The sequence below is a fragment of the Aurantibacter crassamenti genome (genome assembly GCF_016811105.1).
Classification (GTDB): Bacteria; Bacteroidota; Bacteroidia; order Flavobacteriales; family Flavobacteriaceae; genus Aurantibacter_A; species Aurantibacter_A crassamenti.
This window is the reverse complement of record NZ_JAFBGM010000001.1, coordinates 1,780,482-1,838,152: the sequence shown is the minus strand read 5'-3', so window position 1 is coordinate 1,838,152 and position 57,671 is coordinate 1,780,482. Positions and strand designations below refer to the sequence as shown.

At 34.9% G+C, this 57,671-nt stretch carries 50 protein-coding genes and 2 tRNA genes (2 of these 52 cut by a window edge); 25 read left to right on the top strand and 27 right to left on the bottom strand.

Going from position 1 to position 57,671, the window contains the following annotated elements; genetic code table 11:
* The 3 genes in view from infB to rimP are tightly spaced (at most 40 nt apart) and all read right to left on the bottom strand, a layout consistent with a single transcriptional unit that may run on beyond the window.
* Positions 1-1,302, bottom strand: partial view of a translation initiation factor IF-2 gene (infB, locus tag JQC67_RS07425; RefSeq protein ID WP_203252192.1) — the 5' portion only. 1,515 nt of this gene lie to the left of the window's left edge; 1,302 of the gene's 2,817 nt are visible here — the first part of the coding sequence; the start codon lies at positions 1,300-1,302; the stop codon falls past the left edge of the window.
* A 40-nt stretch (positions 1,303-1,342) separates the two neighbouring features.
* Entirely contained in the window at positions 1,343-2,575 is a 1,233-nt protein-coding gene (gene nusA / locus JQC67_RS07420) for a transcription termination factor NusA (RefSeq protein ID WP_203252191.1), read from the bottom strand.
* A gap of 12 nt (positions 2,576-2,587) precedes the next feature.
* Positions 2,588-3,049: a ribosome assembly cofactor RimP gene (gene rimP, locus JQC67_RS07415; RefSeq protein WP_203252190.1), complete on the bottom strand. Its 462-nt coding sequence runs from the start codon at positions 3,047-3,049 to the stop codon at positions 2,588-2,590.
* 256 nt (positions 3,050-3,305) lie between these two features.
* Here rimP and JQC67_RS07410 point away from each other — a divergent pair, with 256 nt between their 5' ends.
* Positions 3,306-4,670, top strand: a complete 1,365-nt coding sequence (locus JQC67_RS07410) for a cation:proton antiporter domain-containing protein (RefSeq protein WP_203252189.1) — start codon at positions 3,306-3,308, stop codon at positions 4,668-4,670.
* A 13-nt stretch (positions 4,671-4,683) separates the two neighbouring features.
* Here JQC67_RS07410 and JQC67_RS07405 read toward each other — a convergent pair whose 3' ends face one another.
* Together JQC67_RS07405 and JQC67_RS07400 are read right to left on the bottom strand one after the other, a co-directional pair.
* Positions 4,684-5,007 carry a hypothetical protein gene (locus tag JQC67_RS07405; protein ID WP_203252188.1) on the bottom strand — a complete coding sequence of 108 codons (324 nt, stop codon included), beginning with the start codon at positions 5,005-5,007 and terminating at the stop codon, positions 4,684-4,686.
* A 218-nt stretch (positions 5,008-5,225) separates the two neighbouring features.
* A tRNA-Gln gene (locus JQC67_RS07400) sits at positions 5,226-5,297 on the bottom strand.
* A 192-nt stretch (positions 5,298-5,489) separates the two neighbouring features.
* Between JQC67_RS07400 and JQC67_RS07395 the strand changes: the two genes are divergently transcribed.
* Positions 5,490-8,849: a glycosyltransferase family 117 protein gene (locus JQC67_RS07395; protein WP_203252187.1), complete on the top strand. Its 3,360-nt coding sequence runs from the start codon at positions 5,490-5,492 to the stop codon at positions 8,847-8,849.
* A 46-nt stretch (positions 8,850-8,895) separates the two neighbouring features.
* On the opposite strand, the gene JQC67_RS07390 is transcribed toward JQC67_RS07395, so the two are convergent.
* From JQC67_RS07390 to JQC67_RS07380, 3 genes are all read right to left on the bottom strand, one after another.
* A complete protein-coding gene (locus JQC67_RS07390) occupies positions 8,896-9,192 on the bottom strand; it encodes a thioredoxin family protein (RefSeq protein ID WP_203252186.1) in 297 nt (98 codons plus the stop codon).
* A gap of 93 nt (positions 9,193-9,285) precedes the next feature.
* Entirely contained in the window at positions 9,286-10,515 is a 1,230-nt protein-coding gene (locus JQC67_RS07385; RefSeq protein ID WP_203252185.1) for a metallophosphoesterase, read from the bottom strand.
* 56 nt (positions 10,516-10,571) lie between these two features.
* Positions 10,572-11,294 carry a copper homeostasis protein CutC gene (locus JQC67_RS07380; RefSeq protein ID WP_203252184.1) on the bottom strand — a complete coding sequence of 241 codons (723 nt, stop codon included), beginning with the start codon at positions 11,292-11,294 and terminating at the stop codon, positions 10,572-10,574.
* 43 nt (positions 11,295-11,337) lie between these two features.
* Between JQC67_RS07380 and JQC67_RS07375 the strand changes: the two genes are divergently transcribed.
* The 3 genes from JQC67_RS07375 to JQC67_RS07365 all read left to right on the top strand — a co-directional run bounded on the left by JQC67_RS07375 (position 11,338) and on the right by JQC67_RS07365 (position 15,658).
* Positions 11,338-12,333, top strand: coding sequence for a N(4)-(beta-N-acetylglucosaminyl)-L-asparaginase (locus tag JQC67_RS07375; RefSeq protein ID WP_203252183.1), 996 nt, complete (start codon positions 11,338-11,340; stop codon positions 12,331-12,333).
* An 18-nt stretch (positions 12,334-12,351) separates the two neighbouring features.
* Positions 12,352-15,192 (top strand): DNA polymerase I, encoded by a 2,841-nt coding sequence (polA, locus tag JQC67_RS07370; RefSeq protein WP_203252182.1) that lies wholly within the window; start codon positions 12,352-12,354, stop codon positions 15,190-15,192.
* Between the two features lie 136 nt (positions 15,193-15,328).
* A complete protein-coding gene (locus tag JQC67_RS07365; RefSeq protein WP_203252181.1) occupies positions 15,329-15,658 on the top strand; it encodes a T9SS type A sorting domain-containing protein in 330 nt (109 codons plus the stop codon).
* 52 nt (positions 15,659-15,710) lie between these two features.
* On the opposite strand, the gene JQC67_RS07360 is transcribed toward JQC67_RS07365, so the two are convergent.
* Positions 15,711-16,217: a lipocalin family protein gene (locus tag JQC67_RS07360; RefSeq protein WP_203252180.1), complete on the bottom strand. Its 507-nt coding sequence runs from the start codon at positions 16,215-16,217 to the stop codon at positions 15,711-15,713.
* A gap of 474 nt (positions 16,218-16,691) precedes the next feature.
* On the opposite strand from JQC67_RS07360, the gene rplM reads away from it, so the two are divergent.
* From rplM to tsf, 4 genes are all read left to right on the top strand, one after another.
* Positions 16,692-17,147 carry a 50S ribosomal protein L13 gene (gene rplM / locus JQC67_RS07355; RefSeq protein WP_203252179.1) on the top strand — a complete coding sequence of 152 codons (456 nt, stop codon included), beginning with the start codon at positions 16,692-16,694 and terminating at the stop codon, positions 17,145-17,147.
* The gene (gene rpsI / locus JQC67_RS07350) at positions 17,148-17,534 is read left to right on the top strand and encodes a 30S ribosomal protein S9 (RefSeq protein WP_203252178.1); all 387 of its coding nucleotides are present in this window, start codon (positions 17,148-17,150) and stop codon (positions 17,532-17,534) included. It abuts the gene before it with no gap.
* Between the two features lie 277 nt (positions 17,535-17,811).
* Positions 17,812-18,921 carry a 30S ribosomal protein S2 gene (gene rpsB / locus JQC67_RS07345; protein WP_203252177.1) on the top strand — a complete coding sequence of 370 codons (1,110 nt, stop codon included), beginning with the start codon at positions 17,812-17,814 and terminating at the stop codon, positions 18,919-18,921.
* Between the two features lie 58 nt (positions 18,922-18,979).
* Entirely contained in the window at positions 18,980-19,945 is a 966-nt protein-coding gene (tsf, locus tag JQC67_RS07340) for a translation elongation factor Ts (RefSeq protein WP_203252176.1), read from the top strand.
* Between the two features lie 155 nt (positions 19,946-20,100).
* On the opposite strand, the gene JQC67_RS07335 is transcribed toward tsf, so the two are convergent.
* Positions 20,101-21,972 carry a M61 family metallopeptidase gene (locus tag JQC67_RS07335; RefSeq protein WP_203252175.1) on the bottom strand — a complete coding sequence of 624 codons (1,872 nt, stop codon included), beginning with the start codon at positions 21,970-21,972 and terminating at the stop codon, positions 20,101-20,103.
* A gap of 298 nt (positions 21,973-22,270) precedes the next feature.
* On the opposite strand from JQC67_RS07335, the gene pyrH reads away from it, so the two are divergent.
* The 6 genes from pyrH (at position 22,271) to JQC67_RS07305 (ending at position 29,705) form a co-directional block, all read left to right on the top strand.
* Complete coding sequence (gene pyrH, locus JQC67_RS07330) at positions 22,271-22,978, top strand: UMP kinase (RefSeq protein ID WP_203252174.1); 708 nt, start codon at positions 22,271-22,273, stop codon at positions 22,976-22,978.
* Between the two features lie 55 nt (positions 22,979-23,033).
* Positions 23,034-23,588: a ribosome recycling factor gene (gene frr, locus JQC67_RS07325; RefSeq protein WP_203252173.1), complete on the top strand. Its 555-nt coding sequence runs from the start codon at positions 23,034-23,036 to the stop codon at positions 23,586-23,588.
* Positions 23,589-23,686: 98 nt separating this feature from the next.
* Entirely contained in the window at positions 23,687-26,080 is a 2,394-nt protein-coding gene (locus tag JQC67_RS07320) for an efflux RND transporter permease subunit (protein WP_203252172.1), read from the top strand.
* 80 nt (positions 26,081-26,160) lie between these two features.
* Positions 26,161-27,594 carry an asparagine--tRNA ligase gene (gene asnS, locus JQC67_RS07315; protein ID WP_203252171.1) on the top strand — a complete coding sequence of 478 codons (1,434 nt, stop codon included), beginning with the start codon at positions 26,161-26,163 and terminating at the stop codon, positions 27,592-27,594.
* Between the two features lie 41 nt (positions 27,595-27,635).
* A complete protein-coding gene (rpoN, locus tag JQC67_RS07310) occupies positions 27,636-29,093 on the top strand; it encodes an RNA polymerase factor sigma-54 (RefSeq protein WP_203252170.1) in 1,458 nt (485 codons plus the stop codon).
* A 6-nt stretch (positions 29,094-29,099) separates the two neighbouring features.
* Positions 29,100-29,705 carry a hypothetical protein gene (locus JQC67_RS07305; RefSeq protein WP_203252169.1) on the top strand — a complete coding sequence of 202 codons (606 nt, stop codon included), beginning with the start codon at positions 29,100-29,102 and terminating at the stop codon, positions 29,703-29,705.
* A gap of 1 nt (position 29,706) precedes the next feature.
* Here JQC67_RS07305 and JQC67_RS07300 read toward each other — a convergent pair whose 3' ends face one another.
* The 10 genes from JQC67_RS07300 to JQC67_RS07255 all read right to left on the bottom strand — a co-directional run bounded on the left by JQC67_RS07300 (position 29,707) and on the right by JQC67_RS07255 (position 36,372).
* Positions 29,707-30,189: an ExbD/TolR family protein gene (locus JQC67_RS07300; protein ID WP_203252168.1), complete on the bottom strand. Its 483-nt coding sequence runs from the start codon at positions 30,187-30,189 to the stop codon at positions 29,707-29,709.
* Between the two features lie 5 nt (positions 30,190-30,194).
* Positions 30,195-30,803 (bottom strand): ExbD/TolR family protein, encoded by a 609-nt coding sequence (locus tag JQC67_RS07295; RefSeq protein WP_203252167.1) that lies wholly within the window; start codon positions 30,801-30,803, stop codon positions 30,195-30,197.
* A gap of 168 nt (positions 30,804-30,971) precedes the next feature.
* Entirely contained in the window at positions 30,972-31,658 is a 687-nt protein-coding gene (locus JQC67_RS07290) for a porin family protein (RefSeq protein ID WP_203252166.1), read from the bottom strand.
* 89 nt (positions 31,659-31,747) lie between these two features.
* On the bottom strand, positions 31,748-32,230 hold the full coding sequence (locus JQC67_RS07285; protein ID WP_203252165.1) for an ExbD/TolR family protein: 483 nt from the start codon (positions 32,228-32,230) through the stop codon (positions 31,748-31,750).
* A gap of 19 nt (positions 32,231-32,249) precedes the next feature.
* Entirely contained in the window at positions 32,250-32,855 is a 606-nt protein-coding gene (locus tag JQC67_RS07280; RefSeq protein ID WP_203252164.1) for an ExbD/TolR family protein, read from the bottom strand.
* A 14-nt stretch (positions 32,856-32,869) separates the two neighbouring features.
* Entirely contained in the window at positions 32,870-33,313 is a 444-nt protein-coding gene (locus JQC67_RS07275; protein ID WP_203252163.1) for a hypothetical protein, read from the bottom strand.
* 24 nt (positions 33,314-33,337) lie between these two features.
* Positions 33,338-34,129, bottom strand: a complete 792-nt coding sequence (locus JQC67_RS07270; protein ID WP_203252162.1) for a MotA/TolQ/ExbB proton channel family protein — start codon at positions 34,127-34,129, stop codon at positions 33,338-33,340.
* Positions 34,130-34,408: 279 nt separating this feature from the next.
* A tRNA-Ser gene (locus JQC67_RS07265) sits at positions 34,409-34,496 on the bottom strand.
* A 67-nt stretch (positions 34,497-34,563) separates the two neighbouring features.
* On the bottom strand, positions 34,564-35,592 hold the full coding sequence (locus tag JQC67_RS07260) for an asparaginase (protein ID WP_203252161.1): 1,029 nt from the start codon (positions 35,590-35,592) through the stop codon (positions 34,564-34,566).
* Between the two features lie 12 nt (positions 35,593-35,604).
* Positions 35,605-36,372: a TatD family hydrolase gene (locus JQC67_RS07255; protein ID WP_203252160.1), complete on the bottom strand. Its 768-nt coding sequence runs from the start codon at positions 36,370-36,372 to the stop codon at positions 35,605-35,607.
* A 36-nt stretch (positions 36,373-36,408) separates the two neighbouring features.
* Between JQC67_RS07255 and JQC67_RS07250 the strand changes: the two genes are divergently transcribed.
* Positions 36,409-36,855: a retropepsin-like aspartic protease gene (locus JQC67_RS07250; protein ID WP_203252159.1), complete on the top strand. Its 447-nt coding sequence runs from the start codon at positions 36,409-36,411 to the stop codon at positions 36,853-36,855.
* Between the two features lie 85 nt (positions 36,856-36,940).
* On the opposite strand, the gene odhB is transcribed toward JQC67_RS07250, so the two are convergent.
* Both odhB and JQC67_RS07240 read right to left on the bottom strand, forming a co-directional pair.
* A complete protein-coding gene (odhB, locus tag JQC67_RS07245) occupies positions 36,941-38,158 on the bottom strand; it encodes a 2-oxoglutarate dehydrogenase complex dihydrolipoyllysine-residue succinyltransferase (RefSeq protein ID WP_203252158.1) in 1,218 nt (405 codons plus the stop codon).
* 49 nt (positions 38,159-38,207) lie between these two features.
* Positions 38,208-41,012, bottom strand: a complete 2,805-nt coding sequence (locus JQC67_RS07240) for a 2-oxoglutarate dehydrogenase E1 component (protein WP_203252157.1) — start codon at positions 41,010-41,012, stop codon at positions 38,208-38,210.
* A gap of 101 nt (positions 41,013-41,113) precedes the next feature.
* On the opposite strand from JQC67_RS07240, the gene JQC67_RS07235 reads away from it, so the two are divergent.
* Entirely contained in the window at positions 41,114-41,659 is a 546-nt protein-coding gene (locus JQC67_RS07235) for an alpha-ketoglutarate decarboxylase (protein WP_203252156.1), read from the top strand.
* 128 nt (positions 41,660-41,787) lie between these two features.
* Here the strand turns inward: JQC67_RS07235 and galE are convergent, their stop codons facing one another.
* Positions 41,788-42,804 (bottom strand): UDP-glucose 4-epimerase GalE, encoded by a 1,017-nt coding sequence (gene galE, locus JQC67_RS07230; protein ID WP_203252155.1) that lies wholly within the window; start codon positions 42,802-42,804, stop codon positions 41,788-41,790.
* A gap of 84 nt (positions 42,805-42,888) precedes the next feature.
* Positions 42,889-44,046, bottom strand: coding sequence for a DegT/DnrJ/EryC1/StrS family aminotransferase (locus JQC67_RS07225; protein WP_317198362.1), 1,158 nt, complete (start codon positions 44,044-44,046; stop codon positions 42,889-42,891).
* A 100-nt stretch (positions 44,047-44,146) separates the two neighbouring features.
* On the opposite strand from JQC67_RS07225, the gene JQC67_RS07220 reads away from it, so the two are divergent.
* The 4 genes from JQC67_RS07220 (at position 44,147) to JQC67_RS19140 (ending at position 47,314) form a co-directional block, all read left to right on the top strand.
* Positions 44,147-45,388, top strand: coding sequence for a 3-deoxy-D-manno-octulosonic acid transferase (locus JQC67_RS07220; protein ID WP_203252153.1), 1,242 nt, complete (start codon positions 44,147-44,149; stop codon positions 45,386-45,388).
* 17 nt (positions 45,389-45,405) lie between these two features.
* Positions 45,406-45,627, top strand: coding sequence for a hypothetical protein (locus JQC67_RS19045; RefSeq protein WP_238934521.1), 222 nt, complete (start codon positions 45,406-45,408; stop codon positions 45,625-45,627).
* A gap of 62 nt (positions 45,628-45,689) precedes the next feature.
* Complete coding sequence (locus JQC67_RS07215; protein WP_203252152.1) at positions 45,690-47,045, top strand: sugar porter family MFS transporter; 1,356 nt, start codon at positions 45,690-45,692, stop codon at positions 47,043-47,045.
* A 140-nt stretch (positions 47,046-47,185) separates the two neighbouring features.
* The gene (locus JQC67_RS19140; protein WP_262896949.1) at positions 47,186-47,314 is read left to right on the top strand and encodes a hypothetical protein; all 129 of its coding nucleotides are present in this window, start codon (positions 47,186-47,188) and stop codon (positions 47,312-47,314) included.
* Between the two features lie 242 nt (positions 47,315-47,556).
* Here the strand turns inward: JQC67_RS19140 and JQC67_RS07210 are convergent, their stop codons facing one another.
* Positions 47,557-49,965 carry a glycoside hydrolase family 31 protein gene (locus JQC67_RS07210; RefSeq protein ID WP_203252151.1) on the bottom strand — a complete coding sequence of 803 codons (2,409 nt, stop codon included), beginning with the start codon at positions 49,963-49,965 and terminating at the stop codon, positions 47,557-47,559.
* Positions 49,966-50,116: 151 nt separating this feature from the next.
* Positions 50,117-52,024 (bottom strand): 1,4-alpha-glucan branching protein GlgB, encoded by a 1,908-nt coding sequence (glgB, locus tag JQC67_RS07205; RefSeq protein ID WP_203252150.1) that lies wholly within the window; start codon positions 52,022-52,024, stop codon positions 50,117-50,119.
* 581 nt (positions 52,025-52,605) lie between these two features.
* Between glgB and JQC67_RS07200 the strand changes: the two genes are divergently transcribed.
* The 4 genes from JQC67_RS07200 (at position 52,606) to JQC67_RS07185 (ending at position 56,830) form a co-directional block, all read left to right on the top strand.
* On the top strand, positions 52,606-52,782 hold the full coding sequence (locus JQC67_RS07200) for a hypothetical protein (protein WP_203252149.1): 177 nt from the start codon (positions 52,606-52,608) through the stop codon (positions 52,780-52,782).
* Positions 52,783-52,832: 50 nt separating this feature from the next.
* A complete protein-coding gene (locus JQC67_RS07195) occupies positions 52,833-53,009 on the top strand; it encodes a hypothetical protein (RefSeq protein WP_203252148.1) in 177 nt (58 codons plus the stop codon).
* Positions 53,010-53,211: 202 nt separating this feature from the next.
* Positions 53,212-56,184, top strand: a complete 2,973-nt coding sequence (locus tag JQC67_RS07190; RefSeq protein ID WP_203252147.1) for a PKD domain-containing protein — start codon at positions 53,212-53,214, stop codon at positions 56,182-56,184.
* 202 nt (positions 56,185-56,386) lie between these two features.
* Complete coding sequence (locus tag JQC67_RS07185; RefSeq protein ID WP_203252146.1) at positions 56,387-56,830, top strand: hypothetical protein; 444 nt, start codon at positions 56,387-56,389, stop codon at positions 56,828-56,830.
* 70 nt (positions 56,831-56,900) lie between these two features.
* Here JQC67_RS07185 and hemL read toward each other — a convergent pair whose 3' ends face one another.
* Positions 56,901-57,671: the 3' portion of a glutamate-1-semialdehyde 2,1-aminomutase gene (gene hemL / locus JQC67_RS07180; RefSeq protein WP_203252145.1), read on the bottom strand. Its footprint extends 510 nt past the window's final position; only the last 771 of its 1,281 coding nucleotides appear in the window; its start codon lies off the right edge, out of view; it ends in the stop codon at positions 56,901-56,903.

Genomic DNA, 57,671 nt, shown 5'->3' with positions numbered 1-57,671 from the left:
TAAATCTTCAGGCGCATCATGATCTTCAACAATAGCCTCTTCAATATCTGCAGTAACAAATTCAACTTCATAGCCAAATTCATCAGCAACTATAGATAGGGTTTCCGCATCTAACCTTTGGTTCATAGTAACCATGATACCTAAAGACATACAAGCTGATATAATCTGCGTTGTAGATACATCCATCATAGTAGCAACTTCACTTGCAGTTACAAACTCAGTTACTTTTAATATTTTGCTTTCTAATTCTTGTTGTTCAAGATCTTTCTCCGTTTGTTCACGATGCTGATCTCTTTTACTTCTTCTATATTTTGCACCCTTGCCTTTTTTAGACTTACCTTGAAGTTTCTCAAGTGTTTCTCGCACTTGTTTTTGCACATCTTCTTCAGTAGGCTCAACTTTAGGAGCATTGAATCGTTTATTACCGCCAGCCGCAGCTTTTCTTGCAGCGAAAGAAGTACTATCTTTTCGAGCACCACCGCCACCGCCACTACCAGAATTGCTTACAATTCTTCTTCTGCGTTTCTTTCGATCATTGTTATCTGATGCTTTTGCGGCAGGCTTTTTCTTCTCTGGTTTTTTGAATTGATCAAGATTAATCTTATCACCAGTAATTTTAGGCCCTGTAAGTTTCTTATACTGAGTTTCTAATTTTTCAGCAGTTCTAGGATCTACTTCAGCTGGCGTTTCAACCTTTGCCTCTTCTTTCTTTTCCTCTTTTACAGGTTTCTTAGCTTCAACAACTTCCTTTTTAGGTTCAGGCGTCTCTGCTTTCTGTGCTATTATTTTGGGACCTCTTAATTTAGGAGCCGCCACCTTTATCTCTTCAACCTTAGGCGTTTCAACTTTAGGCTTTTCCTCCTTAGGCGCTTCAACTTTAGCCTCTTCTACCTTAGGTTCTTCCACCTTTGGTTCTTCTTTCTTTTTGACCTTTTTAGCATTAAGATCAATTTTACCTACCGTCTTAGGGCCAGTTAATTCACCCTTTGCTTTGATAACTTCATTTGCAGAGGATCTTCGATCACGTGCTACTCTACGCTCTTCTTGCTCTTGCTCAGCCTGAACACGAATTGCTTCTTTCTCCTTACGCTTTTCTTCACCAACCTCTTTTGACGCAACTTTCTTGCTCATGTCGGTCTGGAACTCATCCTGGAGCACTTGGTATACCTCATTGGAAATTTTTGTGGTAGGCCTTGCCTCCACATCATGACCCTTTGTCGCTAGATAATCTACCGCACGGTCCAATGAAATATTAAGCTCCCTAAGGACCTTATTAAGTCTTATCGTTGCACTTTCCGCCATAAATGATATTACTTTTCTGCAATTTTTCGCTAATATATAGCTATTCTTCCAATTCTTCTTTTAGTATTCTAACAACTTCTGTAATTGTTTCTTCTTCTAAATCAGTACGCTTCACTAAATCTGCCACATCTTGCTCTAAAACGCTTCTAGCAGTATCCATACCAATTTTCTTGAATTCTTCTATAATCCAAGCATCTATTTCATCAGAGAATTCAGTTAATTCTACATCTTCTTCTACACCTTCTCTAAATACATCTATCTCATAACCAGTTAGTTTACCAGCCAAACGAATATTATGACCACCTCTACCAATTGCCTTAGAAACCTCTTCAGGTTTTAAATATACCTGAGCTGTCATTTTCTCATCATTCAACTTAACCGATGACACTCTTGCCGGACTCAATGCTCTTGTTACTAACAACTGTGGATTACTCGTCCAGTTAATAACATCAATATTTTCATTTCCTAATTCACGAACTATTCCGTGAATACGAGAACCTTTCATACCTACACATGCACCTACTGGATCAATACGATCATCATAAGAATCTACAGCAACTTTAGCTTTTTCACCAGGAATACGAACGACTTTTTTAACTGTAATTAAACCATCAAAAACTTCTGGTATTTCTTGAAAAAACAACTGCTCTAAAAATTTAGGCGATGCTCTTGACATGATTATTGAAGGCTTACTTCCTTTCAATTCAACACTCTCAATTATACCACGCACATTATCACCTTTTCTAAAAAAGTCAGATGGTATTTGTCGATCCTTAGGCAGTATTATTTCATTGCCTTCATCATCTAACAAAATAATTGCTTTATGACGAATATGATGAACCTCAGCTGTATAAATTTCTCCTTCTAAATCTTTAAACTGCTTATATATTGTAGTATTGTCGTGTTCGTGAATTTTAGAAATCAAATTTTGACGCAAAGCTAAAATTGCTCTTCTACCCAAGTCAATCAACTTAACCTCTTCAGATACATCTTCACCAACTTCAAAATCAGGTTCAATTTTACGTGCCTCAGTTATAGAAATTTCCTCATTGGGATCCATAACATCAATATCTTCTACAACAATACGGTTACGCCAAATTTCTAAATCTCCTTTATCAGGGTTTATAATAATATCAAAATTATCATCAGAACCAAATTTACGTTTGAGGGCACCTCTAAAGACTTCCTCTAAAATAGCCATTAACGTTACCCTATCAATGAATTTATCATCTTTGAATTCGGAGAATGATTCAATTAACGCAATATTTTCCATCTGTAATTACTATTAAAATTTTAATACAACTTTTGCTTCCTTAATTTCAGAAAATGTAATTTCTTGTTTTTTCTGAACTGTCACTTTGCCTTTTCCAACGGGCTTTGGCTCTCGAGCTTTCCACTCTAATACAATTCCGTTTTCATCAGCTTCCGTAAGATTTCCTTCATAGGAATCTTCACTAGTTCTAATCTTTACCTTTCTACCAATATTTTTCTTGTACTGCCTTGGTAGCGTCAATGGTGATGCGGCTCCTGCCGATGTCACCTCTAAAGAAAAATCGACCTCTTCACGATCAAGATTATGTTCTATTGCTCTGCTAACACGCATACAATCTTTCAAAGCAACACCTGCGTCTCCATCAAGAACTATCTTAATCGAATTGTCCGCAGAAATAGAAAAATCAATTAAAAATAATGATTCATCTTCTTTTAATGCCCCATCTAAAAGTTCTTTTACCTCGTCTTTCAGCATAAATTTTAGCAATAAAAAAGAGGACTTATTGTCCCCTCATGAATACTTCGATATCCTTTCAGTGGCACAAATATACATAAAATTTTTATTTGACTTACAACCATAGTTTGAAGATTTAATATGAACTTAAAAATTTGACACTTATTTAAAGTCGGTTTATCAATTTTCATTCAATTACATTGAAATAACCTAATCTAACTTTCGTTAATACAAACAGATTATGTAGTATTTTTAATACTCCCTTAAAAACCAACCCATGGAAATTTTTTCTTCTTACAATATGATTATTGGTGCTGCCGCAATCGTGATAATCTCTTTCTGGTTCAATGGCATCTCAAAGAAAACAAATATTCCTTCAGTATTAATGCTGATTGTTCTGGGTATTATTCTACAGTTTGGTTTGAAATATTTTATGGTAGCCGAATTTGATTTTGAGCAAAACCTCAGAGGTACACTTGAAATAATTGGCACGGTAGGCCTAATCATGATTGTTCTTGAAGCTGCTCTTGAACTTGAATTGAAACGCGAAAAATTAGTGCCCATTTTAAAATCTATGGCTATTGCTCTAATTGGACTTATTGGATCTGCCTGGGTTGCCGCTTTAATTTTGTATCAATTTATTGATGGTATGACCATGCAGGCTGCTTGGCTATATGCAACACCACTCTCAATTCTTTCTTCTGCAATAATTATACCCAGTGTAAGTAGCTTAGCTGACCACAAAAAAGAGTTTCACATCTACGAAAGCACCTTTTCAGACATCATGGGTATTATGATGTTCTATTTTCTAACTGGCAGTCTTGACCCTGAAACAAATACAGGTGCTGTTGGTTTTGCCGGAAATATTGCACTTACCATTGTCATTGCCATTGTAGCAAGTTATGCTTTGGTTTTAATTTTTCAACGGATAAAAAGTCAGGCCAAACAATTTCTTTTAATAGCTGTGCTATTATTGTTATATGCTATAGGAAAGAAAATGCATCTTTCTTCACTTATAATTATCTTGATTTTCGGATTGGTTATTGCAAATGTAAAATTATTTTTCCCTGGGAAGACTGCAATATTTTTAGAGAAGGAAAAAATGAAGCAGGTATATCATGAACTCCACATAATTACTTTAGAGACCGCTTTTGTTGTACGCACATTTTTCTTTGTAATCTTTGGTATTACAATAGTACTTTCTTCTTTATTAAGTCTGAATGTAGCATTAGTTAGTGTGCTAATTATCGCCTCCATCTATGCCATACGTTTTGCACTACTGCGTGTTTTTATCGGTTCTGATATTCTTCCGCAAGTTTTTATTGCCCCCAGAGGTTTAATTACCATTCTCTTGTTTTATGCTATACCTGTAGAAGCAGAAGTTGCTGGTTTTGAATCTGGAATCTTATTATTTGTAATCATAGCGAGTAGCTTAATTATGACTTGGGCCATGATTAAAGATAAAAAGAAAATAGGCACTATGCTTGATGAAATAGACGAAGAGCATGAAGAAAGAAATGAAGCTGAAGATGCTTTGCGCGAACATAACAAAGAAGAATCTCTAGAAGAAATTAGCAACAATGAAGACCCAACTCCAGAGAAATTAGACTCTGATATTGATGATAGTTATCAGAATCATTAATTAAAAAAGCTCTTTACTGAGCTATTTTTTTTGTATTTAAATTTTGAACTGTTTCTAGGTTTGCAATTGTAAGACTATCTACTTCTTTACGAAAACGCAATATCATAAGAGTATCTAATTCACCCTGAATACTATCCTTCATTTTTTGCCAATTCGCAGCACTCATAGACTTATTAAAAGATGTAATCTTATTAAATCGCTCTAAATTGTGCTTATTTGCCTTCCAAGCATGGGCGGTACTTTTTTGATGTTGTAAATCTTGAAGATATATTCCAACACAAAATCCGACAATTACTATGACTAAAATAATTTTTAGTTTTCTTACGGTTAAGTTCATAAACATTAGCATTTTTAGGATGGGGCCTAATAGTTAACGCTAGAAAAATTGTTTTAAAAATAAGCTTACAATTTTCTAAAACCTGTAATATACAAATTTTACCGACAAAAACTACTAAATATCAACAAAAAAGTAAGAAATTTCTTCCAAATTAATATGCGAGAGTTTTAAATTAAAAAATCCCAATGCGTTAACATCGGGATTTTCTTTAAACCTTGTTGGCCCACAAGGACTCGAACCTTGAATGACGGTACCAAAAACCGGAGTGTTGCCAATTACACCATGGGCCAATCTCTTATTACAAAAAACTATTTTTGCAATTGAGGATGCAAATTTAAACCAAAGTTTGGTTTGCGCAAACATTTTCTAAATAATACTCGAAAAAAAGAACGACCTCCTACTTGTTAAAGGTTTATCAAATATAGTAACGCATATTTATATTTATCACTAAATTCGTGCCGTTGATAAACCCTTTTTATAGTATGTTTTCAAAAGATTTTGAAAAGTGGGACCGCATCTTTGGGTGGGTCGTTTTTTTTATTGCACTAATTGTATACGCCATAACAGTAGAACCTACCAATAGTTTTTGGGATGCTGGTGAATATATTGCAACCTCTGCTAAGCTTCAAGTGGGGCACCCACCAGGGGCACCGCTACTACAAATGATAGGTGCATTTTTCTCAATGTTCGCTTTTGAACCGAGTCAGGTTGCAAGAATGGTAAATTATGTATCTGGGGTATCAAGTGCCTTTACTATACTGTTCATGTTCTGGACAATTACCAATCTCACTAAAAAATTAATTGCCAAGGGCGAAGCAATTACTGACTCAAAAGCAATCGCTATTTTAGGTAGTGGTGTTGTTGGCTCATTGGCTTTTACATTTTCAGATAGTTTTTGGTTTAATGCTGTAGAAACTGAAGTTTATGCTAGTGCAAGTCTTATTATGGCACTTCTTCTTTATTTAGGCCTTAAATGGGTAGACAATATTGATCAGCCAAGAGGCAACCGATGGTTAGTCCTTATCTCATTCGTTGTAGGCTTAACTTTTGGCGTCCAGTTTATGGGCTTTTTGGCAATACCCTCTATTGGATTGCTTTTTTACTTTAAAAAATACAAAACCACAACTGTCAAGAATTTCTTATTAGCCAACATCGCCGTTATAGCAATATTGATGTTGGTCTATAAATTCTCATTAACCTATGTTCTTCAATTTTTTAGTTGGGGTGAATTATTTTTCATCAATAGTATTGGATTGCCCTTTAATTCGGGTTCAATCATCATAGGTATATTATTTATAGCTGCTTTTTACTTCAGCTTGAGTTACACCCGCAAAAACAATTATAGAACTGCAAACACAATTGTTCTTTGTTTAATGTTCTTATTTCTTGGTTTCTCATCTTGGATTATGCTTCCTATTCGCGCAAATGCCAAGGTTGTAATCAATGAAAATAATCCAGAAGATGCAAGAGCTCTTCTTGCCTACTACAATAGAGAGCAATATCCGGGCGTTGACAGCCCTGTTTACGGAACATATTATTCAAATATGTTTGCCCCAGCTGGTAAGAACAGAGACATCAAACCCAAATATGAAAAAGATGAAGTGCAAGGCAAATACATCATTGTAAATGATTATGTAAATGCTGACCAAGGCCCAGACCCTAAACATGTAGGTATTTTACCTCGTTTATGGAGTAGCCAACACGCCAAAAATTACATGCAATATTTTGGACCACTTGATTTCAAAATGACCCAGTCTAATGAAGAATTGGCTCGTGCAGTACGTCAGGTTCGAGAAGGTTTTGCTAGTGGTGAAATTGACGCAGAACAATACATTGGATTTCTAAATAGGTTCAGTGATTATATTGAAGTGCAACCGCCATCATTATGGGACAACATTAAATACATGGTTGAGTTTCAATGGGGCTACATGTACTGGCGTTACTTTATGTGGAATTTTACCGGAAAGCAGAATGATGTTCAAGGTAGATACAATGGAAATGGCGAATGGCTTAGTGGCTTCAATTTTATTGATAGTCCACGTATTGGAAGTCAAGAAAATCTACCTACCGAGGTTAAAAACAACAAAGCTAGAAACACGTATTTCTTTCTACCACTCTTATTAGGTATCTACGGACTCATTTTCCAAATTTCAAAAAATCCGAAGCAATTTTGGGTGCTTTTAGTATTCTTCTTATTTACTGGTTTGGCGATACAATTTTACACAAACCCATATATCTTTCAACCCCGTGAGCGTGATTATTCTCTTGTGGGCTCATTCTACGTGTTTGCACTATGGATTGGTATTGGTGTTTATGGTCTTTTTCATGATTTCAAAAAATGGATTACTCCTAAAATATTAGCTCCAGCTGCAACTATCCTTTGCATATTAGCGGTACCCCTATTAATGGCATTTCAGAATTGGGATGATCATGATCGATCAAATCGTTTTACAGCGAACGCTTCTGCAAAAGCATATTTAGATTCTTGTCAAGAAGATGCTGGTGCAATTTTGTTTACCATTGGAGACAATGACACCTTCCCCACTTGGTATGTTCAAGAAGTTGAAGGCTACCGTACTGACGTGCGTATTGTTTGTACTAGTCTTTTTGAAACAGACTGGTATATTGATCAGATGAAGCATAAAGCGTATGAAAGTGACCCAATTCCGTCACAGATTACACATGAAAAATACAGGTTTGGTAACCGAGATGTACTTTACCATCAAAAAGCAACAGAGAATCGTTGGCCTTTACAAGACTTCATTAATTGGGTTGATAGTGATAAACCGCAAACAAAACTAAGACACGTTTTAAAGCAAAGAAATGCTGATATAACTGATTACCCTGAAAGCTTTTTAAATACAGTTTACTACCCTACCCACAAACTTAGAATACCAGTAAACAAAAAGAATGTTTTAGAAAGTGGTCTTGTAAAAGCAAAAGACTCAGCATTAATTGTTGAATATATTGATATTGACATTTCGCAAAGTGCTATCACTAAGAAAAGCATGATGATGTTAGATATTGTTGCGAATAATGATTGGAAAAGACCACTCTATTTTTCAGGTGGAAGTTTTGATGATGCTGAATATTTGTGGATGAAAGATTATCTACAATTAGATGGCTTAACTTATAAATTGGTGCCCATTAAAACAGAACGTAAAAATGCTTTTGATATGGGCCGTATCGATACTGATTTAATGTATGATATTGTCAAAAAATGGGATTGGGGCAATTCAGGAAGTGATAAAATCTATCATGACACCCAAACAAGAATTCAAGGTATTTCATACCGTAGCAACCTAGCTCGTTTAACTGAAGCGCTTCTAAAAGAGGAGAAAATTGATAAGGCAAAAGAAATAATTGACATGTCAATTGAAAATATGCCTGTTGAATATTTTGCATATTACACATTTGTAGAACCTTTTGTAGATGGTTATTTCAAAGTTGGTGAAACAACAAAAGCAAGAGCGCTTTTTGAGAAGCTTAAAAAGATTTACCAAGAACGTTTAGAATATTATGATGTGATGACAATTGATGAGCAATATGAAAATATTGATCAGATAATTGATGACATGTCTGCGTATCGAAGAATTATTGACATTTTAATCAATAATAATGACCGTGATATGGCGGCTAAAGAAACTTTAATTTTCAATGAGTATATTGATAAATTTGAGCACTTTTACCGAGACAACGTTCTAGAAGAAGACGAATTGCAGCCAACTGGAAGTACTAACCCTGACATGTCAGATTCGGTTCAAATCTCAGACACAATAGCTAATGACGGTATACAAACTGAAGCTACAAAGGATACAGTTTTGATACCCGACGGAAATTAAATTTGGTAGAAAATAAGATATATTTAGAAGTAGTTAGATGCCTACTTTAGATGTACTCGCCAAGAATACCAATTAAGGTATTGGCATCTTGCTCACCACTTTGGCGCCACACCATTTCACCTTTTTTGTAAATCATTAAAGTTGGCAATCCTTTGACACGTAGTGCCTGCGAAAGCTCCTTGTTTTTATCAACATCTATTTTGATGACCTTACCTTTGTCACCCAAAGCAGCGGCAACATCTTTTAATACAGGATGCATTGCGGTAGATTGTTCATTCCATTCTGCGTAAAAATCCAACAAAACAGGAACCTTCAAATCTATTAGTTCACCGAATTTTGACATAATTTAAAACATTGAGTTACTCATCAAAAGTAGTAAAAATTGTTAAAAGAGAATTCCTGTTAAGACTTTTGTAGTCCGTTTACCTAGTTAAAATCATGTTAACGATTTCTTTTTTAAGGTAATCACCGTTATTTCAGGCCATATACCTACTCTTCCTGGGTAACCTAAAAAACCAAAACCCCTATTCACATTAATAAATTGACCCATTTGCTCATAAATGCCCGCCCAATATTTATAGCGCCATTTCACCGGACTCCATTTTACCCAACCTGGAATTTCAATTCCAAATTGCATACCATGTGTGTGACCACTTAAGGTTAGATGATAATGCAAGTCATCGTCAACCACAACATCTTCCCAGTGTGAAGGATCATGACTTAATAAAATTTTAAAATCATTAGCCTCAATTGCACTAACTGCTTTTTTGAGGTCACCAGCCTTTTTAAATCCACCTCTACCCCAATTCTCTACTCCTATTAAAGCAATTTTATCTCCATTTCTTTCGAGATACCTACTATCATTTAATATCAAATCAAAACCAATTTCTTTTTGAATATTTTTTAAGTCAATAAGGTTTTGGTTCTTTTCTTCTGGTGTTGGCCAATCGACATAATCACCGTAATCGTGATTTCCTAAAATTGAAAATTTACCATCTTTAGCCTCTAACTTTGAAAAAAGTTCTGCCCATGGTTTCATTTCTGACGCCTTATTATTTACCATATCACCAGTAAAAAAAAGCACATCACTTTGCTGCTTGTTAATTAAATCTATGGCATAAGCAATTTTCTCGCGATTATCAAAACTACCACTGTGCACGTCTGATATTTGGGTAATTTGGTATCCATCAAAACCAGCTGGTAAATCATCAAATGCCAAATCATATTTCAGCACTTTAAAATTATATTTACCCTTGTACATCCCATAAAGCAAAGCGCCAAAAGGCAAAGCCGCAACTCCTAAAGCAATGATACTTAAAAATCTTCGTCGTGATGGTAAACTAAATTCTTTTGAAGAACCGGCAAATTTCTGATACGTAGCCGATAAAAATCGAAATATATCTTCTGAAAAAAGAAATAAAATACTAATAATTTTGAATGAAATTACAGCCATCAACAAGCCCGCTGCATAACTCATAGGCCTACTTAAAACTCTTCCCTCAGATGCACCAAAGGTCCATTGATAAATAAAATTAAAAAGCACTAAAACAGAAATAGCTGTAGCCACATAATACACCCATTGAAATTTGGTTGCAGTTTTTAATGCCTGAAAAACATAAAAGCTAAACAAACAATAAAGCGTAACAAAAAAGAACCATCTAAACATAGTTGTATTTTTTACAAAGGTATTTTAATAAATAGGGCACTTAGGGTCTTTGGGTATTATTTAACGGCATTTACAATTTCTTGAATAGTTTCAAAATGAGAAATAGGCAAAGCAATATCAGATAACATTTGTGCAGAATTCATACCAACCTTTGGATTTACAGTCAACTTTTGATTCATTTTCACTGCAGATAAATGAATAGCCTTAAAACCTCGTTCTTTAAAAACATGTGCATTCTTGGCGTTTATTCCTGAACCAGGCATTATCATAGTATTTGTTGCTTTTTCATTCAAATCAGCAAGTAAATCAATTCCATCTACTGCCTTTTTCTGTTGTCCAGAGCTTAGTATTGTATCAACAGTAAAAGCATCTAGCCAATGTAAGGCTTGAAAAGGATTTACCACCCAATCAAATGCACGGTGAAAAGTAGTTTTCAAAGTTTCACACATATTAGCTACATCTTCATGCTTTTTTTTATCAATAAAAAAATTTGTGTGTAGCATACCTAAAACTACACCATCAAATTGCAAATCACTACAGAGTTTTATATCCCTTTTCATGATTTCGAATTCTTCATCAGAATACGCAAAATCACCACTTCGTGGACGAATTAACACGCGAACCGGAATCGATATTTTCTCACGCACTGCTTTTAACAGGCCGTATGACGGCGTAATTCCACCTACAGCTAGCTCAGAACAAAGTTCAATTCGGTCAGCTCCAGCTTTTTCGGCATTTAAGGCAGATTCCAATGAATTGGCACAAACTTCTACAATCATATTCATTATATTTAGCGGTCCTAAATGTAACCAGTATATAGTCATGGAAAGAAGAAAATTTTTAAAAAAATCATCAATAGGGACTGCTGGAGTATTTTCAACTTCTTTGATATCTTCTTGCCAAGAAAAGACTAAAGATACTTCAGCATTAATTGATGAAGCCAAAATTATAAAACCGATTGTTGTTTGTACTTGGAATTTTCACAATGCAACTTCAAAAGCTTGGAAAGTACTCAATTCAGGTGGTAATGCTCTTGATGCCATAGAACAAGGTGTGATGGTTGAAGAAGCTGATGAAAACAATCAAACTGTTGGTGTTGGTGGCAGACCAGATCGCGATGGAAATGTTACATTAGATGCATGCATCATGGACAAAGAGAGTAACTGTGGAGCTGTACTTTGTATGCAAAATATAGCACATCCAATATCAGTAGCTCGAAAAGTAATGGAAGACACCCCGCATGTAATGCTTGCAGGTAAAGGCGCTGAACAATTTGCTTATGAAAAAGGATTTAAAAAGGCAAATCTATTAACCGAGAAATCGCGCCAGGAATGGCTTGAATGGAAAAAGACTTCAAAATACGAGACCATAATCAACATTGAGAATCACGATACCATAGGCATGCTCGCTATTGACAAAAATGGTGATATTGCAGGCGGTTGTACTACTAGTGGTATGGGCTATAAATATGCCGGGCGTGTAGGCGATTCACCAATTATTGGTGCCGGATTATTTGTTGACAATGAAATTGGCGGTGCTACAGCTACCGGCGTTGGTGAAGAAGTTGTGCGAACTGTTGGCAGTTTCTTGATTGTAGAATTAATGCGCCAAGGAAAATCACCACAAGAAGCCTGCGAAGAAGGTGTCAAGCGAATCATGGCAAAGAACGAAGGCCGAAAAGATTTTCAAATAGGCTTTTTAGCAATTAATAAAAAAGGTGAAACTGGTGGCTATTGCGTTCATCCAGGTTTTACCTACAGTCAATATACCGATGAAGGTCAAATCAATCATCCAACCGAATCATTTATCAAAGCCTAAAAATTTCAAAATACAATAATGTCAGAACAGAAAAGACTTTTTTTACTTGATGCTTACGCACTAATTTTTCGTGGTTATTACGCATTTATTAAGAACCCTAGAATCAATTCAAAAGGTATGGATACCTCGGCAATCTTGGGCTTTACTAATTCATTGCTTGATGTAATAAAAAGAGAGCGCCCAGATCACCTTGCAGTTTGTTTTGATAAAGGTGGTAGTGTGTCTAGAGTTGAAATGTTTGAAGCTTACAAAGCCAATCGTGATGAAACCCCAGAGGGAATAAAAATTGCGATACCCTACATCGAAAAAATATTAAAAGCCATGAACATTCCTGTGGTAGTATTGTCTGGTTTTGAAGCTGATGACATTATAGGTACGTTGGCTAAAAAGGCCGAAAAAGAGGGTTACAAAACTTTTATGGTTACGCCTGATAAAGATTTTGCGCAGCTAGTTAGTGAAAATATTTTCATGTACCGCCCAATGTTTGGTGGGGGTTATGAGACTTGGGGCATACCTGAAGTTCAGAAAAAATTTGAAGTAGAGCGCCCTGAACAAGTAATTGACTATTTAGGCATGATGGGTGATGCAGTTGACAATATTCCTGGGTTACCTGGTGTAGGTGATAAAACTGCAAAAAAATTCTTAGCGGCATATGGTAGCATGGAAGGCCTTTTAGCAAATACGCATGAGCTTAAAGGTAAAATGAAGGAAAAAGTAGAAGCCAATGCCGAACTTGGCATACTTTCTAAGGAGCTTGCAAAAATTCTACTCGATGTACCAGTTGAATTTGATGAAAAAGATTTTGAAATGTGCGACCCTGACGTTCCTGCAGTAACTGAAATTTTTCAAGAACTTGAATTCAGAAGGCTTCAAGATAACTTTATAAAAACATTTACATCAGGTGAGGCTGCAACCCAAACTGCACATCAAGACAAAGCAAAATCCACACCAACAACGAAAACTAGTGCTGCTGGCGCTGGTCAATTTTCGCTTTTTGGCGGTGACCCTGAAAGCGCTACCACCGCGCCAACTATTGAAAATAGTAGAAAAACCATTGCCGACACTTCGCACATCTATCAAACTGTTGGCCCCGGAATGGCCATGAAATTATTTGTGCAAAATCTAATGAAGCAAACTTCGGTTTGTTTTGACACGGAAACTACAGGTCTGAACCCAATTACTGCTGAATTAGTGGGAATTGCTTTTTCTTGGGAAGCTGGCAAAGGTTTTTACGTGCCTTTTCCGGAGGATAAGAATGCTGCGCAAGAACTTATTGAAGTACTGCGCCCGTTTTTTGAATCCGAAGAAATAGAAAAAATAGGTCAGAATTTGAAGTACGATATTAAAGTGCTTAAGAAATACAACCTAGAAGTAAAAGGAAATCTTTTTGACACCATGTTAGCGCACTACCTTATCAACGCAGATATGCGACATAATATGGATGTATTAGCTGAAACCTATCTCAACTACACACCAGTTTCAATTACTGAATTGATTGGTAAAAAAGGTAAAAACCAAATGTCAATGCGCGATGTTCCTTTAGAAAAAATAACGGAATATGCAGTTGAAGATGCGGACATTACCTTTCAATTAGCTCAACATTTCAAACCAGAATTGGCAGAAGCAAAAAATGAAGAATTATTCAATAACATTGAAATTCCGCTACTTCGTGTGCTTTCAGATATGGAATTGGAAGGAATTAATTTAGACGAAGCTTTTTTAAACTCACTTGCTGTAGACCTTGAAACAGACATCAAAAGTCTAGAAACGAAAATTTATGAAGCTGCTGATGAAGAATTTAATATCGCATCACCTAAGCAGTTAGGCGAAATTCTTTTTAACAAATTGAAATTGGTAGACAAACCTAAAAAGACCAAAACTGGCCAATTTTCTACAGCAGAAGATGTACTGTCTTATTTAGCTAAAGACCATGAAATCATTCAAAACGTTTTGGAATTTAGAGGACTTTCAAAATTAAAAAGCACTTATGTTGATGCTCTACCTTTACAGGTAGAACCAATTACGGGCCGCGTGCATACTAATTATATGCAAACAGTTGCTGCTACAGGTCGCTTAGCAAGTAATGACCCTAACCTTCAAAATATTCCTATTCGAACTGAAAGAGGCAGGCAGGTGCGAAAAGCGTTTATACCTAGAGATGAAAATCATGTGCTATTGGCTGCAGATTATTCACAGATAGAACTCCGAATTATTGCTGCTTTAAGTGAAGAAACCACAATGATTGATGCATTTAAAAATGGAGAAGATATTCATGCTTCTACAGCAGCAAAGGTTTTTAACGTGCCTATTTCAGAAGTTACTCGTGACCAACGTAGTAATGCTAAGACAGTTAATTTCGGAATCATTTATGGCGTATCGGCTTTTGGCTTAAGCAACCAAACTGATTTATCACGTTCTGAAGCCAAAGAATTGATTGACACCTACTACAAAACTTATCCGAAGCTTCGCAATTATATGAGTGAGCTAGTTGATTTTGCTCGTGAAAACGGATATGTACAAACAGTACTAGGCAGAAGACGTTATTTAAAGGATATTAATTCTAGAAATGCTGTTGTACGTGGTGCTGCAGAACGAAATGCTGTTAATGCACCTATTCAAGGTAGTGCCGCAGATATTATTAAAATAGCGATGATTAATATTCATAAAAAGTTAATTGACGGCAACTTTAAAACCAAAATGTTGCTTCAAGTGCATGATGAACTTGTTTTTGATGTGCCTAAAGATGAATTAACTGCTATGAAAGATTTAATCAAACAAGAAATGGAAAACGCTTTTACCATGGCCGTACCATTAGATGTGGAATTGGGCGAAGGTAAAGATTGGCTAGTGGCGCATTAATTACCCATTTTAAACATACTGATTTAGTTAAAACTAAGCTAAAGTTCTGGTTTACACCTTACAACATATACTTTTCCACTAGCAACTTGCGTTGAAGAAAGGCAACGACCCAAAATAAGGGTTTCAGTAGTTTAAAATGAAAAGAATAATTTTCTTCCTTGTATTTGTATTTACACTTTCGTTTGCCGCAACAGCGCAAAGCGAAGCAACCCCCACTGCGGTGGTGCAAAAAATAAAGGTATTTCCAAACCCTGCTTCTAATGTGGTAAATATTCTAGGCTTAAAAAATAGTAGTAGAGCACAAATTATTGTTTCTGACACCTACGGAAATGCTATTTTAGAACATCATTGGGCTATTAGAAACAACGCGTTGAATATTCCGATAACTACACTCAGGTCCGGAATTTACATTGTTACAATACAATCTCAAGAACAACAAGTACAGACTAAGTTCTATAAAAAATAAAGCTCTTCACTAGTGAAGGCTTTATTTTTACTATATAATTTTATTTTACTGTCTACCTTTTAGTAAACACTAATTCACCTTCAGCATCTAGATTAGTATACCCCAAATCAGCAGCAGTAATAGTCATTAAGTTACCTTCAATAATAGGACTTACACTAATTTTTTGATTTTCAGCATCAACATAAGATAACGTAGTGCCATCATATGTATAAACACTTGTTTCAGTATCAACTTCCGTAGGACAAGGTATATCAAGTCCTGAACCGGTTGAATTGACATTTACCTCTAAGTAATTTGTAGAATTATTAGCTACCAAAGTCATATCCGCATTAAATGTAAATGAGACAACAGTACAGTTCTTATTTGTCAAATGATCTAGAATAGCACTGCCAAACTTTGCGTCGTCACTAGAATTCTGACTATCAATTTTAAGTTCTGTTACATCCCAAGTACCTTCTATATTACTTTGTGCTGTTTCTTCGCTTGCATCTTCTTTATCATCCGAACAAGAAAAAAACAAAACAGAAATGGCCATTAATACTATAAACTTTTGTTGCATAATTAAGTGTATTGTTGTTTGTTAAAACAAAGAACGTTTATTTATTAGTTATATTTTAATTCTAAAAATTCGATTACAATAGATAATATCCTGAATAATAATACAATACATGAATTATTTTTAAAATTAAAAATTACCTATTTCAAAATTTAAGACCAAAAACGATTACAATAATACGTATTAACCCTATTGATTTACTTCATATCAAACTATAACAGGGTTCGAAAGCTCTTCGAACAACTATCATGAATTCTGGCTTTACTTATAAAAGGATAAATAATTTGAGAACCTTCTACTTTATTAACCTATATTTGGCCTCTTTTATTCAAAGAATAGGGAAATATAACGGTCAAATGGCTACTGAAAAGATTTCATTAAATTATTCAGAAACAACCATTTGTTATTCAACTTAATAGTTGTACATTTGCAGCCCGTTTAACGGGATTGAAGTGTTTAATACAAAAAATAGAAGTAGTGGATACATTGAGCTACAAGACGATTTCGGCCAATAGAAAGACAGTTGATAAGCAATGGTTGCTTGTTGATGCCGAAGGAGAAACTTTAGGACGTTTAGCGTCTAAAGTTGCTAAATTATTAAGAGGCAAGCATAAGCCAAGTTTTACACCACACGTTGATTGTGGAGATAACGTGGTTATTATCAATGCCGAAAAAATTACCTTATCAGGCAACAAATGGGATTCAAAAACCTATTTGAGATATACTGGATACCCAGGTGGACAACGTGCTACTTCTGTTAAAGAATTATTAGCAAAACACCCTGAGCGTATTGTTGAGAAAGCTGTAAAAGGAATGTTACCTAAAAATAAATTAGGAGCTGACCTTTTTAGAAACTTAAAAGTATATGTTGGTACTGTTCATGGTCAAGAAGCACAAAAACCAAAGGCAATCAACCTTAAAGATTTTAAATAAATGGAAACGATTCACAAAATAGGAAGAAGGAAAAAAGCAGTTGCCCGTGTCTACGTTTCGACAGGTAATGGCAAAATCACTGTTAACAACAGAAATTTAGACGATTATTTTAGTACTGCTACACTTCAATATAAAGTAAAACAACCTTTTACTTTAACTGAAAATGTAGACAACTACGATGTTAGTGTAAATGTATTTGGCGGTGGTATCACTGGTCAGGCAGAAGCTGTTAGATTAGCTATATCTAGAGCTTTATGTGCAGTAGACGAAGAATATCGTGGCGTTTTAAAGCCAGAAGGATTACTTACAAGAGACCCTAGAATGGTTGAACGTAAGAAATTTGGTCAGAAGAAAGCTAGAAAGAAATTCCAGTTCTCGAAACGTTAATATAATATTTATACTAAAGCCTTGATACGTCAAGGTTTTAGTACTTTTTATACATAAGTATCTATTGAAAGCCTCTCAACGTGGGTAGGTAATTTCAATATTAATCAAGTTCATTGAAAGTTTTTCGTCTCGGCGAAGACAATTAAAAATTCCTTAATAGCTTACCAAAAGCTTTAAGGTAAATTAGTTTAGCATCTAAATGTTGAAGGCTCTATCATTTTTTGGTAGTACCACTTTAATATTGCTAATTCAAAAGAACGTAAACTATATTTTAAAAATGGCTAAAAAAGTCGAAGTAAAAGATTTATTGGAAGCAGGTGTACATTTTGGACACCTAACACGAAAGTGGAACCCGAACATGGCGCCCTACATCTACATGGAGCGTAACGGAATTCACGTTATCAACCTTTACAAAACAACAGCAAAATTAGACGAAGCAAATGAGGCATTAGCCAAAATTGCAGCTTCTGGTCGTAAAATTCTTTTTGTTGCTACAAAAAAACAAGCGAAAGACATTGTTGCTGAAAAAGTTGCAAATGTAAACATGCCTTACATCACAGAAAGATGGCCAGGTGGTATGTTGACTAACTTCGTAACTATTCGTAAAGCCGTTAAAAAAATGGCGATGATTGACCGAATGAAAAAAGACGGTACTTTCAACACACTTTCTAAGAAAGAAAGATTACAAGTAAGTCGTTTACGTGCTAAATTAGAGAAAAACTTAGGTTCTATTTCTGATATGACTCGTTTACCAGGTGCTTTATTCATTGTTGATACAATGCGCGAACACATTGCAGTAAAAGAAGCTCAGAAATTGAACATTCCTATTTTTGCAATGGTTGATACGAACTGTGATCCAAAAGAAGTGGATTACGTGATTCCAGCAAATGATGATGCATCAAAGTCTATTGATATTATTATGTCTTCTGTAACTAATGCAGTTGCTGAAGGTTTAGCTGAACGCAAATCTGAAAAAACAACTGAAGCAGCTCCTGCTAAAGAAGAAAAAGCAACATCTAAGGAAGAAAAAGCACCTGCTAAAGAAGTTAAAAAAGAAAAAGCTCCTAAAGCTGAAACTGCAAAACCTGCAGTAGCGGAAAAAGAAGAGCCAAAGAAGAAAGCTACAAAGGCTAAAGCTGATGACTTGACAAAAGTTGAAGGTATTGGTCCTAAAGCTGCTGAAGCTCTAGTTAACGCTGGTATTGACACTTATGCTAAAATGGCAGATGCTGATGCAGATAAGATGAAAGAAATCTTAACTGAAGCAAGTTCAAGAATGGCACATTTAGACCCAACTACTTGGCCTAAGCAAGCTAAAATGGCTGCAGACGAAAAATGGGATGAGCTGAAAGTATGGCAAGACAACGCTAAAGGCGGAAAAGAGTAATTAATTAGAATATAATATCGATTTCCGCTTTGGCGGAAATGACAATAAATTTAAAATTATGGCAAAAATTACCGCCGCAGAAGTAAATAAATTAAGAAAGGCTACCGGAGCTGGAATGATGGATTGCAAAAATGCTTTGGTTGAAGCTGAAGGCGATTTTGACAAAGCAATTGAAGTTCTTCGTAAGAAGGGACAAAAAGTAGCTGCAAAAAGAGCTGACAGAGATTCATCTGAAGGTGCTGCTATCTCTAAAGTTAACGCCGACCAAACAGTTGGTGTTGCCATCGTTTTGGGCTGTGAAACTGATTTTGTTGGTAAGAATGAAAATTTTATTGCTCTTGCTAATCAATTGGCTGAAATAGCTCTAAACTGCAACTCTAAAGAAGAACTTTTAGCTGCTGATTTTGGAGGAATGACCGTTGCTGATAAATTAGTTGAGCAAACTGGCGTTATTGGTGAAAAATTAGAAATTACTGCTTTTGAAAAACTAGAAGCACCATTCGTAGGTACGTATGTACATATTAATAAAATTGCTGCTCTTGTTGGTCTTTCATCTAAAGTTGATACAGCAGACGTTTTAGCAAAAGATGTTTCTATGCAAGTAGCTTCAATGGGAGCGACTACATTATCTTATAAAGATTTTGATCCAGCATTTGTTGCTGCTGAAACTGAAGCTAGAATAGCAGTTATCGAAAAGGATAACGAAGAACTTGGTCGTTTAGGAAAAACGCTTAAAAATGTACCACAATACATTTCAATGGCACAACTAACTGATGAAGTTATTGCTAAAGCTGAAGAAGATGCAAAAGCACAATTAAAAGCTGAAGGTAAACCAGAGCAAATTTGGGATAAAATTCTTCCAGGTAAAATGGAAAGATTCATTTCAGATAACACTACTTTGGACCAAGAACAATGTTTATTGGATCAAAACTTCATTAAAGATGAGAAGATTAACGTAGAACAATACGTTAAATCTCACGGCGATGTGTCTGTTACAGATTTCAAACGTGCGACTGTAGGATAACTACAATTCAACCGAATTAAAAAACCGTTAGAGAATTTCTCTAGCGGTTTTTTGTTTATTACAACTTACACACCAATTAATAACTTCTATTGATTTTAAAGCATAAAAAATGCTGCCTAATGGCAGCATTTTTTATGCTTATAATAGTAATACAATTATTTCTTCAACCAAGCCTCTTTAATAGCAGACTCATTACCGGTTAAGCCTTCAATTGGTATTATAGTCTCTACCTGTAAAGTAGCCACACCCGCTTTACCTTCTAATGTAATTTCTTCACCATCACGCTCTATAATCATTTTCACATCAGTTTCAGGCGACCAAGTGAAGCTTTGACCAATTATAGCTCGAATTGCCTCAAGTGTAATTGGAGTATCATTAATACTTTTAATAACATCATCACCTTGTGCACCAATATTTTCAAAGAAACTATTTAGAGTAATTCCCTTTCTTATGAATATTTTATTTTGATCTGCAGGGTCAACATCTATAAATGGAATATCACCATCTAGAAAAAATCCGGTTTGCTTTTCCTTAATACCTGTAGTCAACCCAACTTTGGCTAAAAAGTCATTATAATTAATCGGAGTGGTTCCAATCACGTAGGTCTTAAAGAAATGCTGTATTTCAGGATATGTCATATCCACAATCTCATCAATCAACTTATCATCTTTAAAAGGAGTATTATTACCATACTTTTTTGACAATTCTTTCATTAACCAAAGCACTCCTTTTTCACCACCACTTAATTCACGCAATTGAATATCAAGTGCCATATTAATTAAAGCCCCTTTTTCATAGACGTTTGCATAATTATCTTCATAAGGCTCAGCTAAAATGTTCTTACTCATTTCAGTAAAAGACATTGTATCATCATACGCTTTTGCATTATTTACCTTTTCCATAATGCGTTGGTAAAATTCATCTTCGCCAATCAAACCTTGTTGTACCTGAAAAAGATTTGCAAAATATTCTGTGGTGCCTTCATACATCCATAAATGTTGTGACATTTTAGGGTCATTAAAATCAAAATATTGAACTTCTTCAGAATGCACATTCAACGGTGTTACTATATGAAAAAACTCATGAGAGACCACATCTTTCATAGCTTCATCTAAAGCTTCCTTTGGCATCTTTTCTGGCAACACCACAACAGTAGAAGTATGATGCTCAAGTGCACCAAAACCTTTTGCATCTGTATCTTCTAAGGTTGATAAATAAAGTAAAATATTGTATTCTTTCGTACCATCTATTTCACCTAAAAAGGTCTTTTGCGCCTGAACCATTTCTTCCATTTGAGGTCTTAAGCTGGTTGCAGAATAAACTCCAGTGGGAGAATACACACTTAACGTTACTGTGATATCGTTCACTGTAAAAGATTGCGTATCTGCATTCGCATATAGAATAGGATTATCAATTACTTCAAAATATCGAGCCGCCAAAAAAGTTTCTGATTGGTTTGTTCCGCCTTCAACATCCTTCTTTTTTAAGGATGTTGTTGATACCAAATCACTAGGTCTTTTAATAATTAGCTCATAAGGCACCTCTTGCAATCCTTTAAAATAACCTACAAAACCATGAAGGTTCAACATAAAATTTTTCCCTTTCAAGATATTAGTTCCAGCTGGCGAGAATACTGCCTCCCCAACTTCTGACTCAGTATCATAAGTGTCATTCACTAAATACGTGACTTTATCAAACGCCTTAGCGTTAGTGATATTCCATGTATTATCATCGGTTTTAGTAAATGGCAATTCATTACCCTTATTATCTAAGGCCTTAAACCCTTCAATATATTTACCATAATTATCAGTACTATAGGTGCCAGGTACAGTTTTAGGTATATAAAATGTTACAGTTTCTTTATTAAATACACCTGGGTCAACAGTTACCATTACTTTATCATCTACCACATTAATCAAATCAATTGTGGTTGTAATACTAGCTTTATCAGCTGTTATCAAACTTTTTGATGCTCCACAACCATATAGTAATAGAATAATAGAAACTAAAATTGGAACCTTTTTCATGTATGAATTATTTATTGAATTTATTTTATAATGATGGCTGTTTAGCTCATTTCCGGTCTATAATATTTCGCCAACAGTAGCTCATAAATTCCATAGACAGTTACTAAACTAAATAGTGCTGAGTTTAAAAATCTACTAATTATCAAAATCAGTAGATTGATTAACAGGGCACAAGATTATTAAAATTAATTCACCTAGTTCTACTTTTTAAGAAATAATTAGGGTCAACATTCGAATGAAAAAGTCAATTTATTCATAACTTTTTTTGATTATTTTTGTCTTTCAATAAAAAAGCAAAATGCCATACAAAAGAATACTTCTCAAACTCAGCGGTGAAGCCTTAATGGGCGAACGTCAATACGGTATCGACCCCATTAGAATAGCGGAATACGCTGAAGAAATAAAAGAAGCCGTTGGAATGGGCATCGAAATAGCCATTGTCATTGGTGGTGGAAATATTTTTAGAGGTTTATCTGGCGCAAGTCAAGGCATGGATCGCGTACAAGCTGACCACATGGGAATGCTTGCCACTGTTATTAACGGACTAGCTTTACAAAGTGCCCTTGAAGAAACAGGCGTACAAACCAGATTACAATCTGCTATTCAAATTAACGAAGTAGCTGAACCATTTATTCGTAGACGAGCTATGCGTCATTTAGAAAAAGGACGTGTTGTTATCTTTGGAGGAGGAACAGGAAACCCATATTTCACAACAGATTCTGCAGCTGTTTTAAGAGCAATTGAAATTGAAGCAGATGTAATATTGAAAGGCACTAGAGTCGATGGTATTTACTCATCTGACCCTGAAAAAGATAAAACTGCAACTAAATTTGACACCATTTCGTTTAAAGATGTTCTCACAAAAGGACTTAAAGTCATGGACACCACAGCCTTTACATTGAGCCAAGAAAACGAACTACCTATTGTGGTTTTTGATATGAATAAAAAAGGTAACTTGATAAAACTAGTATCAGGTGAAAACATAGGTACAACGGTGAACATATAAAACTCTTATCGGTTTGGCATAATTTATGTCACATTACTGTTATAACGCTTTAATTATGAATGAAGAAATAAAATTTTTACTTGACGCCACCAAAGAAAGTATGGATGGAGCCATTACCCATTTAGAAAAAGCATTTATGAAAATACGTGCAGGTAAAGCTAGTCCGGCAATGTTGTCTTCTGTTATGGTTGATTATTACGGCTCGCCTACTCCATTATCTCAAGTGGCTAATGTAAATACTCCTGATGGTAGAACAATTTCTGTTCAACCATGGGAAAAAAACATGCTTCAAGAAATAGAGAAAGCAATTATGAATGCCAATCTTGGCTTCAATCCTATGAACAATGGCGATTTTGTAATAATTAATGTACCGCCATTAACAGAAGAACGAAGACGTGAATTAGCGAAGCAAGCTAAAGCCGAAGCTGAAGATGCAAAAGTAAGTATCCGTACAGCGAGACAAGACGCAAATAAAGAAATACGTGACCTTGACGCTTCAGAAGATTTACAAAAAAATGCTGAAGTTGACATTCAAGAATTAACGGATAAGTACACCAAAAAAATTGATGCTTTTTTAGTAGTTAAAGAGGCTGAGATAATGAAGATATAACATTGTTTTTAAGAAAATGGAGCGACCTCAGGGTCGCTTTTTTTATTTAGGAACACTCCGCACCATTCTTTACCTTTGCTACGGACAACTACTTATTTATGGCAGCCAAAATAATGCAAGGTTTTTGGGCTAAAACAGCTCGTATTATTCTACGCAATAGAATTCTAATTCTTTTGCTTATCGGGGCGGTAACGCTCTTTTTAGGACTACAATGGGAGAATATGCGTTTTAGCAATTCTCAAGCAAATCTATTACCCGATGACCACCCCGTAAATCTCGAATACAAGAATTTTCTAAATCAATTTGGAGAAGAGGGTAATGCCATTGTTTTTGGAATAAATGATAGCTCACTTTTTAATCCTGATAATTTTAATCGTTGGAACAAATTAAGCAAACAGCTTCAGGCATTTCCTGAAATTGATTTTGTTATTTCAATTGACAACCTTCAAGAGCTTGTAAAGGAAGAAGATGCTTTTGTAATGAAACCCCTCATTACTTCAGAAATAAAATCACAGGCTCAACTTGATAGCATAACAAATCATTTATTCAATGATTTACCTTTTTATGAAGATTTACTTTACAATAAAGAAACCAGAACGATACGTACTGTTGCTAATTTAGACAAAGACATAATCAATACAACAGTTCGTAAAGATTTCATTTTAGAAGACTTAAACAATTTAATTGAAGACTTTGAAGATGAAACAGGGCTTGATGTGCACATATCAGGCATGCCGTATATACGCACCATGAACTCGCAAAACATCATTGATGAAATTGGCAAGTTTATTTTAGCCGCACTAATAGTAACATCATTAATTTTCTTTTTCTTCTTCAGAAGTATTCGTGCCACACTAATTTCAATGAGTGTGGTTATTGTAGGTGTTATGTGGGCCTTTGGCATTCTTGGGCTTTTACAATATGAGATTACCGTTTTAACAGCATTGATTCCACCATTGATTATTGTAATTGGTATACCTAATTGCGTTTTCCTAATCAACAAATACCAGCAAGAGGTTAAAAAACACGGCAATCAAGCACTTTCATTGCAGCGTGTTATTTCAAAAATTGGTAACGCCACTTTAATGACAAATGTCACTACCGCTTCTGGTTTTGCCACGTTTATCATTACGGATAGCAAGTTGCTTACTGAATTCGGAGTTGTAGCCTCTATAAATATACTTTGCATTTTTCTTCTATCGTTATTAATAATTCCGATAGTATACAGCTACATGTCACTTCCCAAAACAAAGCACCTCAAACATTTAAATAAAAAATGGATTGACACTTTTGTTAATTGGATGGAAAATATTGTACGTAATAAACGAATTGAAGTCTATATTACTTCAATTGTATTATTGGTTTTAAGCATTATAGGCATTTATCAAATTGATATTTCTGGAAGCATCATAGAAGACATGCCTAAAAACGCTGAGTTTTTTGAAGACATACGCTTTTTTGAGAAAGAATTTGATGGAATTATGCCTGTTGAAATAGTTATCGATTCAAAACGCCCGAACGGAATAATGAAGCCGGCAACTTTAAAAAGAATTGACCGCTTAGGAGAAGTGATAGAAGACATTCCAGAACTCTCAAAACCCGTTTCTGTTGTTAATTTAGTTAAGTATTCAAAACAGGCCTTTTATAATGGCATTCCTAAATACTATCAACTACCAACTACACAAGAGAACAATTTCATAATGAATGTGGCTCGAAAATCTGAAGGCAATGGTAACCTGCTGAAAAATTTTGTAGACAGTACTGGGCAAACTGCACGAATGACAACATTTATGCGCGATGTAAAAACAGAGCGCATGGAAGACATTGAAGCCAGACTTAATGAAAATATTGCTAAAATATTTCCAGCAGATCGTTATTCGGTTTATATGACTGGGGGCGCACTACTCTTTTTAAAAGGCACAAAATATCTAGTAAAAAACCTCGTACTTTCATTAGCATTAGCAATTGCACTTATAGCAATATTCATGGCCTATTTATTTCGGTCATTTAGAATGATAATTATATCATTAATTCCAAATCTATTACCATTAGTACTGACTGCAGGCATTATGGGTTTTGTTGGCGTACCTATAAAACCATCTACCATTCTGGTGTTTAGTATAGCTTTTGGTATTTCTGTTGATGACACTATTCACTTTCTCGCCAAATACAGGCAAGAATTAATTGCAAATCAATGGCGAATTAAAAAATCAGTTTATGCGGCTTTGCAAGAAACTGGGGTGAGTATGTTTTATACTTCAATTGTTTTATTCTTCGGATTTTCAGTTTTCGTAATTTCTAATTTTGGTGGTACAGTTGCTTTAGGTTCGTTAGTATCAGCAACATTATTATTTGCTATGTTGGCTAATTTAATCTTACTACCATCTTTACTATTATCACTAGAAAGAAGTATTGCAAACAAAGAAGTTTTCAAAAAACCTCAAATCAATATCTTACCAAAAGAAGAGACCGTACACGACGACGAAGAATAAGCCTGCATTAACACCCATACATTTGGTATGTTTTTGATCAAAAGGCTATCTTTGATAATTAATTCAAGACGCATTTTTTCATGAAATCGATTAGCATAAAAGAAATACTTTCTACAGAACCAAAACATCAAGAAGTCACTATAAATGGCTGGGTAAAGACTTTTAGAAGTAATCGTTTCATTGCACTAAATGATGGCTCTACAATTCACAATATTCAATGTGTTGTTGATTTTGAGCAATTTGATGAAGAACTTTTAAAGCAAATAGCTACTGGGGCAGCACTGAAAATTACAGGAACGCTAGTCGAAAGCCAAGGTAGAGGTCAAAGTGTTGAGATTCAAACAAACGATATATTCGTTCATGGTTCGGCTGACCCTGAAACATACCCTATACAACCTAAAAAACATTCAATGGAATTCTTGCGTGAAAAAGCGCATTTAAGAATTCGAACGAATACATTTTCTGCTGTTATGCGTGTACGTTCTGCACTCGCTTTTGCGGTCCATAAATATTTTACTGATAACGGATTCTATTATTTTCATGCACCAATAATAACGGGCTCAGATGCTGAAGGGGCAGGAGAAATGTTTCGCGTAACTACTTTAGACGAAAAGAATCCGCCTTTAGATGAAAATGGAGAAGTCAATCATAAAGAAGACTTTTTCGGAAAAGAAACTAATCTTACTGTCTCAGGTCAATTAGAGGCCGAAGCTTATGCAATGGCACTCGGCAAAGTTTATACCTTCGGACCTACATTTAGAGCAGAAAATTCTAATACTTCTAGGCATCTGGCTGAATTTTGGATGATTGAGCCCGAAATGGCTTTCCATGATTTAGATGCCAATATGGACCTTGCAGAAGATTTTATAAAAGGAGTTCTTTCATACGTTCTTGAAAATTGTGCTGATGATTTAGCCTTTTTAGAGAAACGTTTATTAGACGAAGAAAAAACCAAGCCGCAAGCGGAAAGAAGCGACATGGCTTTAATTGAAAAATTAAAATTCATTGTAGACAACAACTTCAAACGTGTTACCTACACTGAAGCCATTGAAATTCTTAGAAACAGCAAACCCAATAAAAAGAAGAAATTTAAATATCCAATTAATGAATGGGGTGCTGATTTACAAAGCGAACATGAACGGTTCTTAGTTGAAAAACATTTCAAATGCCCTGTAATACTCTTTGATTATCCTGCTAAAATAAAAGCCTTCTATATGCGCTTGAATGAAGACGGAGAAACAGTTAGGGCTATGGATATTCTATTCCCTGGAATTGGCGAAATAGTTGGTGGATCTCAACGTGAAGAACGATTAGATGTATTGAAAGAAAAAATGGCAGCTTTAAATATTCCTGAAGAAGAACTTTGGTGGTATCTAGATTTACGAAAATTTGGAACTGCAGTGCATAGCGGATTCGGACTTGGATTTGAACGTCTAGTTCTTTTTGCAACGGGCATGGGCAATATTAGAGATGTAATACCATTTCCGAGAACACCTCAAAATGCTGAATTTTAATCTGAAAATGGTTAACTTTATAAGTAGCTCAAAAAACTTCAATGTTAAAACAACACTTACAGTTTAAACTTTCGCAAAAGCTTTCTCCTCAACAGATTCAGCTAATGAAATTGATTCAATTGCCCACACAGGCTTTTGAACAACGTCTGAAACAAGAGTTAGAAGAAAATCCGGCTTTAGAGGGTGGCAAGGAGAAAACTGATGATTTAGACAACGAGTTTGATGACAATTACGACTCAGAAACCGATAATGAAACTATAGCTACAGATGATATCAATATTGATGATTATTTGAGTGATGATGAGGTGCCTGAATACAGAACAAAAGCAAATAATTACAGTGCTGATGATGACGAAAAGAGCATACCATATGCTGCAGGAATCTCATTTACACAGTCGCTAATTAATCAGCTTAACACCGTTTATTTAAGCGATGAAGAATGGAATATTGCTGAGTTTTTAATCGGTAGTGTTGATGAAAGCGGTTATATCAGAAGACCACTTGCAGATATTCTTGACGACTTAGCTTTTACTCAGAATACGTATACTGACGAAAAAACAATTAGCAAGGTTCTTAAAATAGTACAAGAATTAGATCCACCAGGTGTCGCTGCTCGTTCTTTAGAAGAATGCTTAATCATTCAACTTAAAAGAAAAGACCCAACAGCCAGCACAGAATTAGCTATTGCAATCTTAGAAAAGTCTTTTGACCAGTTTACAAAAAAGCATTATAAAAAGCTTATTCAAAAACATAACATTACGGAAGCGGAGTTGAAAAGCGCAATTTCTGAAATTGAACGATTGAATCCGAAACCAGGTGGATCATATTCTGGCAACAATCGTATTGTAGAACATGTAGTGCCAGATTTCTCCATTCGTATTGTAGAAGGTGAATTAGAACTTTCATTGAATGGCAGAAATGCACCTGAATTGCATGTCTCTAGTGAGTACAGCAATATGCTAAAGGGATACAAAGATTCTAAAGAGAAATCAAAATCTCAAAAAGATACGGTAATGTTCATCAAACAAAAGTTAGATGCTGCCAAATGGTTTATTGATGCCATTCGACAACGTCAACAAACACTTTTCATTACGATGAATTCGATTATGAATTACCAAAAAGAATACTTTCTTACTGGTGATGAACGCAATCTTCGTCCGATGATACTAAAAGACATCGCTGATGAAATTCATATGGATGTTTCAACAGTTTCGCGTGTTGCTAATAGTAAATATGTAGATACGCCTTACGGAACAAAATTGATAAAAGAATATTTTTCTGAATCAATGAAAAATGAACAAGGCGAAGATGTATCTACAAAAGAGATAAAGAAAATTTTAGAGACAGTTATAGGTGAAGAAGAAAAGAAAAAACCACTAACTGATGATAAATTGGCCGCCATTTTAAAAGAAAAAGGTTATCCTATTGCACGGCGTACAGTTGCCAAATATCGTGAACAATTGAGCATTCCGGTTGCAAGACTGCGAAAACAGATATAAACCTTTATGCGATTCTTCCTTAAAGTCATCTCTTATATTTTTCATCCGTTATTCATACCAATTGGTGGTACACTTGCCTATTTTCTTTCCACGCCAAAATTTAGTAGCCCAGAGTTGCAAAGCGCTAATGTTTTGCCCATTTTCATCCTTACAGTAATAATCCCTATTATATTCTATTTAATCCTATTAAACATTGGTCTAGTTAGCTCAATTTTTATCCCCTCCATCAAAGAACGAATCTACCCTATTGCCATAAACATAGTATTACTTTTAACTATTGTTTTAAAGGTCATACCCAACAATTATATCGCAGAATTATATTATTTTTTTATAGGATTAATTATCGCATCATTGACTGCATTACTTTTTGTTATTATGAAATTTAAAGTAAGCATGCATCTTATAGGCATGGGAAGTCTACTAATGTTTTTAATATGTTTAAGTATTCATTTTGAAATGAATATTACAATCGCCATAAGCTTATTCACATTAGCTACCGGACTTGTAACAACCTCTAGACTATACCTCAAAGCGCATACAAAACCTGAATTATTTATTGGTTTTTTTATCGGCCTAATTGCGCAACTATTAACTGTTCAATTCTGGTTGTAGCCTAATCTAAATTTTTAAAGGCATCACCCTCATACGTTGTATAGTTTATTTTTAGCGCATTTACTTTTCGCAGCTCTTGCTTCACATCTGAAATGAGCCCCATATTAGCACGTTTATCTACTTTTAATGATATGGTTACAAATGCCCTAAGATGTTCTGGTTTGCTTTGGATTTCAGATAAAACATGTGGTGCAACTTCAGACAAATCTGCAAATTTATCATTGAGCTGTATTCTAGGTTCAACCCCTACAATATTTTCATATCTAGACGACGGCTTACCAATATGAATTTCAATTATTCTATCTTTTTTTTCTAACTTCTTTAACTCTGACGCATTAGGCAATTCATTATGTACCTTAAGTTCTGTATTCTTCATTACCGTTACCGTCATAAAAAAGAATAACAACATAAAAACAATATCAGGCAATGAAGCTGTTGATACTTCTGGTACGTGTAAACTAGATTTCTTTTTAAATTTTGACATGATTATTATTTTTTTAGTTGAGCTTCTGAAATATTCATCGGGTACATTTTTTGTATTACCCTTATTCTATTGTTGAGCAATTCTTTGGTGGTTCGATCTGTTTGTGGATTGCGATATATCGCATCCATCTTTATATAACTCGTTTTAAATAGACGATTAGCCTCTCTATTGCGCAGAACATTATAAGCAGCTACAAGTTCATTCTGAACAGCTATATAGGCGCCATAACTTGTTTCTCTTTGTGTGCCCAGAACCAATACTGCTTTAGAAGGATTATCAGATAAATTTGTTCTGCGCTCACCTTGACAATAATCGCAAAATGCCTCACCAGTTTGTGCACCACCATTATCTATAAAATCAATTACTGTTTTAAGCAACAACTCAGGTGTTATTGGCTCATCATTAACTAATAAAGCACCATCAACACCTATAAGAATAGACAAAATATTACGTTGTTCATATTCAATATAGTCGCCATCTTCACGCGGAAGCATTCGATCTAAACCGACATCTGTTTCAATAGTGGTGGTTACTAAAAAGAAGATTAATAATAAAAATGCGATATCAGCCATTGAGCCTGCATTTACTTCTGGAGCACTTTTCCTTTTTCCCATAATGAATAGTTTAATGGTTATTACATTGAATTTTTGCGCAAGGGCAAAAGCCATGTCGTACAGACACAGAAATATGTAATAGAAAAGTGTAGTAATAGTAGTAGAGATGATAAAATCATCTAAACGTAAACCAGCAATAGTTATGCCATTTTAAAAAACATAAAAGAACTACAGAATATAAAATGTAAAACCTATTCGTAATGGCTTGAACTCAATAGACTCACCTAAATCAGTTTGCGCTCCTTCAAAAATTCCATTTAAGGCATAATACACGTGTAAGTTGAACGTGCTATACCCAACATTAAAAGCTAGGCCATATTGAAACTTGTTTACATCAGTATTATTAAAAGAATCTTTATAGTCATTAAATACCGCTTTGGATCTTGCACCAATAACATAACCTAATTTAGCTCCGGCATAAATACGGTAGAATTTATAACTTGTTACAGTTGAAGTTCTCCATCTGAATTCAATTGGCATTTCAATTAAATGTGTTTCAATTTTATTTCGATTTAGCTCTTCTACATTTATTGGAATACTGTAGCTGAAACCATTTGCTGTTTCATCAGCCATCAAATTGGTATAATAAGAATATATACCGTAACCTAAACCAACACCAAAGCCAAAGGTTCTATCTTGATTAATAGGAATGTCTTTTATAAAGCCAGCTTGTAGTCCGTATGATAAATTACGTTGACTTACATTCTCAGGTTTATTTAAAATAAAATTATATGTAATACCGAGGTAAAACTGGTCTTCTAAATAATGTGTATCAGGCGATAGTGAATCTTGTTCTGTCTGAGCAGCGACAGAAAACCAAAGTAAGGTAGATAATGTAAATAGCAGTATTCTCATTGAAACAAAGTTACAGAACTTAGGCAAATAAAAAACGCTCCAATAAAAATTGGAGCGTTCTTCGTATTAAGTTTGAAACTTGTGAACAGTTATTGCAAATTTCTAAAAGCATCACCTTCATAGGTGGTATAATTTACTTTTAGCGCATTTACCTTTCTGAGTTCACTTTTAATATCTGAAATAAGACCCATATTTGCGTTCTTATCAACCTTCAATGATGTGGTTAAAAAGTTTTGCAAATCTTGATGCTTCTTGGCTCTTTCTTGTAAAATGTAAGAACCAACCTCAGAAGGATCTGAGAATTTATCATTAAGTTGAATCTTTGGTTCAGTACCGTATACCTTTTCGTATTCTTTTGAAGGCTTGCCAACATAAATATAGATTACTCTATCTTTCTTGTCTAGCTTTTTGATCTCATTTGCGTTAGGCAAAATGTTTTCAACCTTCAAACTATTATCTTTCATCACGGTAACCGTCATAAAAAAGAATAACAGCATAAATACAATATCAGGCAATGAGGCTGTTGATACCGCTGGCACTTCCCCACTTTTTTTCTTGCTGAACTTAGACATATTATTTTATTTATTCGTGTTAATTAGATGATGTTTCAGCCTCTGAAAGTTTCTGCGGAAAAAGATCTTGAATTTGTTTCACCTTTTCTTTCAACTTTTCTTTCTCACTTGGAGGAGTCTGTTGATCTAAATAGGTTGCTTCCATCTCGGTAAAATCTTGCCCAAATAGACGTTGTGCTTCCCTATCTCGTAAATCGTTATATGCACCTACCAATTCATTCTGAACTGTAATGTATGTACTGTACTTCGTTTCACGGTCATTTTTCAAAGAAATAATCGCTTTTGCAGGGTTATCAGAAGATTCTACATTCTTTTTACCTTTACAATACGTACATGTTCCGTCACCGTTATTGTCTAAGAAATCCATCGCTTTCAAACGTAAAGCTTTAAGATCTGTCAACTCATCATCAACAAGTAATTGACCACTTCTATTTACAATAACCTGCAAAATATTTTTTTGCTTGATAACAACATCATCTTCTGGCGGCTCCATTGGAGGCAACATACGATCCAAACCTGCATCTGTTTCTATAGTAGTAGTTACCAAGAAAAAAATTAGTAATAGGAAAGCTATGTCTGCCATTGATCCAGCGCTTACTTCTGGTGCTCCTTCTCTTCTAGCCATAGTTATCTATTTTTTTATTTACTAAACATGTTTTTAACCGCTGGTACTATAAGAGAACCCACTGCAATAAGTGTAAGAATAAAGAATACGTTTATTCCCATTCCAATTTTCTTAATAGTGCTTTCTGATGTTTCAATTCCTCTACTGGCCATTTCTTCGACACTAACATCGGTTCCACTAGCCAAGACATAAGCAATTATCACAACCACAACAAAGCCGCCTAATACCATCAATGTCTTTTTAAGACCTGCCGGGTTTGAAAACAAATTCTTTAGAGTGAATATAAGACTTGCAACTACTGCAAAAGCAAGTAATATATATGTGATTATGAACATACCATTCATAGCGCCACTATTGACAGCTTCTGAAGCGGGCATTTCACGTTCGGGAAGCATAAACCAAAGCAGAGCTCCGATTAATCCAACCACTAATAGTGCAATTTTAATTATTTTATGCATGATGCTTTGAATTAAGAGTCCGACTTATTTTTTGTGATCCACCAACATATCAATCAAAGTGATTGAAGAATCTTCCATATCATTTACAATACTATCAATCTTAGCGATAATATAATTATAGAAAATTTGAAGGATAATCGCAGTAATAAGACCGAATACTGTTGTTAATAATGCTACCTGAATATCACCTGCAATAAGTGATGCACTCAAGTTACCAACAGCAGCAATCTTTTGGAAGGCCTGAATCATACCGATTACAGTACCCATGAAACCAAGCATTGGTGCAATAGCGATAAATAAAGACAACCAAGAAACGTTTTTCTCTAGTTGGCCCATTTGAACACCACCATAAGAAACAACTGCTTTTTCAGCAGATTCAACACTTTCACCTGCTCTATCTAAACCTTGATAGTATATAGAAGCAACAGGACCTTTTGTATTTCTACAAACTTCTTTAGCAGCTTCAACACCACCAGAAGCTAAAGCGTCTTCAACTTGTTGTTTTAATTTGCCAGTGTTTGTACTAGCCATATTTAAATAAATAATTCTTTCAATAGCAACCGCTAAACCAAGAATCAAACATAATAGAACGATACCCATGAAACCGGCACCACCTGTAATAAACATTTCTTTTAAGACTTGCGTAAAGCTCTTCTCTGCTTCAGCAGGAACTTCATCTTGCAGCATTACCGCTGTAGCAGTTACTGTTGCAGATAGGTTAGAAACCGTTGAGACAGCAATTGTCTTTGCATTTACCATATTTGTACTTAAGACAAATAACCCAGTCATTGCTAGGATAGAGAAAAATTTTTTCATTTCGTTCAAACTTAAATATTAGTTAGTTAATAGGGTTAAAGATATAAAAATTTTGCAATTAAAAAAGTAATTCAAAAATTGTTAGAGAAGCTACTTAAAATCAACTTCTTATCAGTATTATTTATATTGTATAATGATTAAACTGTTTAATTCACTACACTTTTTATGCTTTATATACATGCGACAATATACATTAATATTGCCATGAAACCGAAAACCGGTGTACATTTAATTTTACACTTGTATTCTGAAACACGCAATATAAATAAAATAATATCGCAGAGAGGAAGGGATTCGAACCCTCGATACACTTTTAGTGTATACACACTTTCCAGGCGTGCGCCTTCGACCACTCGGCCACCTCTCTAATTCAGAATTTCAAGGTGGCCAAGAAACAAAAAAAATACTGTACTATGAAATTTGAATTGATAAATTTAATTCATTTCTCCACGAAGTGAAGTTTCAAATACAGTCTTAAATAATTTTGAGGAAACTTTGTTACCTATTAGATACATTAATTTGGTGATTGCAGCTTCAGTTGTGCTATTTTTTCCATCAATAACACCCAACTTTTTTAATTGTTGACTGGTTTCATATTGCCCCATATTTACACTACCACCTGAACATTGTGTAACATTTATAATATGTATCCCTTTTTCTAAAGCATATTTTAACTCTGAAAACAACCATTTTTCAGTTGGTGCATTACCTGCACCATAGGTCTCAATAATTAATGCTTTCAGATTAAGCGTATTTAATACGCTTCTAAACAAAGCTTCAGTAATACCAGGAAACAACTTTAAGATGGCTACATTAGAATCCATCTGCTTGTGAACTTTTAACTTTTTGCGATTATTTATCTTAAGTAGATTTTCTTCAAAAACATTCAAGTGTACACCTGATTCAGCTAAAGCCGGATAATTTAATGAGGCAAAAGCCTGAAAATGTTCTGCATTTATCTTTGTTGTTCGGTTCGCCCGGTACAACTTGTATTCAAAATACAAACATACCTCACCAATTAACGGCGCATCTTTTTTACGCAATGATGCTATTTGAATTGCAGTTATTAAATTTTCTTTGGCATCGGTTCTCAAATCACCAATAGGCAATTGCGACCCCGTAAAAATTACAGGCTTCGATAAATTCTCTAACATAAAACTTAGCGCAGAAGCCGTATAACTCATTGTATCACTACCATGCAACACAACAAAACCGTCATGAGTTTCATAGTGAGATTCTATCAACTCAGCAATATTCAGCCAATGATTTGCATTCATATTTGATGAATCAATTGGCTTTTCAAAAGACACGGAATCAATTCTACAATCGAGTTGATTTAATTCAGGAATATGTTTTTCTAATTTTCTAAAATTAAAGGGCTTGAGAGAATCTGAATCATAATCTTTAACCATACCAATGGTACCCCCAGTATAAATCAACAGTATATTTATTTTATCCTTCAATTGAGTTTTTTGTTAAACTTTAAATATATCTTTTGAATTATCAGTTGTAATCTGAGCTATTATTTCGGTGTTCACACCATAAACTTCTGAGAGCTTTTCAAGCACATTAACAAGGTAAGCACTTTCATTTCGTTTTCCACGATAAGGTACTGGCGCTAAATATGGTGAATCAGTCTCAAGAACTATATGATTTAAATCTATCTTATTCAAAAAGGTATCAATCTTTCCATTTTTAAAAGTCACAACGCCGCCAATTCCTAATTTCATATTATATGAAATAGCTTGTTGAGCTTGCTCAAATGAACCCGTAAAGCAATGAAATATTCCAAATAAATCATCTGATTTTTCACTTTCCAAAACTTCAAAAACTTCATCAAAAGCATCTCTGCAATGAATAACTATTGGTAAATGATATTTTTTTGCCAAACGAATTTGATACTTAAAGGCATCTTGTTGTTGCTTCAAAAAAGTTTTATCCCAATAAAGATCGATTCCAATTTCACCGATTGCATAGAATTTTCTTGTCGATAACATTTCTTCAACATGTTTAAGCTCATCTAAATAATTTTCTTTCACATACGTGGGATGCAAACCCATCATCAAAAAAACATTATCTGGATATGCCTTTTCAAGTGACAACATTGCGGCAGTATAGGACGAATCAATTGCTGGAATAAAAAACCGCGAAACACCTCTCTTCAATGCATCATTTATGACCATATCTCGATCATCATCAAAAGCTTCACTATATAAATGGGTATGGGTATCTGTCAAAATCATGCAACAAAAATAGGTTTATCTTTACCAAAAAAAAGTATGTCGAGCCTCAAAAAGCTACTAAAGAAAAAAAAATATGTTCAGGTGCCGTTAGAATTAACTGCCACCAACCATTTTGAACTTAAAGCAACGTTGAATGGTATTACAGGAAGATTTATATTAGACACTGGTGCTTCAAACACATGTGTTGGTACTGACAAATTAGAGTTCTTCAAATTAACTTCAAAAGATTCTGAAATTAAAGCTGCAGGTGCTGGCGCTACTGATATGGAAACGCAAATTTCAACAAAAAATAAATTCAACATTGGTAAGTGGAAAAAAAAGAAAACAAAAATTGTTCTTTTTGATCTTGTTCATGTTAATGAGGCATTAACCATGCATAATGCAAAACCAGTAGACGGAATAATTGGCGCAGACATTCTAATTGACACCAATGCAATTATTGATTATAAATCAAAAATATTGTACTTAAGAAGTAAAAAATAATAGATTCAACTTACATCTAAAGCAAAAAAAAATCCCCTTATCAATTGATAAGGGGATTTTATATATAAAAGCCCTAAGGCTAATTCTACATCTCTAAAGATTTTTTCACATCACCATTCATTAGCAATTCTGTTGGGTTTTCTAACGCCTCTTTTACGGCAACTAAGAAACCTACAGATTCTTTACCATCAATAACTCTGTGATCGTAAGAAAGTGCAACATACATTATTGGCGCAATTGCAATAGCTCCATCACGCACTATTGGTCTTTCAACAATATTATGCATTCCTAAAATTGCACTTTGCGGAGGATTAATAATTGGTGTTGACAACATAGAACCGAATACACCTCCATTGGTAATTGTAAAAGTACCACCAGTCATTTCATCAACAGTAATTTCACCATCACGAGCTCTAATAGCCAATCTTTTAACTTCAGCTTCTACACCTCTAAAGGTAAGATTCTCTGCATTACGTATGACTGGCACCATCAAACCTTTCGGACCTGAAACTGCAATACTTACATCACAGAAATCATAAGAAATCATTTCTTTTCCGTCAATCATAGAATTTACAGCTGGGTATATTTCTAATGCCCTTACTACTGCTCTTGTAAAGAATGACATGAATCCTAAACTAACACCATGCTTAGCTTTGAAATCTTCTTTATACTCAGAACGCAAAGCGAAAATCGGTGACATATCTACCTCATTAAAAGTAGTTAACATAGCCGTTTCATTTTTTACCGAAACTAATCTCTCAGCAACTTTACGGCGTAGCATTGAAAGTTTAGATCGCGACTCTCCCCTACTACCACCACTTGTTGGTGTACCCATAGACGGATTAGCTTTCACCGCATCGTCTTTTGTAATACGACCATCTTTACCAGAACCTGATACTGCAGTTGCTGCAATACCTTTTTCATCTAAAATTTTCTTAGCAGCAGGTGAAGCAGTACCTGTTGCATAGGTTTTAGTTTCTGTTTTAGCAGCTTGTGGTTTTGACTCAACTTTTGGAGCCTCTTCTTTTTTCTCAGCTTTGGGCGCATCTGAACCACTAGGCTTTTCTGCACTCGTATCTATCAAGCAAACAACTGCACCAACGGCCACAGCATCACCCTCTTCTGCTTTTAAGGTAATAGTTCCGCTTTCTTCAGCAGGTAATTCTAAAGTAGCTTTATCTGAATCGACCTCAGCTATTGCCTGATCTTTTTCAACATAATCGCCATCTTCTACCAACCATTCTGCTATCTCTACTTCGGTAATCGATTCCCCTGGTGAGGGTACTTTCATTTCTAAAATCATACTATTCTATCTTTAGTAGTCTTTTTTTTATTATTAAACTCGTCTTGAGTTATTCTTTTGGTTTCGGACGTGTCATATTATCTTGTGTTTTGTCAAAAACATAATCAATAACTTGTTGGTGTCTCATTTTAGATCGCACCGCACTACCAGCCGCAGGTGCTGCATAAAATCTTCTTGAAGCAACCCTAAATTTATTAGCATCTTTATAATGCATCATCAAATGACTCCACGCACCCATGTTTCTAGGTTCTTCTTGAGCCCAAACCAAATCATCAACAGCACTATACTTCTCTATAATTTCATTGATTTTTTCAGTTGGCAATGGAAATAATTGCTCTAAACGAACTAGAGCAACATCATCTCTACCTAATTCCTCTTGTTTAGCCAAAAGATCATAATAGAATTTACCTGTACAAAACACTAATGATTTCACCTTCTTAACATCAGCAGATACATCATCTATTACCTCTTGAAAACTACCATTTGCAAATTCATCAACAGTTGAAACTGCTTTCGGATGACGCAACAAACTTTTTGGCGTAAATATTATTAAAGGCTTTCTAAAATTCGCCTTCATTTGTCTTCTAAAAATATGGAATATTTGTGCTGGCGTAGACACATCAGCAACGTACATATTATCTCTAGCACAAAGCTGCAAATAACGTTCCATTCTAGCGGAAGAATGTTCAGCCCCCTGGCCTTCATAACCATGTGGAAGCAACATTACTAAACCATTTTGCAATTTCCATTTATCTTCAGCAGCAGAAATATACTGATCAATCATGATTTGAGCACCATTGCTAAAATCACCAAATTGAGCTTCCCAGATTGTTAAGGTATTCGGACTTGCCATGGCATATCCGTAGTCAAAACCTACAACGCCATACTCAGACAACAGCGAATTGTAAATATGAAAATTACCTTGCTTTTCAGCTACTTGATTTAAAAGCAACACCTCTTCTTCACTCTCTTCAACTTTCATCACAGCATGCCTGTGAGAAAAAGTACCTCTTTCAACATCTTGCCCTGAAATTCTAACATCAAAACCTTCTTCAAGCAAACTTCCGTAAGCTAACAACTCACCCATTGCCCAATCTAATTTATCTGTCTCAAAGAACATTTTCTTTCGATCACCAACTAAACGCTCAACCTTTCTCAAAAACTTTTTGCCCTCAGGTAATTCTGTTATGGTTTTTGCAACATGTGAAAGTTTCTTTTTATCATACGAAGTATCGATGGTATCTAACATTTCCCACTCACGCACACGCTCAAAATCTTTCCAAGCATCTGCCATAAATGGTGTGATAATTGTTTTATCTTCTTTACGCGAATCTTCCAACTCTTCTTCTAACGACTCTTTGTAATCATTTTCAAGCTGTTTTACATAACCCTCATCAATAATACCTTGAGCCAGTAATTTTTCCGCATAAATATCGCGTGGGTTCTTATGCTTAGCAATAGCTTTATACAATTTTGGCTGTGTAAAACGAGGTTCATCACCTTCATTATGGCCATATTTACGATATCCTAATAAATCAATAAAAACATCACGTTTAAAACGCATGCGATATTCTAAGGCAAACAGAGCAGCATGAACAACAGCCTCTGCATCATCAGCATTCACATGAAGTACCGGACTCAGCGTCACCTTACCCACATCTGTACAATAAGTAGAAGATCTAGCATCTAAATAATTGGTAGTAAAACCAATCTGATTATTAACTACTACGTGAATTGTACCATTGGTTTTATAACCATCTAAGGTTGCCATTTGCACTAACTCATAAGCTATACCTTGCCCTGCAATAGCCGCATCACCATGCAATACAATAGGCAATACTTTTGAAAAATCACCTTTATAATCTGCATCTTGCTTAGCACGAGAAATACCTTCAACTACTGCACCAACCGTTTCTAAATGTGAAGGGTTTGGAGCAATGTTCATAGTAATCTTATTGCCATTATCAGAAATGCGATCAGATGTCCAACCTAAATGATATTTAACATCACCATCAAAAATTTCTTCTTCATAATCTTTACCATCAAACTCGCTAAATATATCTTTCGCTTTTTTTCCAAAAATATTGGTAAGCACATTTAAACGACCTCTATGTGCCATGCCCATTACAAACTGCTCAACACCCATTTCAGCGGCGCGCTCAACAATTGCATCTAAAGCTGGAATTAAAGATTCATTACCTTCTAGTGAGAAACGTTTTTGACCAACATATTTTGTATGCAGAAAGCCCTCAAAAGATACTGCTTGATTTAATTTTTTTAGAATATGCCTTTTTCGGTTGTCATCAAAATTTGGATGATTGTCATTTACATTCAACCAATTCTGAATCCACTCAACCCTTTCAGGTTTTCTAATATACATATACTCTACCCCAATTGCATCACAATAAATACGCTTGAGGTGTTTAATTATCTCACTTAAAGTAGCTGCGCCAATACCAAGAATTTCACCTGCATTAAAGACGGTACTCATATCAGCTTCTGAAAGCCCAAAACTTTCGACATCTAATGTGGGCAGGTACTTTCTTCTCTCCCTCACGGGATTGGTTTCAGTGAAAAGATGACCACGACTACGGTAGCCATCAATCAAACGAATGACCTGAAATTCTTTTTGAAAAGACTCAGGCACCACCACTTGATCACCATTTGCGATTGTCATAGTCACATTACCTTCTTGAATATCAAGCTCATCTAATGAGCTTTCAATACCAAAATCAAAACCTTGAAAAAAGGCACGCAAACTAGGTTCAATACTATCAGGATTTTTTAAATACTGATCATAACGCTCAGCAAAAAATGAAGTATGTGCGGCGTTTAAAAACGAATAATTATCCATATAAAGAATACTCTTTCAGCTTTGTAAAAGTTAATCAAAAATACAACTTTTAACAATTCTAGGCTTATCTTAGCCCGCATATTCGGGCAAAGTTAAAAATAATGCAAATTGTACAATTCAGTTGTTTAAAAAAAATTTATGTTTTTTTCATCATAATTTTGGTTAGCACTTCTTGTTTTGCTCAAAACCAGAGCCAATCACTTAGTGGTACCAGCACGTTCTGGAGCCATGTGCGTTTTGGCGGTGGCCTTGGCTTAGGCATTACCAATGGTGGTTTTAACGCTAGCGTCTCACCAAGTGCCATTTACCAGTTTAATGAACAATTCGCTTCTGGCGCCAGTGCAACTTTCAATTATGCGAAATACAAAGAAGATAAACGCACAGCTTATGGTGGTAGTATATTATCACTGTACAATCCGGTACATTTTTTACAAATCTCAGCCGAACTTGAGCAGTTACGCGTAAACCAACGTTTTGATTTAGGTACTACTATTATTGAAGAAAATTACTGGTCGCCAGCTCTATTTATAGGATTAGGCTACACAAGTAACCTTGTAACAGTAGGCATTCGTTATGATGTGCTTTTTGACAATAACAAAAGTATTTATGCTGGTGCTTGGATGCCTTTTGTTCGTATTTATTTATAAACAGGAGGACACTAAAATGATAGATAACTTAGATACGCCTAAGAATCTACTACGTAAAGAATTTTCTAGAATTACATTTACCATTAAAAAGAAACCATCAACAAGGCTTCATTTTAATATCTAAAGAACTACTTTCTAATTTTCTGTTCCCAATCCCAAGCAGATTTCATTGCCTGATCTAAGGTGTATTCCGATTTCCAACCTAAAACATTATTTGCTTTCGTGGTATCAGCGTAAGCCGAAGTGATATCACCAGCTCTACGATTCATTATTTTATAATTCAATTTCTTACCTGAAACTTTTTCGAAACTTTTTATCACCTCAAGAACACTACTACCAGTACCAGTACCAACATTAAAAACCTCATAATTGGAATCATTTTTATTTTCCAATAAACGTTTTAATGCAATTACATGAGCCTTAGCTAAGTCAACAACATAAATATAATCACGTACAGCTGTACCATCTGAAGTTGGATAATCATCACCAAAAACAGACAGTTGTTCTCGCATTCCAACTCCAGTTTGTGTAATAAAAGGAACCAAATTCTGCGGAACTCCTGTTGGCAACTCACCTATTTCAACACTAGGGTGTGCACCCATAGGATTAAAATAGCGTAGCGCAATTGCATTCAAACTAGGTGTAACCTTACAAGTGTCTGAAATTATCTCTTCACCCATTTGCTTTGTATTTCCGTACGGAGACTCTGCAGTTTTAACTGGAGCATCTTCGGTAATAGGCATTACATCAGCCTGCCCGTAAACGGTACAAGAAGAGCTAAAAATGAAACTTGACTTTGCTTTCTGTGAAAGTTCTTTCAAGATATAAACCAAGGTTCCAATATTGTTCTCGTAATACAACAATGGTTTTTCAACGCTCTCTCCTACCGCCTTCGAGGCTGCAAAATGTATAACACCTTCAATATCATCATGTTTTTTGAAAAAATCTTCGACCTTATCGCGATTTTTTAAATCTAATTTTTCGAATAATGGAAGCTTTCCTGTTATTGCTACTATGCCGTCTAACACCTTCTCTGTTGAATTTGAGCAGTCATCAATAATTATAACTTCAAAACCTTGGTTTTGCAATTCAACAACTGTATGAGAACCTATAAAACCTAATCCGCCAGTAACAAGTATTTTCATCAAAAATTATTTTACTTTATTTCTGAAATCTCCAGAAATTAATGATATTCTATTTTGTAAGAAGTGCAAACCTAAGACAATAAATCACTTTTCATTAACAAAACCGATGATGGTCTCAGTAATATAGTTAATCTGTTCGTCATCAAGTTCTGTGTGCATTGGCAATGAAATAACCTCTTTTACAAGTTGGTTGGTTACCGGAAAATCTGACTCTTTATATCGTTCATCTTTATATGCCTTTTGTAAATGTAATGGCACCGGATAATACACCCCATGCGGAATATCTTTTGAATTCAAATGTTCAGCGAGAGCATCTCGTTTACCATTAACAATTTTTAAAGTATATTGATGAAAAACATGACATTCATAATTGTAATTGATTTCAGAATCAACATCAACCATTTTAGGAACTACAATATGTTCTTGACCTTCAAAAGCCTTTGAATATTTTCTAGCAGCTGCTCTTCGTTTTTCACAATAAGTGTCTAGCAGCGGCAATTTTGCACGTAAAACTACAGCTTGTATAGAGTCAAGCCTTGAATTCACTCCCACTACATCATGATAATATCTACGATACATTCCATGATTAACGATACCTCTTATAGTATGCGCCAAATCATCATCATTTGTAAAAATAGCACCACCATCACCATAACAACCTAAATTCTTTGATGGAAAAAAAGATGTTGAACCCACATGCCCCATTACACCTGACTTTTTTTTGCCACCATCTTTAAATGTATGATTAGCACCAATTGCCTGTGCATTGTCTTCAATCACAAAAAGGTTGTTTTTTTCTGCGATTTCAAGAATAGCGTCCATATTAGCACATTGACCAAAAAGATGCACTGGCACAATAGCCTTTGTCTTTGGTGTAATTGCGCGTTTAATTGCCTCAATATCTATATTAAAGTTATCTGGATCTACATCCACTAAAACCGGAGTAAGCTGCAATACTGCTATAACCTCTACTGTTGCAGCAAAAGTAAAATCAGCAGTAATCACCTCATCACCAGGTTTAAGCCCAAGACCCATCATGGCAATTTGCAAAGCATCAGTGCCATTCGCACAAGGTATGACATGTTTGACGCCAAGGTATTGCTCTAATTCACTTTGAAAGGCATGCACCTCTGGACCGTTGATATACGCTGACGAATCTAAAACCGAGGCTATTCCGTTATTTACTTGTTCTTTTATCTCTTGATACTGGCCTTTGAGGTCGACCATCTGTATTTTTTTCACGAAGGATGTTTATAGAGTTACACAAAAATACAAAATGCCGATATATGATTTTGAATGTATTTAGAAAAGAAGAAGTATTTTCGCATCAAAGTATTTTTCAGTGTATTTCATTTATAATCTTTTTGTTCAATTCGCATGGTTGCTGCTGCAACTAATAGCCTTATTTAATAAAAAAATAAGTCTGTTTGTAAAGGGAAGAAAAAACACCTTCGCAGTCTTAAACAAACAGATCTCACCCAAAGATGAAGTTATTTGGGTTCATGTGGCATCATTAGGTGAATTTGAGCAAGGATTACCTATTATTGAAAAATTAAAATTAGAATACCCTACTTATAAAATACTCGTAACTTTCTTCTCACCTTCTGGTTATGAAGTAAAAAAAGAAACCAAAGTGGCTGATGCAGTGTGCTATCTTCCAATGGACACAATAGGAAACGCTCATAAATTCTTAAACAAAGTGAATCCAAAATTGGCAATTTTCATTAAATATGAAATCTGGCCTAACTTTCTAAATGAGCTGCAAAAAAGAAAAACACCAACAATCTTGGTTTCAGCTATTTTTAATAAAAATCAAGTTTACTTTAAAAGCTATGGTGGCTTTATGCGAAAGGCTCTTAAAAGATTTCAACATATTTTTGTGCAAGATGAAAAGTCTAGCACCTTATTAAGGTCCATCAAAATAAATAATGTTACAATAAGTGGAGACACACGTTTTGATCGAGTGGCGCAAATTTTAGAGCGCGACAATTACAATGAAACCATTCAAAACTTCAAACAAAATCAAACCTGCTTTGTCGCCGGAAGTTCTTGGCCTGAAGATGAGCAAATAATTGTAACTACCATCAATAGCTCTTCTCTTCCCATAAAATGGATTATTGCGCCACACAACATCAAACTAGATCAAATTGAAAAACTAAAAAATTCAATTAAAAAAAAGACGGCACTTTATTCTGAGCGAAATCAATTAGATACTCAGAATTACGATGTAATAATTATCGACAATATCGGACTACTTACCCAGATATATAGCTATGCAGATATTGCATATGTCGGTGGTGGCTTTGCTACGGGGTTGCACAACACCCTTGAACCTGCAGTTTTTGGTATTCCGGTAATAATTGGCCCCAATTATCACGGTTTTAAAGAAGCTGAAGAAATGGTCAAGATTAAAGGAATTCAATTAATTTCTAATACTGAGGGTTTCAAACAATTATTAGACGAATTTTTAGACAAAAACCAATATTCTTTAATGAAAGAAGCTGGAGCGATTAACGCCAACTACGTGACCGAGAATAAAGGCGCAAGCATCCAAATAACCTCATATATACGTACATTACTCTAACCCATATCGTTAGTGTAATGAAATTGTCAAAAACATTTCTATTTATATTCTACCTATTCTTTACTTTCATAGCTTGTGATGGATGTATTCAAAAACCTAAGCCACAAGAACCTTCAACAAACCACAAAGATGTTGAAGAAATAAAGAAAACACGCAGAAAAATCGACAGTATTAAAACGTTAAAAAAGAAAAAATCTAAACGTTCAGATTCGCTCAAACCAAGCATCGTCACTTTATAATTTTTAGAAAGCTCAGTTGTTTATTTTTTGTTAGTTTTACGAAAACCATAAAGCCAAACAAAATGAACTCCAAACTTTTCCGAATATCACTCACAGCTGCACTTTCAGGTTTCCTATTCGGATTTGATACTGTTGTTATTAGCGGTGCCAATTTACCTATTAAAGAACTCTGGGATACTTCACCGTGGTTTCATGGCACCTTTATTATGTCTATGGCTCTTTGGGGTACAGTAATTGGCTCTTTATTTGGAGGTTTACCCTGCGACCGTTTTGGCAGAAAAAAGACCTTATTTTGGATAGGTATTCTTTATGCCTTTTCTGCTATTGGCTCTGGTATCGCTACAGACCCGTATATGTTTTCATTTTTTAGATTTATAGGAGGATTAGGTGTTGGCGCATCATCAGTAGCTGCCCCAATTTATATATCAGAAATTTCATCACCAGAAAATAGAGGAAAACTTGGAGCCTTATATCAGTTCAATTTAGTTTTAGGAATCTTAATTGCCTTTATTTCTAACTACCTACTACAAGGTGTTGGCGGAAGTAATGACTGGCGCTGGATGCTGGGCGTTGAAGCTATACCTGCTATTTTATATACCATAATGGTAGTAAGTATACCCAACAGCCCGAGATGGTTGGCCATCACAAAAGGCGATGATGCTGGGGCGCTTAATACTTTAAAGTTGATTTATAGCGAAAATCAAGCTTTAAGTAAGTTAAAAGAGATTAAAGACAGTGTGTCTATCAATAATGTAAAGGAAAAGCTATTTTCTGGTCGATATAACACACCGCTATTGCTTGCCTTTTTAATTGCATTTTTCAACCAATTATCTGGAATCAATTTTGTGTTGTACTATGCACCAGAAATTCTAGAACGTGCAGGACTTGCTGCACAAGAGTCATTATTCAGTTCTATAGCGATTGGTATAGTAAACTTAATATTTACGTTTGTAGGTGTATGGCTAATTGACAAATTAGGTAGAAAACAATTAATGAAAATAGGGTCTATTGGTTATATCATAAGCCTTGGCATGGTAGGCTGGTGCTTTTATTCAGGTGCGAGTTCTGCTTTATTATTGACCTTTGTGCTGATATTTATTGCTTCACATGCTGTTGGTCAAGGTGCAGTTATTTGGGTTTTTATTTCAGAAATTTTTCCTAATAAAGTTCGTGCATTTGGTCAATCTTGGGGAACTGGAACGCATTGGGTATTTGCAGCAATAATAACCTTAATTACCCCTATTTTTCTGGATTCAGAAGATGGTATTTTTAAAGATAATCCGTGGCCGATTTTTATCTTTTTTGCAGGTATGATGGTATTACAATTACTTTTTGTTCTTTTTATGATGCCTGAAACAAAAGGAGTATCATTAGAAGAATTAAGCAAAAAACTTAGTGGAAAAAAAGAGGCTTCCTAAGAATCAAAATCACACTTTAACCGAGTATTTTTACCGTATACCGAAACAGTAAAATAAGTGCTATGTTAATCACCGATTAATCATAACACACTGCAATACAGTTACTTTTTTTTATTATATTTATTACAAATAGTAAATTTATGGAAACTGATATTACATTTGGAACCCGAATGTTAAACGGATTTTTGAAAGTTATGGTCATTTTTCTTGTTGGTATTTTAATTTCGGTTGTGGTAGGATTACTACTCGTTGCCGTTGGAATATATTAATTAGAAAAGTACAACAACCCCAAATTAAATCTTACTAATTCCTATTTATTATTAAAAATTTGATTTTGACAAGCCAAAAAGCCCTGACAATAGTCAGGGCTTTTTCTTTATAACTATTTTATTAAATAAACAAAGCCATCTACTACTGTAGATGGCTTTGCACTGACCAATTCAAAATATCACAATGACATTTCTCTATATAATAGACTGATCAAAATGAAAATTGTTACATTATTCTGAACTTATTTTTTACCAATAATACGAAGCACGTCAAACGCTTTCTTGACAACTATTGAATTATCACCATCTACATTTAAATCCTTGAATAATATCTCTTCGTCATCAATCTTAATTTTATAGATTTTGAATGGCAAACCATACAAGTTTATTTTAAATGTATCATATGATGTTACATACTTACCAGCCTTATATTGCTGAATAACTACTTCGTTATCTTTTCCTGTAAGACTAAAGTTTCGTTTACTAAATACACCATTTGTATATTCAAAGCCATCATTAGCATCTTCATATACCATTGACTTTTCTTTACCTTTTTTATAGTAAACATCAAGAACAAGCTCAGTAATTTCTTTTTCACCTACATATTGCTGAATAGGATATTTAGGAATAATAGCGCCTTCACGAATAAAAAATGGTATAAAATCAATATCCGCATCTACCCATTGCTCTTTTCCGCCTGTTACAACTTCATTGGTCCAATAATTAAACCATCTTCCTCTAGGCACATACATTCTTCTACCTCTCGCGTTTGGCTCTAGAATTGGACAAACCAATATATGATCACCAACCACAAATTCATCTGTTCTAAAATGCGTTTGAGTATCAGCTTGATCAATCATAACCAAAGACTTTAACATTGGCACACCTTCATTTGCGTATTTCCAGAATGTGCTATATAAATATGGTAAAAGTTGATAACGAATTTCAATAAATTTACGCACAACATCAGTTACACCTTCATCAAAAGCCCAAGGCTCTTGATCCCCATGATCACCCGATGAATGGGTTCTACAAAAAGGGTGAAAAATACCTAATTGTATCCAACGTGCATATAACTCGCCATTGGGTTGTTCTGCAAAACCACCAATATCAGATCCAATAAATGAAAAACCAGACATACACATACGCTGTGCTTGAATATTGGCAATCCATAAATGTTCCCAAGTAGCTACATTATCACCTGTCCAAGAAGATGTGTAACGTTGCGTTCCTGAATAAGCGGATCTAGTAATTACAAATGGTCTCTTTGGATAAATGAATTTTTTTACACCATGGTAGGTTGCCCTAGCCATTTGCATTCCATATATATTGTGTGCTTTTCTATGACTACAAGGGTTACCATCATAATCATGTCTTACATCATTTGGAAACGTTTTGTTTGGCACCTCCATAATTGCAGGCTCATTCATATCATTCCAAACACCATGAACACCTACGTCTTCAATAAGTTCTTTATACAACCCAGCCCACCAATCGCGCACTTCAGGTTTAGTAAAATCTGGAAAATAACACTCTCCTGGCCAAACTTTACCCTTCATATACGGGCCATCTGCACGTTTACAGAAGTAATCTTTTTCAAGTGCCTCTTGAAAGACATCATTTTCAGGGTCAATCTTAATTCCTGGATCAATGATAACAACAGTTTTAAAACCATCTTCTTCAAGCTCTTTCACCATGCGTTTAGGATCTGGAAAATATTCTTTATTCCACGTAAAGCATCTAAAGCCTTCCATGTAATCAATATCAAGATAGATAGCATCACAAGGAATCTGCAATTCTCTAAACTTACTGGTTATTTCTTTTACTTTTGATTCAGGATAATAACTCCATTTACATTGATGATAGCCTAACGCCCACATTGGCGGCAAATGGTGCGGCTTACCAGTTAAATCAGTATAATCAGCAACCACATCAGCCATATCTGGACCATAGATGAAATAATAGTTCATTTCACCCCCTTGTGCCCAAAAACTAGTCACATTTCTGCGCTCACTTGAAAAATCGAAAAAAGAACGGAACGTATTGTCAAAAAATACTCCGTATGCTTTCGATTTATGTAAGCCAACATAAAACGGAATTGATTTATAAATAGGGTCTGTATCTTTTCCATAAGCATAAGAATCAGTCACCCAATTCTCAAAACGTTTGCCTTTCAAATTTAAATGCACAGGCTTATCGCCTAGACCATAAAAGCTTTCACCTTCTTGACTAATCTTGCTCATTTTCACAACATTACCACCAAACTCATAGCTTTCTTCCCAATGAAAACCTAGTTCATCTTCACTAAGTAATGTTTTATCAACTGCATCATAGATAGCCTTCCGCATATCTGCTTTGTGAATCTCGCAAATCAATTTTTCAGTTGTGATAGTATACTTGTCATCATCTTCTGAAATATCTAGATAATTATATCCTTCACTATGATATTTTGTTATTGCATATGAAAAATCTTGACTAATATCTTGGTGGCTTGTATAACGAAAACGTAAAACACCATCTCGCAAAATTTTAACTTGCAAAAATATATCGTTGTCTGCCTTAAAAATTAAGGTATCAACATTCTTCTCATATGTAGATATCTTGCCCGGAAATAAGTTTCCCTTATATTCCAGTTCAGTATTAGTAATCATAATTTTCTTTATTTAAACACTTACAAATGAAATCAATTCTATTAAGAATTAAAAGCTTTAACAACGCATTTGACAATTCATCGATTATTGCGAAGAATCTTGTCAATAATATTAAAAATGCCTTAGTAAATACGAAAACAACATAATGATTTTAAGTCCATTTAAGAACTACCACTCCTAATGGAGGTAGCTTAACATCTGCAGAATGCGATTTATTATGCCAAGTAGACTTTTTAATTTTTATTGCTTTTAAATTTCCAACACCACTACCCTGATACTTTTTAGCATCACTATTGAGTATTTCTTTTAAACTTCCATTTCTAGGAAGGCCTATTTTATAATTCTCTCGTATAACTGTAGTCATATTACAAATTACAACTAGGTCATTTTCTACATCATGACCTTTTCGAATATAAGATAAAACCGAATTTTCAGCATCACTATGATCTATCCATTCAAAACCCTCATTGCTAAACTGTTTTTCATACAAAGCAGGTGTATTTTTATATAATAAATTTAAATCGGTAATATACTGCTTAATACCACTATGAAAATCATATTGTAAAAGGTGCCAATCAAGGCTACCTTGAAATTTCCATTCTTCACTCTGACCAAATTCTGAGCCCATAAATAGCAATTTAGCGCCAGGATGCGTAAACATATAACCATACAATAGCCGAAGATTAGCATATTGTTGCCATTCATCACCTGTCATACGACCCTTTATTGATTTCTTACCATAAACCACCTCATCATGAGATAATGGAAGCATAAAATTCTCAGAAAAAGCATAGGTCATGCTAAACGTTATATCATTCTGATGATGCTTTCTATAAACACCCTCTTTTTGAAAATACTCAAGTGTATCATGCATCCAACCCATCATCCATTTCATACCAAAGCCCAACCCACCTAAATCAATAGGTTTTGAAACTCCTGTAAAATTGGTTGATTCTTCAGCTATGGTCTGTGTATCAGGATAATTCTCATACACAGCCCTATTCAACTCCTTTATAAAATCTACGGCCTCTAAATTTTCATTACCCCCGTACTTATTAGGATCCCACTCTCCTTCATCTCGTGAATAATCTAAATAGAGCATTGACGCTACAGCATCCACCCTTAGACCATCGGCATGAAACTTATCTAACCAAAAAAGTGCATTGCTTATTAGAAAAGATTTTACTTCATTTCGTCCGTAATTAAAGATTAAGCTTTTCCAATCTGGGTGATATCCTCTTTTTCTATCAGGATGTTCATAGAGATTTGAACCATCAAAAAAGCCAAGCCCATGAGCATCTTCCGGAAAATGAGAGGGAACCCAATCAAGAATGACCCCAATATCATTTTGATGTAGTTTATCTATTAACAACATAAGGCCTTCGGGTTCACCAAAACGAGATGTTGGAGCAAAATACCCTGTTAATTGATATCCCCATGAAGGGTCATACGGATATTCCATTATTGGCATAAACTCTACATGAGTAAATTCCATTTCTTTAACATAAGCAACAAATTCTTCAGACAGTTCTTCGTACGTTAATGAGCGATTTTCTTCAATTTTACGTTTCCATGATGCTAAATGCACTTCATATACTGAATACGGCTTATCAAGAGCATTCTTATCTTTACGGTAGCCCATCCAAGACTTATCTGCCCATTTATAGTTAAGGTCCCAAATTATTGAAGCAGTTTTTGGCGGATGTTCACAACTCAAAGCAAATGGATCAGCTTTTTCAGTTTTTATACCATGATTGTTACTATGAATTTTGTACTTGTATTTATCACCTTGTTTTAAGCCAGGTATAAAGCCTTCCCATATACCAGACCCATCCCATCGTACATTTAACTTATGTTCACCATCTGTCCAAAAATTAAAATCACCTATTACAGATACTTGATTAGCCGAAGGAGCCCAAACAGCAAAATACGTACCTGCTTTGCCGTCTACCTTTATAAGGTGTGATCCAAATTTATCATACATTCGGTAATGCTTCCCTGATTTAAATAGGTTTACATCAAATTCGGTCAAAAGGCTGTGTACAATTACGTTGCTCATATATCTTGTTATAGGGGTCTATATCTGACTAATTCATTATTCAAGACAAATTAAAAGTACTATTTAGAACTTCAAGAATTAACCTTAAATTAATTGTGTGAACTAAGTACATTTTTCATTTTCTGAATCACAATGCATTAAATATCGCATTTCCAACTCGGTTTATCATTAAACTTTTACATTTTATTCCAAAAAACTATTCTAATTAATAAGTCTGCGTTTATTATAGCAAATTCAATATCAAATTTGGCTTCTACATTAATAGTAAAAATGACAATTGGGTATCAAATTACATTTTTAAGTATTAATAAGAAAGATCTAATCAATTATTTAAAATCACACTCAATACGTCTACAGACCAAAATTTATATCAATTTGAATGACTCTCAAAACAGCAAACAACCGCTTAACGTATAAACTAAACCGTTCATCCTGAGCACTATTTGACAAATAGCTAAGACTAGCATTTTCGACCACAAAAAATGGCAATTTCACATCAACTTAAGGTACAATTCACAACAATTAGCCAAAGCAGGGTTCTATTCAATATAACTTTGAATCATAATTAAAAACCTAATATCATGTCAAATAAAATAAAAAGTTCATTGTTTCTAAGTTGTTTCATTATCGCTCTTTCTGTATATAACTTTAGCATGCCAGAATCAGAAAACAATTATAGTAATTCAATTGAATTGGCTAATGCAGATATACAAAATGCAAATCACGCTCTTGAATTTGATATTGTAAACAATAAGTAAATAACGTTACTAACTATTCAACTCAAAATATAATCAAAAACCCCCATATCATGTCAAATAAAATAAAAAGTTCATTATACCTAAGTTGTTTTATTCTAACATTTACAATCTATACAGTTAGTATTGATAATTCAAAAAATAATTATGACAACTCTCCGGAAATAGCTGTTGCAGAATTTAACCAAGAGTCTCCAATGAATTACCTACAATTCGAGGAAACAAAATAACCCCAAACATAACCTACTTAATTAAAGGGTGTAGATAAATCTACACCCTTTTTTATTTGATGTTTTATTAATTAATTAACCCAATATCATTAAATAGATACTTAATTTTGTAATTGAACTAGAATACCAGCATGACAACCTTGCATACTCCTACAAATCAGTAATTTGCATTACTATTGTTATAGTTTAAAATGCCCTAATTATGAATAACACGTACATCTTAAGGTTTAGCAATTGTCTTTCAATTAGAATTGATAATTATACAAGCACTATATCAATTGCACATAAATCATTCATTTTTATTTTGATAGCAGGATTTTCATTAATTACTTCTACCACACAAGCGCAATGTGGGTCTGAACCTTTTCCTAACCAATGGGCAGTTCATGAATATCCGGCTAATCCATATACAGCGGTATACACCTTTGCGAATTATGATTTAGATGGAGATGGGCTTAAAGATATTGTTACTGGAGGATGGTGGTATAAAAACTCGGGGGTTGCCTCAGATGATTGGACAAAAAGTACTATTGGCGGTAATTTTGGTAATGTAGCGCACGTTCATGATTTCGATAATGATGGCGATATGGACTTACTAGGAACGACTTTAGGTTCCTCAGGAACTGAATATCAAAGTGTTCAACTGGTTTGGGCAGAGAATGATGGATCTGGAATTTTCACGGTACATACTAATTTACCTACTATTAGCTCAACATGGTCCGAACCTTTTCTTGCAGGTTTAGCAGGAGGCGATTTTGGGTCAGGGGGTACTTATCAAATGGCAATAAACTGGAATGGTGCAGAGAATACAAATGAACCTGTTCAATTACTTACACCAACAGCAACACCAACCACAGGAACATGGAGCCTTGAGACTATAAGTAATGATTCTTCTGGAGAAGATCTTCAAGCGGCTGATATAGATGATGATGGTGATCTCGATCTTTTTCAAGGAGTAAATTGGTTAGAGAATAACGGTACAGGTGTTTTTACTACACATTTAACAGGTTTAAGCTATGGCAGCACTCCAGATCGAGCACAACTAGCAGATTTTGACGGTGATGGTGATTTAGATGCCGTAGTAGGTCAACTAGGATATGGTTCTAATTCAAACAGATATGATTTTGCTTGGTTTGAAGCACCAGCTGACCCAACCCAAACTTGGGTGAAGCACTTATTGTCTACTGACGTTCATGGAAGTCTAAGTGTATTTGCTGCTGATATTGATTTTGATGGCGACAAAGACATTATCGTAGGTGAATGGTTAGGCTCAAGAAGATTAATGGTATTTGAAAATAATTTATTTTGCAATGAAGATTGGGAAATGCACGTCATTGATGATAGCCCTCAAAATTGGGAACATCATGACGGCGCCAGAGTAGTAGACATAGACAATGATGGAGATTTAGATATTATTTCGAATGGCTTTAAAAATCAAAAAGTAGTTAGAATTTATGAAAATTTATCCACTGTAGTAATTAATAGTCAACCTACAGCTAATGCGGGTTCAAACAAATCAATTACGCTACCAACTAATTCTAGCACTATAAATGGAACTGGAAATGACCCAGATGGTGGAAATGTAACTTTTGCATGGACGCAAACTAGCGGACCCAATACTGCAACTTTATCAAACAACACTACAGCAAACTTATCAGCAAACAATCTTATAGAAGGTACTTACGTTTTTCGTTTAACCGTTACAGATGATGAAAACGACACGGATTTTGACGAAATGTCTGTAACTGTCAATCCCGCACCAAATACCGACATACCTATTGTTAATGCAGGAAACAATCAAAATATCACTTTACCAAGCAATTCTATTATTCAAAATGGTTCAGGTAACGATCCTGATGGTGGCACTGTCACTTTTGAATGGACACAAACTAGCGGACCTAATACTGCAACTTTATCAAACAACACTACAGCAAACTTATCAGCAAACAATCTTATAGAAGGTACTTACGTTTTTCGTTTAACCGTTACAGATGATGAAAACGACACGGATTTTGACGAAATGTCTGTAACTGTCAATCCCGCACCAAATACCGACATACCTATTGCTAATGCAGGAAACAATCAAAATATCACTTTACCAAGCAATTCTATTATTCAAAATGGTTCAGGTAACGACCCAGATGGTGGAAATGTAACTTTTGCATGGACGCAAACTAGCGGACCCAATACAGCTACTTTATCGAATAATACTACTTCAAACTTATCCGCAAACAATCTTATAGAAGGTACTTACGTTTTTCGTTTAACCGTTACAGATGATGAAAACGACACTGCTTTTGATGAAATGTCTGTAATTGTAAATGCAGAATCACAAACCAATACTGATATTCCATTAGTAAACGCAGGAAATAACCAAAGCATCACGTTACCTACAAATTCAATCACGTTAATCGGTTCAGGTAGTGACCCTGATGGTGGCACTGTCACTTTTGAATGGACACAAACTAGCGGACCAAACACTGCAGCACTTGCAAATTCAAATACAGCAATTTTAAATACTAGTTCGTTAATTGAAGGCACTTATGTTTTTCAGCTAACTGCAACTGATGACGAAAATGATACCGCATTTGATGAAACAACTGTTACTGTTCTTGCTATTGGCAACACCAATCAACCCCCTACCGCCATTGCTGAATCAAATATCATAACTGGGGAAGCTCCTTTAACTGTTCTTTTTACCGGTAACAATTCAACAGATGACACAGCAATTAACTCATATGATTGGAATTTTGGCAATAATGAAACTAGCGTAGAAGAAAATCCAACGTACACATTTAACAATGCTGGCACTTACTTAGTAGAATTAACTGTAACCGACTCAGAAGGACTAACAAACACAGCGTCAATTAACATTACTGTTTCAGCATCAGAATCTATTAGTGAAGAAACTGGTGTAATTCTAGAGTTAAACCCTGCTCAAGAAGGTGTTGCGCGAATACTTTTAAAGAATCAACCATTAGGCATTGTAGTTACATCACTTTTATTACATGATTCTACAGGACGCTTTATAGAGTCTTTTAACATTGAAAGAGTTGCCACAACTCAAGACACGTATGAATTACCAATTACCACCCTTAGAGATGGCTTATACTTCATTAGTTTGGAACTAAACTCTGGCGAATACAAGGTATTAAGTCTTTTGATTCAAAATTAAATTCATCAATTCTGACAAAGATCTTGTTGATTCCAATCGCAGGCTAATTTCCCATTAAAGCAATGGAGCTCCTTATTTCACTAGCCATCTGCAATAAATTACATTCTTTTCATTAGGTTAAAAATTTCCCAAAATACTATTTGGCATTAAACCAAACTTCTTTCTCAAGGTCAAAGTAGTATAAAACTTAAAAAATAAACAAATGAAAAAAGTAATCGTATTAATGATGCTTTTAGTAGGCGTTACTACAATAGCACAAGGGAAAAAAGAAAGATCACATAGTGATGGTATGAAAAATTTAACCGCTGAGCAGGTTGCAACTTTGCAAACCAAAAAAATGACCTTAGCACTTGATCTTACAAAAGGACAACAAACACAAATACAGGCGTTAAATCTAAAAAATGCTAAAGCTAGAAAAGCCAAAATGGACGAACGTAAAGCTTCTAAAATAGAAGGAGAACGTAAAAAGCCAACATCTGAGGAACGTTTTGCAATGCAAAATGCCAGATTGGATGCTCAGATAGCTCAAAAATCGGAAATGAAAAGCATTCTTTCAGAAGATCAAATGATAAAATGGGAGAAAATGCACCACAACAAAAGAAAACAACGTGGTAAAAAAGGGTTTAAAAAAGAGAGACAAAAATAGGTTGATAGTGAAAGTTGGTTGATAAAGCCATCTGCTCAGGCGGATGGCTTTTCTTTTTCATAAAACTTCTTTACAAAGTCACGCTCTCTAATGCAGCAATTGTTTCATCAAGATCTTCATATGAAAGTGCATCATTTAAAAAATAGCTTTCAAAAGCACTTGGTGGTAAATAGACTCCCTGATTCAACATACCATGAAAGTACTTTTTAAAAGTCTCATTATTGCCTTTTGCTGAACTAGCAAAATCGACTACAGGTTCTTCTGTAAAATGAACTGAAATCATGCTTCCGAGCCTATTAATTTGATAAGGCACTCCTTTTTTATTCAAAGCTTGCTCTATGCCATTGTGTAGGTATGCTGTTTTTTTATTAAGACTTTCAAAGACCTCAGGGTTATTGTTTAATTCGGTCAACATAGCTAACCCAGCACTCATTGCTAATGGATTTCCACTTAATGTACCTGCTTGGTAAACCGGACCATCAGGAGCCAAATGCGACATAATCTCATTTCTAGCAGCAAAAGCACCTACCGGCAAGCCGCCACCTATAACTTTTCCAAAACACATAATATCTGCAGCGATACCTAATGCTTCTTGAGCACCTCCTTTTCCTAATCTGAATCCGGTCATTACCTCATCAAAAATTAGAAGAATATTGTTTTGTGTGCAAAGTGCTCGTAAACCTTGAATAAAATCATCCGAAGGAATAATACAGCCCATATTACCAGCAACTGGCTCAATAATAACAGCCGCAATTTCATTAGAATTTGCTTCTACCAATGCTTTCACACTTGCCAAATCATTATAATTAGCCAATAAGGTATCTTTTGCAGTGCCTTGCGT

What these genes read in the sequence shown, in the direction of transcription:
- JQC67_RS07380 (WP_203252184.1), bottom strand. Translation starts at nt 11,294, where the DNA reads ATGATTGTAGAAGTTTGTGCCAATTCATTGGAATCTGCCTTAAATGCC.
- JQC67_RS07320 (WP_203252172.1), top strand. Translation starts at nt 23,687, where the DNA reads ATGGCAGCCAAAATAATGCAAGGTTTTTGGGCTAAAACAGCTCGTATT.
- JQC67_RS07195 (WP_203252148.1), top strand. Translation starts at nt 52,833, where the DNA reads ATGTCAAATAAAATAAAAAGTTCATTATACCTAAGTTGTTTTATTCTA.
- JQC67_RS07390 (WP_203252186.1), bottom strand. Translation starts at nt 9,192, where the DNA reads ATGTCAAAATTCGGTGAACTAATAGATTTGAAGGTTCCTGTTTTGTTG.
- JQC67_RS07280 (WP_203252164.1), bottom strand. Translation starts at nt 32,855, where the DNA reads ATGGCTAGAAGAGAAGGAGCACCAGAAGTAAGCGCTGGATCAATGGCA.
- JQC67_RS07215 (WP_203252152.1), top strand. Translation starts at nt 45,690, where the DNA reads ATGAACTCCAAACTTTTCCGAATATCACTCACAGCTGCACTTTCAGGT.
- JQC67_RS07360 (WP_203252180.1), bottom strand. Translation starts at nt 16,217, where the DNA reads ATGCAACAAAAGTTTATAGTATTAATGGCCATTTCTGTTTTGTTTTTT.
- rimP (WP_203252190.1), bottom strand. Translation starts at nt 3,049, where the DNA reads ATGCTGAAAGACGAGGTAAAAGAACTTTTAGATGGGGCATTAAAAGAA.
- JQC67_RS07200 (WP_203252149.1), top strand. Translation starts at nt 52,606, where the DNA reads ATGTCAAATAAAATAAAAAGTTCATTGTTTCTAAGTTGTTTCATTATC.
- JQC67_RS07335 (WP_203252175.1), bottom strand. Translation starts at nt 21,972, where the DNA reads ATGAAAAAGGTTCCAATTTTAGTTTCTATTATTCTATTACTATATGGT.
- frr (WP_203252173.1), top strand. Translation starts at nt 23,034, where the DNA reads ATGAATGAAGAAATAAAATTTTTACTTGACGCCACCAAAGAAAGTATG.
- nusA (WP_203252191.1), bottom strand. Translation starts at nt 2,575, where the DNA reads ATGGAAAATATTGCGTTAATTGAATCATTCTCCGAATTCAAAGATGAT.
- JQC67_RS07185 (WP_203252146.1), top strand. Translation starts at nt 56,387, where the DNA reads ATGAAAAAAGTAATCGTATTAATGATGCTTTTAGTAGGCGTTACTACA.
- odhB (WP_203252158.1), bottom strand. Translation starts at nt 38,158, where the DNA reads ATGATTTTAGAAATGAAAGTACCCTCACCAGGGGAATCGATTACCGAA.
- JQC67_RS07190 (WP_203252147.1), top strand. Translation starts at nt 53,212, where the DNA reads ATGAATAACACGTACATCTTAAGGTTTAGCAATTGTCTTTCAATTAGA.
- JQC67_RS07405 (WP_203252188.1), bottom strand. Translation starts at nt 5,007, where the DNA reads ATGAACTTAACCGTAAGAAAACTAAAAATTATTTTAGTCATAGTAATT.
- JQC67_RS07410 (WP_203252189.1), top strand. Translation starts at nt 3,306, where the DNA reads ATGGAAATTTTTTCTTCTTACAATATGATTATTGGTGCTGCCGCAATC.
- JQC67_RS07270 (WP_203252162.1), bottom strand. Translation starts at nt 34,129, where the DNA reads ATGAAAAAATTTTTCTCTATCCTAGCAATGACTGGGTTATTTGTCTTA.
- galE (WP_203252155.1), bottom strand. Translation starts at nt 42,804, where the DNA reads ATGAAAATACTTGTTACTGGCGGATTAGGTTTTATAGGTTCTCATACA.
- JQC67_RS07395 (WP_203252187.1), top strand. Translation starts at nt 5,490, where the DNA reads ATGTTTTCAAAAGATTTTGAAAAGTGGGACCGCATCTTTGGGTGGGTC.
- JQC67_RS07240 (WP_203252157.1), bottom strand. Translation starts at nt 41,012, where the DNA reads ATGGATAATTATTCGTTTTTAAACGCCGCACATACTTCATTTTTTGCT.
- rpsI (WP_203252178.1), top strand. Translation starts at nt 17,148, where the DNA reads ATGGAAACGATTCACAAAATAGGAAGAAGGAAAAAAGCAGTTGCCCGT.
- pyrH (WP_203252174.1), top strand. Translation starts at nt 22,271, where the DNA reads ATGCCATACAAAAGAATACTTCTCAAACTCAGCGGTGAAGCCTTAATG.
- asnS (WP_203252171.1), top strand. Translation starts at nt 26,161, where the DNA reads ATGAAATCGATTAGCATAAAAGAAATACTTTCTACAGAACCAAAACAT.
- JQC67_RS07275 (WP_203252163.1), bottom strand. Translation starts at nt 33,313, where the DNA reads ATGCATAAAATAATTAAAATTGCACTATTAGTGGTTGGATTAATCGGA.
- JQC67_RS07295 (WP_203252167.1), bottom strand. Translation starts at nt 30,803, where the DNA reads ATGGGAAAAAGGAAAAGTGCTCCAGAAGTAAATGCAGGCTCAATGGCT.
- rpoN (WP_203252170.1), top strand. Translation starts at nt 27,636, where the DNA reads ATGTTAAAACAACACTTACAGTTTAAACTTTCGCAAAAGCTTTCTCCT.
- JQC67_RS07300 (WP_203252168.1), bottom strand. Translation starts at nt 30,189, where the DNA reads ATGTCAAAATTTAAAAAGAAATCTAGTTTACACGTACCAGAAGTATCA.
- JQC67_RS07365 (WP_203252181.1), top strand. Translation starts at nt 15,329, where the DNA reads ATGAAAAGAATAATTTTCTTCCTTGTATTTGTATTTACACTTTCGTTT.
- polA (WP_203252182.1), top strand. Translation starts at nt 12,352, where the DNA reads ATGTCAGAACAGAAAAGACTTTTTTTACTTGATGCTTACGCACTAATT.
- JQC67_RS07255 (WP_203252160.1), bottom strand. Translation starts at nt 36,372, where the DNA reads ATGATTTTGACAGATACCCATACCCATTTATATAGTGAAGCTTTTGAT.
- JQC67_RS07290 (WP_203252166.1), bottom strand. Translation starts at nt 31,658, where the DNA reads ATGAGAATACTGCTATTTACATTATCTACCTTACTTTGGTTTTCTGTC.
- JQC67_RS07385 (WP_203252185.1), bottom strand. Translation starts at nt 10,515, where the DNA reads ATGTTTAGATGGTTCTTTTTTGTTACGCTTTATTGTTTGTTTAGCTTT.
- JQC67_RS07305 (WP_203252169.1), top strand. Translation starts at nt 29,100, where the DNA reads ATGCGATTCTTCCTTAAAGTCATCTCTTATATTTTTCATCCGTTATTC.
- JQC67_RS07210 (WP_203252151.1), bottom strand. Translation starts at nt 49,965, where the DNA reads ATGATTACTAATACTGAACTGGAATATAAGGGAAACTTATTTCCGGGC.
- JQC67_RS07285 (WP_203252165.1), bottom strand. Translation starts at nt 32,230, where the DNA reads ATGTCTAAGTTCAGCAAGAAAAAAAGTGGGGAAGTGCCAGCGGTATCA.
- JQC67_RS07375 (WP_203252183.1), top strand. Translation starts at nt 11,338, where the DNA reads ATGGAAAGAAGAAAATTTTTAAAAAAATCATCAATAGGGACTGCTGGA.
- JQC67_RS07250 (WP_203252159.1), top strand. Translation starts at nt 36,409, where the DNA reads ATGTCGAGCCTCAAAAAGCTACTAAAGAAAAAAAAATATGTTCAGGTG.
- glgB (WP_203252150.1), bottom strand. Translation starts at nt 52,024, where the DNA reads ATGAGCAACGTAATTGTACACAGCCTTTTGACCGAATTTGATGTAAAC.
- JQC67_RS07235 (WP_203252156.1), top strand. Translation starts at nt 41,114, where the DNA reads ATGCAAATTGTACAATTCAGTTGTTTAAAAAAAATTTATGTTTTTTTC.
- rpsB (WP_203252177.1), top strand. Translation starts at nt 17,812, where the DNA reads ATGGCTAAAAAAGTCGAAGTAAAAGATTTATTGGAAGCAGGTGTACAT.
- JQC67_RS19140 (WP_262896949.1), top strand. Translation starts at nt 47,186, where the DNA reads ATGGAAACTGATATTACATTTGGAACCCGAATGTTAAACGGATTTTTG.
- tsf (WP_203252176.1), top strand. Translation starts at nt 18,980, where the DNA reads ATGGCAAAAATTACCGCCGCAGAAGTAAATAAATTAAGAAAGGCTACC.
- JQC67_RS19045 (WP_238934521.1), top strand. Translation starts at nt 45,406, where the DNA reads ATGAAATTGTCAAAAACATTTCTATTTATATTCTACCTATTCTTTACT.